This is a genomic window from Thalassococcus profundi (assembly GCF_003344785.1).
Classification (GTDB): Bacteria; Pseudomonadota; Alphaproteobacteria; order Rhodobacterales; family Rhodobacteraceae; genus Puniceibacterium; species Puniceibacterium profundi.
Genome location: NZ_QPMK01000019.1, coordinates 1 through 55,663, shown reverse-complemented (window position 1 = coordinate 55,663; position 55,663 = coordinate 1). Strand labels below are relative to the sequence as shown.

The 55,663-nt window shown below is 62.8% G+C and carries 53 protein-coding genes, 1 tRNA gene and 4 pseudogenes (1 of these 58 cut by a window edge); 23 read left to right on the top strand and 35 right to left on the bottom strand.

What is annotated here, in order from left to right:
- Window positions 1-755 carry the 3' portion of a ketopantoate reductase family protein gene (locus tag DU478_RS19105; RefSeq protein WP_114512557.1) on the top strand. 217 nt of this gene lie to the left of the window's left edge, so only the last 755 of its 972 coding nucleotides appear in the window; its start codon lies off the left edge, out of view; its stop codon occupies window positions 753-755.
- A 683-nt stretch (window positions 756-1,438) separates the two neighbouring features.
- Here DU478_RS19105 and DU478_RS23210 read toward each other — a convergent pair.
- The 4 genes from DU478_RS23210 to DU478_RS19085 are packed head-to-tail and all read right to left on the bottom strand — an operon-like array spanning window position 1,439 to window position 3,758.
- Window positions 1,439-1,591, bottom strand: a complete 153-nt coding sequence (locus DU478_RS23210; protein ID WP_199488381.1) for a hypothetical protein — start codon at window positions 1,589-1,591, stop codon at window positions 1,439-1,441.
- Window positions 1,584-2,033, bottom strand: a complete 450-nt coding sequence (locus tag DU478_RS19095) for a type II toxin-antitoxin system VapC family toxin (RefSeq protein ID WP_114512555.1) — start codon at window positions 2,031-2,033, stop codon at window positions 1,584-1,586. The genes DU478_RS23210 and DU478_RS19095 overlap by 8 nt, the downstream gene beginning before the upstream one ends.
- A complete protein-coding gene (locus tag DU478_RS19090) occupies window positions 2,026-2,766 on the bottom strand; it encodes a hypothetical protein (RefSeq protein WP_114512554.1) in 741 nt (246 codons plus the stop codon). Before DU478_RS19090 ends, DU478_RS19095 begins: the two co-directional genes overlap by 8 nt.
- Window positions 2,767-2,798: 32 nt before the next feature.
- Window positions 2,799-3,758 (bottom strand): IS1595 family transposase, encoded by a 960-nt coding sequence (locus DU478_RS19085; protein ID WP_114512553.1) that lies wholly within the window; start codon window positions 3,756-3,758, stop codon window positions 2,799-2,801.
- A 108-nt stretch (window positions 3,759-3,866) separates the two neighbouring features.
- Here DU478_RS19085 and DU478_RS19080 point away from each other — a divergent pair, with 108 nt between their 5' ends.
- The 3 genes from DU478_RS19080 to DU478_RS19070 all read left to right on the top strand — a co-directional run bounded on the left by DU478_RS19080 (window position 3,867) and on the right by DU478_RS19070 (window position 6,265).
- Window positions 3,867-4,598, top strand: coding sequence for an extensin-like domain-containing protein (locus DU478_RS19080; protein ID WP_114512552.1), 732 nt, complete (start codon window positions 3,867-3,869; stop codon window positions 4,596-4,598).
- 293 nt (window positions 4,599-4,891) lie between these two features.
- Window positions 4,892-5,626, top strand: coding sequence for a hypothetical protein (locus DU478_RS19075; protein ID WP_114512551.1), 735 nt, complete (start codon window positions 4,892-4,894; stop codon window positions 5,624-5,626).
- Window positions 5,627-5,923: 297 nt separating this feature from the next.
- On the top strand, window positions 5,924-6,265 hold the full coding sequence (locus tag DU478_RS19070) for a DUF2853 family protein (RefSeq protein ID WP_114512550.1): 342 nt from the start codon (window positions 5,924-5,926) through the stop codon (window positions 6,263-6,265).
- A 240-nt stretch (window positions 6,266-6,505) separates the two neighbouring features.
- On the opposite strand, the gene DU478_RS19065 is transcribed toward DU478_RS19070, so the two are convergent.
- From DU478_RS19065 to tsaD, 5 genes are all read right to left on the bottom strand, one after another.
- Complete coding sequence (locus DU478_RS19065; RefSeq protein ID WP_114512549.1) at window positions 6,506-6,904, bottom strand: DUF1761 domain-containing protein; 399 nt, start codon at window positions 6,902-6,904, stop codon at window positions 6,506-6,508.
- A gap of 65 nt (window positions 6,905-6,969) precedes the next feature.
- Entirely contained in the window at window positions 6,970-7,389 is a 420-nt protein-coding gene (locus DU478_RS19060; protein WP_114512548.1) for an EVE domain-containing protein, read from the bottom strand.
- Complete coding sequence (locus tag DU478_RS19055) at window positions 7,389-7,661, bottom strand: YciI family protein (protein WP_114512547.1); 273 nt, start codon at window positions 7,659-7,661, stop codon at window positions 7,389-7,391. Before DU478_RS19055 ends, DU478_RS19060 begins: the two co-directional genes overlap by 1 nt.
- Before the next feature lie 2 nt (window positions 7,662-7,663).
- The gene (locus DU478_RS19050) at window positions 7,664-8,626 is read right to left on the bottom strand and encodes an NAD(P)H-dependent glycerol-3-phosphate dehydrogenase (protein ID WP_114512546.1); all 963 of its coding nucleotides are present in this window, start codon (window positions 8,624-8,626) and stop codon (window positions 7,664-7,666) included.
- Entirely contained in the window at window positions 8,623-9,717 is a 1,095-nt protein-coding gene (tsaD, locus tag DU478_RS19045; protein ID WP_114512545.1) for a tRNA (adenosine(37)-N6)-threonylcarbamoyltransferase complex transferase subunit TsaD, read from the bottom strand. Before tsaD ends, DU478_RS19050 begins: the two co-directional genes overlap by 4 nt.
- 34 nt (window positions 9,718-9,751) lie before the next feature.
- Between tsaD and DU478_RS19040 the strand changes: the two genes are divergently transcribed.
- From DU478_RS19040 to DU478_RS19025, 4 genes are all read left to right on the top strand, one after another.
- Entirely contained in the window at window positions 9,752-10,501 is a 750-nt protein-coding gene (locus DU478_RS19040; protein WP_158545815.1) for a uroporphyrinogen-III synthase, read from the top strand.
- 62 nt (window positions 10,502-10,563) lie between these two features.
- Entirely contained in the window at window positions 10,564-12,066 is a 1,503-nt protein-coding gene (locus tag DU478_RS19035) for a COG4223 family protein (protein ID WP_114512544.1), read from the top strand.
- 10 nt (window positions 12,067-12,076) lie between these two features.
- Complete coding sequence (locus DU478_RS19030; RefSeq protein ID WP_114512543.1) at window positions 12,077-13,579, top strand: heme biosynthesis protein HemY; 1,503 nt, start codon at window positions 12,077-12,079, stop codon at window positions 13,577-13,579.
- Between the two features lie 45 nt (window positions 13,580-13,624).
- Window positions 13,625-13,700, top strand: a tRNA-Thr gene (locus DU478_RS19025).
- Window positions 13,701-13,872: 172 nt separating this feature from the next.
- Here DU478_RS19025 and DU478_RS23810 read toward each other — a convergent pair.
- Window positions 13,873-14,034, bottom strand: a complete 162-nt coding sequence (locus DU478_RS23810) for a hypothetical protein (protein ID WP_233501430.1) — start codon at window positions 14,032-14,034, stop codon at window positions 13,873-13,875.
- Between the two features lie 66 nt (window positions 14,035-14,100).
- On the opposite strand from DU478_RS23810, the gene DU478_RS19015 reads away from it, so the two are divergent.
- From DU478_RS19015 to DU478_RS19000, 3 genes and pseudogenes are all read left to right on the top strand, one after another.
- Complete coding sequence (locus DU478_RS19015; protein WP_114512542.1) at window positions 14,101-14,394, top strand: cytidylyltransferase domain-containing protein; 294 nt, start codon at window positions 14,101-14,103, stop codon at window positions 14,392-14,394.
- Window positions 14,395-14,421: 27 nt separating this feature from the next.
- Window positions 14,422-14,873: pseudogene (locus DU478_RS23420) on the top strand (transposase); the annotation flags it as partial.
- A 335-nt stretch (window positions 14,874-15,208) separates the two neighbouring features.
- On the top strand, window positions 15,209-16,024 hold the full coding sequence (locus DU478_RS19000; protein WP_114512577.1) for an SDR family oxidoreductase: 816 nt from the start codon (window positions 15,209-15,211) through the stop codon (window positions 16,022-16,024).
- A gap of 634 nt (window positions 16,025-16,658) precedes the next feature.
- On the opposite strand, the pseudogene DU478_RS18995 reads toward DU478_RS19000, so the two are convergent.
- The 10 genes and pseudogenes from DU478_RS18995 to DU478_RS18950 all read right to left on the bottom strand — a co-directional run.
- Window positions 16,659-16,880: pseudogene (locus DU478_RS18995) on the bottom strand (transposase); the annotation flags it as partial.
- 385 nt (window positions 16,881-17,265) lie between these two features.
- Window positions 17,266-18,141, bottom strand: coding sequence for a formate/nitrite transporter family protein (locus DU478_RS18990; protein WP_114512539.1), 876 nt, complete (start codon window positions 18,139-18,141; stop codon window positions 17,266-17,268).
- Window positions 18,142-18,762: 621 nt separating this feature from the next.
- Window positions 18,763-19,491: a cytochrome c oxidase assembly protein gene (locus DU478_RS18985; protein WP_114512538.1), complete on the bottom strand. Its 729-nt coding sequence runs from the start codon at window positions 19,489-19,491 to the stop codon at window positions 18,763-18,765.
- Window positions 19,492-19,506: 15 nt separating this feature from the next.
- Window positions 19,507-19,833: a hypothetical protein gene (locus tag DU478_RS18980; RefSeq protein ID WP_114512537.1), complete on the bottom strand. Its 327-nt coding sequence runs from the start codon at window positions 19,831-19,833 to the stop codon at window positions 19,507-19,509.
- Window positions 19,830-22,334 (bottom strand): cytochrome c oxidase subunit I, encoded by a 2,505-nt coding sequence (ctaD, locus tag DU478_RS18975; RefSeq protein WP_114512536.1) that lies wholly within the window; start codon window positions 22,332-22,334, stop codon window positions 19,830-19,832. The genes DU478_RS18980 and ctaD overlap by 4 nt, the downstream gene beginning before the upstream one ends.
- A complete protein-coding gene (coxB, locus tag DU478_RS18970) occupies window positions 22,331-23,266 on the bottom strand; it encodes a cytochrome c oxidase subunit II (protein ID WP_114512535.1) in 936 nt (311 codons plus the stop codon). The genes ctaD and coxB overlap by 4 nt, the downstream gene beginning before the upstream one ends.
- Window positions 23,263-23,790: a c-type cytochrome gene (locus DU478_RS23200; RefSeq protein ID WP_199488380.1), complete on the bottom strand. Its 528-nt coding sequence runs from the start codon at window positions 23,788-23,790 to the stop codon at window positions 23,263-23,265. Before DU478_RS23200 ends, coxB begins: the two co-directional genes overlap by 4 nt.
- Window positions 23,791-23,797: 7 nt before the next feature.
- Entirely contained in the window at window positions 23,798-24,583 is a 786-nt protein-coding gene (locus DU478_RS18960) for a c-type cytochrome (RefSeq protein ID WP_114512533.1), read from the bottom strand.
- Between the two features lie 12 nt (window positions 24,584-24,595).
- Window positions 24,596-26,380, bottom strand: a complete 1,785-nt coding sequence (locus DU478_RS18955; protein WP_114512532.1) for a GMC family oxidoreductase — start codon at window positions 26,378-26,380, stop codon at window positions 24,596-24,598.
- A 3-nt stretch (window positions 26,381-26,383) separates the two neighbouring features.
- Window positions 26,384-27,082: a gluconate 2-dehydrogenase subunit 3 family protein gene (locus tag DU478_RS18950; protein ID WP_233501428.1), complete on the bottom strand. Its 699-nt coding sequence runs from the start codon at window positions 27,080-27,082 to the stop codon at window positions 26,384-26,386.
- Window positions 27,083-27,565: 483 nt separating this feature from the next.
- Between DU478_RS18950 and DU478_RS18945 the strand changes: the two genes are divergently transcribed.
- Window positions 27,566-28,762, top strand: a complete 1,197-nt coding sequence (locus DU478_RS18945) for a mechanosensitive ion channel family protein (protein ID WP_114512531.1) — start codon at window positions 27,566-27,568, stop codon at window positions 28,760-28,762.
- A 106-nt stretch (window positions 28,763-28,868) separates the two neighbouring features.
- Here the strand turns inward: DU478_RS18945 and DU478_RS18940 are convergent, their stop codons facing one another.
- The 4 genes from DU478_RS18940 to DU478_RS18925 form a co-directional block, all read right to left on the bottom strand.
- Window positions 28,869-30,296, bottom strand: a complete 1,428-nt coding sequence (locus DU478_RS18940; RefSeq protein ID WP_114512530.1) for a PRC-barrel domain-containing protein — start codon at window positions 30,294-30,296, stop codon at window positions 28,869-28,871.
- 125 nt (window positions 30,297-30,421) lie between these two features.
- Window positions 30,422-31,507 (bottom strand): AI-2E family transporter, encoded by a 1,086-nt coding sequence (locus DU478_RS18935; RefSeq protein ID WP_114512575.1) that lies wholly within the window; start codon window positions 31,505-31,507, stop codon window positions 30,422-30,424.
- A gap of 104 nt (window positions 31,508-31,611) precedes the next feature.
- Entirely contained in the window at window positions 31,612-33,162 is a 1,551-nt protein-coding gene (locus DU478_RS18930; protein ID WP_158545814.1) for an alpha-amylase family glycosyl hydrolase, read from the bottom strand.
- Window positions 33,155-34,009, bottom strand: a complete 855-nt coding sequence (locus DU478_RS18925) for an SDR family oxidoreductase (RefSeq protein WP_114512528.1) — start codon at window positions 34,007-34,009, stop codon at window positions 33,155-33,157. The genes DU478_RS18930 and DU478_RS18925 overlap by 8 nt, the downstream gene beginning before the upstream one ends.
- A gap of 190 nt (window positions 34,010-34,199) precedes the next feature.
- Between DU478_RS18925 and DU478_RS18920 the strand changes: the two genes are divergently transcribed.
- From DU478_RS18920 to DU478_RS18900, 5 genes are all read left to right on the top strand, one after another.
- The gene (locus DU478_RS18920; protein ID WP_114512527.1) at window positions 34,200-34,442 is read left to right on the top strand and encodes a hypothetical protein; all 243 of its coding nucleotides are present in this window, start codon (window positions 34,200-34,202) and stop codon (window positions 34,440-34,442) included.
- Between the two features lie 174 nt (window positions 34,443-34,616).
- Window positions 34,617-37,703, top strand: coding sequence for a CheR family methyltransferase (locus tag DU478_RS18915; RefSeq protein WP_114512526.1), 3,087 nt, complete (start codon window positions 34,617-34,619; stop codon window positions 37,701-37,703).
- 153 nt (window positions 37,704-37,856) lie between these two features.
- Window positions 37,857-38,273, top strand: a complete 417-nt coding sequence (locus tag DU478_RS18910; protein WP_114512525.1) for a CopG family transcriptional regulator — start codon at window positions 37,857-37,859, stop codon at window positions 38,271-38,273.
- Window positions 38,274-38,303: 30 nt separating this feature from the next.
- Complete coding sequence (locus DU478_RS18905) at window positions 38,304-39,383, top strand: extracellular catalytic domain type 1 short-chain-length polyhydroxyalkanoate depolymerase (RefSeq protein ID WP_114512524.1); 1,080 nt, start codon at window positions 38,304-38,306, stop codon at window positions 39,381-39,383.
- Between the two features lies 1 nt (window position 39,384).
- On the top strand, window positions 39,385-40,545 hold the full coding sequence (locus DU478_RS18900) for a C45 family autoproteolytic acyltransferase/hydolase (RefSeq protein ID WP_114512523.1): 1,161 nt from the start codon (window positions 39,385-39,387) through the stop codon (window positions 40,543-40,545).
- Between the two features lie 152 nt (window positions 40,546-40,697).
- Here DU478_RS18900 and DU478_RS18895 read toward each other — a convergent pair whose 3' ends face one another.
- Window positions 40,698-42,314, bottom strand: coding sequence for a GMC family oxidoreductase (locus tag DU478_RS18895; RefSeq protein WP_114512522.1), 1,617 nt, complete (start codon window positions 42,312-42,314; stop codon window positions 40,698-40,700).
- Between the two features lie 143 nt (window positions 42,315-42,457).
- On the opposite strand from DU478_RS18895, the gene DU478_RS18890 reads away from it, so the two are divergent.
- The 4 genes from DU478_RS18890 to DU478_RS18875 all read left to right on the top strand — a co-directional run bounded on the left by DU478_RS18890 (window position 42,458) and on the right by DU478_RS18875 (window position 45,840).
- Window positions 42,458-43,099 carry a c-type cytochrome gene (locus DU478_RS18890; protein WP_114512521.1) on the top strand — a complete coding sequence of 214 codons (642 nt, stop codon included), beginning with the start codon at window positions 42,458-42,460 and terminating at the stop codon, window positions 43,097-43,099.
- Complete coding sequence (locus tag DU478_RS18885) at window positions 43,096-43,509, top strand: sugar dehydrogenase complex small subunit (RefSeq protein ID WP_114512520.1); 414 nt, start codon at window positions 43,096-43,098, stop codon at window positions 43,507-43,509. Before DU478_RS18890 ends, DU478_RS18885 begins: the two co-directional genes overlap by 4 nt.
- A gap of 71 nt (window positions 43,510-43,580) precedes the next feature.
- Complete coding sequence (gene dps, locus DU478_RS18880; protein WP_114512519.1) at window positions 43,581-44,054, top strand: DNA starvation/stationary phase protection protein Dps; 474 nt, start codon at window positions 43,581-43,583, stop codon at window positions 44,052-44,054.
- Between the two features lie 178 nt (window positions 44,055-44,232).
- Window positions 44,233-45,840 carry a sodium:solute symporter gene (locus DU478_RS18875; protein WP_114512518.1) on the top strand — a complete coding sequence of 536 codons (1,608 nt, stop codon included), beginning with the start codon at window positions 44,233-44,235 and terminating at the stop codon, window positions 45,838-45,840.
- A 15-nt stretch (window positions 45,841-45,855) separates the two neighbouring features.
- On the opposite strand, the gene DU478_RS18870 is transcribed toward DU478_RS18875, so the two are convergent.
- The 9 genes and pseudogenes from DU478_RS18870 to DU478_RS23755 form a co-directional block, all read right to left on the bottom strand.
- A complete protein-coding gene (locus tag DU478_RS18870; protein ID WP_114512517.1) occupies window positions 45,856-46,671 on the bottom strand; it encodes an alpha/beta hydrolase in 816 nt (271 codons plus the stop codon).
- Complete coding sequence (locus DU478_RS18865) at window positions 46,668-47,450, bottom strand: SDR family NAD(P)-dependent oxidoreductase (protein ID WP_114512516.1); 783 nt, start codon at window positions 47,448-47,450, stop codon at window positions 46,668-46,670. Before DU478_RS18865 ends, DU478_RS18870 begins: the two co-directional genes overlap by 4 nt.
- 141 nt (window positions 47,451-47,591) lie before the next feature.
- Window positions 47,592-48,302, bottom strand: coding sequence for a hypothetical protein (locus DU478_RS18860; protein ID WP_147276388.1), 711 nt, complete (start codon window positions 48,300-48,302; stop codon window positions 47,592-47,594).
- 293 nt (window positions 48,303-48,595) lie between these two features.
- Window positions 48,596-49,309: a hypothetical protein gene (locus tag DU478_RS23415; protein ID WP_114512514.1), complete on the bottom strand. Its 714-nt coding sequence runs from the start codon at window positions 49,307-49,309 to the stop codon at window positions 48,596-48,598.
- 33 nt (window positions 49,310-49,342) lie between these two features.
- Complete coding sequence (locus tag DU478_RS18850; RefSeq protein ID WP_114512513.1) at window positions 49,343-51,034, bottom strand: glycoside hydrolase family 13 protein; 1,692 nt, start codon at window positions 51,032-51,034, stop codon at window positions 49,343-49,345.
- A 35-nt stretch (window positions 51,035-51,069) separates the two neighbouring features.
- Complete coding sequence (locus DU478_RS18845; protein ID WP_114512512.1) at window positions 51,070-52,758, bottom strand: alpha-amylase family glycosyl hydrolase; 1,689 nt, start codon at window positions 52,756-52,758, stop codon at window positions 51,070-51,072.
- A 164-nt stretch (window positions 52,759-52,922) separates the two neighbouring features.
- Complete coding sequence (locus tag DU478_RS18840) at window positions 52,923-53,279, bottom strand: BON domain-containing protein (RefSeq protein WP_114512511.1); 357 nt, start codon at window positions 53,277-53,279, stop codon at window positions 52,923-52,925.
- A gap of 226 nt (window positions 53,280-53,505) precedes the next feature.
- Window positions 53,506-53,784 (bottom strand): annotated as a pseudogene (locus DU478_RS23760) (transposase); the annotation flags it as partial.
- Between the two features lie 130 nt (window positions 53,785-53,914).
- Window positions 53,915-54,265 (bottom strand): annotated as a pseudogene (locus DU478_RS23755) (DDE-type integrase/transposase/recombinase); the annotation flags it as partial.
- 77 nt (window positions 54,266-54,342) lie between these two features.
- Between DU478_RS23755 and DU478_RS23750 the strand changes: the two are divergent.
- Together DU478_RS23750 and DU478_RS22745 are read left to right on the top strand one after the other, a co-directional pair.
- Window positions 54,343-54,702, top strand: coding sequence for a zinc ribbon domain-containing protein (locus DU478_RS23750; RefSeq protein WP_407703175.1), 360 nt, complete (start codon window positions 54,343-54,345; stop codon window positions 54,700-54,702).
- Window positions 54,684-55,223: a hypothetical protein gene (locus tag DU478_RS22745; protein ID WP_147276387.1), complete on the top strand. Its 540-nt coding sequence runs from the start codon at window positions 54,684-54,686 to the stop codon at window positions 55,221-55,223. The genes DU478_RS23750 and DU478_RS22745 overlap by 19 nt, the downstream gene beginning before the upstream one ends.
- 5 nt (window positions 55,224-55,228) lie before the next feature.
- Here the strand turns inward: DU478_RS22745 and DU478_RS18820 are convergent.
- Window positions 55,229-55,663 (bottom strand): integrase core domain-containing protein (locus DU478_RS18820; protein ID WP_147276386.1); only part of this gene is annotated, 435 nt, incomplete at its 5' end.

Genomic DNA, 55,663 nt, shown 5'->3' with positions numbered 1-55,663 from the left:
TTTTGCTGTGCATGAAAACGCAGGACACCGCCGCGGCGCTGGAGGATCTGCGCGCGGCGGGGTTGCGTGACCAGCCGATCTTCTGCCTGCAGAACGGGGTGGCCAACGAACGCATGGCGCTGCGGCTGTTTCCGAACGTGCACGGTGTCACGGTCATGGTCCCCGCGAGCTTTCTCACGCCCGGAGAGATCGCCGTGCATGCCGAACCCAAACTTGGCATCTTCGACATCGGCCGCTATCCGCATGGACAGGATGCCGACGACACGCGGCTGGCGCAGGCGCTGGACGGCAGCCTGATCGCGGGGTTCGTGCTGGACGACGTGATGGCCAGCAAATACGGCAAACTGCTGATGAACCTGGGCAACATCCTCGAAGCGGCACTGGGCAAGGGACATGGCCAGGACGACCTGGTCGAAGCGGCGCGCGACGAGGCAAGGGCGGATTATGCCGCGCATGGCATCGCTTTTGCGGATGTCAGCATGAAGGACCCGCGCCGGGCCGAACACCTGCGGATCACCGATATCGAAGGGGTGGAGCGGGTCGGTGGCTCCACCACGCAGAGCCTGTTGCGCGGGCTCGGGTCGATCGAGACCGATTACCTCAACGGCGAGATCGTCCTGCTGGGGCGTCTTGCGGGCGTGCCGACGCCTGTGAACGCGGGTCTGGTCGCGCTCGCGGCGCGTCTCGTGCAGGAGGGCGCGCCCGCGGGGGGTGTCGATGCGGCGCAGTTGCGTGCCGATCTTGGGTTGGCCTGACCTTTTGTTGGGCGATTGTATATTTGACAAACCCGCTTGATGACCGCAATATATAGTGGCGCGCTCTTGACTCACCACAAGAACGAATCGAGACTGTGCAGGACGGTTGGAAACGGATGCGCCGCCAAGGCGGGAACCAAGGCGGCGCGAACTTTCCGATCTCCGCAACCCTATCAGGACGGGTCGCTGCGGATAGCTGGATAAGGTGTAGAAATCCTACGCGGGAGGACTCAAGCAAGTCAAGGCGATCCGTCGCATTTTGCGAAAGGATGCCGACATGGCTACCTATCTAATCTCGTTTCGCGTTGCGAACGATAGAACTTACGCGGATCGCTATGCTTCCCTTGTTGATACTATCAAAAGTGAGGCGGAAAACTCGACGACCTGGGACGAGACAACGTCACTGATCATCATCAAGTCTTCCAAATCCACTCAAACGCTCGCGACTGCAATCTACCTAGGATCGTCAGTTGCTTCGAGTGATACGATCCTAGTCGTCAATGCTTCTAATGGCACCTACGCCACGAGGGGCGAAGTGAAGTATCCGTCCACACTCGCGAACCTTTTCGATGGGAACACTCTCGCGCGGTCGCTGTTCGGATAAGAACTCTTGGTGCAGGCAGACTGGCACACGCATAAGCCGGGCTGCCTGCATGACCAATGACACCCTGATCCTCTGAGATCTAGTCATTCTGACCAGCCCCCCCTTTTTCGCCCTGCTTTTGCTTCGCTAGCTTCCGAAGCTTCTCGTTGAAACGCTCTTCGTCGTCGTCCGTCTCTAGCTGGCGGGCGGCTTCCTTGAAGCGTTCAAGCTGGGTTTTCTTGTCGTCAGACACCAAGCGTTCCTTGTGCTGCTGGCTGTGGCTCACGAATTTCAATGTCCTCAAGGTCAAGCCCCTTGGATATGAGGGGCTTGTCGAAGGTCTCAAGCACAGGGCAGTCATATTGTAGGGCCGTTGCTACGTGAATTGAGTCTTTTGGCCTAATCCCGCTTTCCCACACAAGACGCTGCGCCCGTTGCGCAATCCGTCTGTCAAGGTTCACGACACGCAATGAAGACCGTCTAAAAAAGCGGTTGAGAAGATCAGCCTTGTCTTCTGTTAGTTTGGGCGCGCCTTTCAGCCATAGCACTTCCGCCAACGTCAGCGCCGAAGTCATTATAAGGAACTCACCTCTTTGCGCAGCGTCCAACGTATCACGACACGCAGCCTCGCGATCAGTCTCATTTTGCAACCACGCCAAAAAAGCATTGCTATCCCAGTAAATGCGATCAGGCATGTTCTGCAAATAAGCCTTTGACGTCCGCCGCTGTCGGCAAATCTTTGTCCTCAGGGAGCGTCGTCAAGCTTTCCATTCGAATGGATGTGGGGCGTCCAAGCCTGTTGTAATGGATGATACCTGCGACCTCTACTCGCCGCCGGAAAGCTTCCATCGCTTGTTCAATTTGCGCATCGCTTACACGGCACGGGATTGCGCGTTTCCACAAGGGGTCCTGAATCCTGATCTCTAAGCCCCCAGCCTGATCAGATATAGCCCGAAGTGTCCCCTCAAGAGTTCCATAATCATTGTAGGAACTAGCCTCATCTTGCCGCACGAGATCGCCAACCTCCGGACCAAAATCGATTGGGCGACGGGATAGCCAAAACCTCATCGGAGTGATGTGGCCAGCGCTTCTCGTTAGATCAGAAAGCTTCTTGGCATGTTGAATGGCCTTTTCGGTCAAAACGGGTGCAGAGAAATCGCCTTCAACAAGCGCTGTGGCTCCCTCGTACATTCTCTGTAGTGCGGCGCTGACCGCATTGCTGTCGCTCTGCGCACCGACAGAAAGAGCAACAATGTTGCTCCCTTCCCGGACCTTCACGCGCCAATTGACGCTTTCCTCTCGCGGCACTTGCGCCAACTCATCAGTAAGTCCGAAGAACTCACGGCACGCTGCCACAAAGCGGCGCGGCTCAAGATCGTCTCCGATCTCAAGCGCCAAGTCCGTGGGGATGTCATCTTTCGTTGCCATGCGTTCAAAAATCCGCGCCTTTGGCGCGGATTCTACGCGCCCAACGAGTCCCGGTAAAGAAGTCTCTTCCCGGCTACGCTAGATAGTGCAGCAGAAGCCCTTTCGGCATCGTTTACGCCATTGGCCTCGCGGTGATTGTAACGGAAGTCGAATTCCGCAGCGTAGCGATGCAGGTGCTGCTTGCCGCAGTGCTGGTACACGCCCTTCATGCCGCGTTTGAAGATGCTGTAGAAACCTTCGACGGTGTTGGTATGAACCTGCGGCTTCTCGCGCTTCACATACTCGCCCGCGCTGTGCGTAGTGAAATCGTGGCCCGCAAAGTCGTCGGCAAGGCGCGTGTATTGCTTGGCCTCGTCAGTGTAGATCACGGCTTCCTTAGCGATATTCTCGCGCAGGATCGGGACCAGCGTGTCCTTCTTGATATCATCGACTACGATGGACTTGGCGCGCTTGGTGTCGCGGTCCACGAGGGTCAGCATTGCGTTCTTGTGAGCGAAGCCGCGCGCTGTCTTGCTCTTCTTGTGCTTCGTGCCGATGAAGGTTTCGTCAACCTCAACAGTGCCGCCATCGCTGCCGAACGGGGCTAGAGCGCCGGAACGCATACACTCGCGGATGCGGTGGGTTAGGAACCATGCGGACTTGTAGGTGATGCCCAGAACGCGGTGAAGCTGGTGGCTGCTGATGCCCTTCTTGCTGGAAACCATCAGGTGGATTGCCTGGAGCCACAGGTGCAGCGGCAGGTGGCTTTCCTCAAAAATGGTGCCTTTGCGGACGGTGAACTGCTTGCGGCACTCGCGGCACTTCCAGAGGCCGTGGCGCTCTTTGCCTTCCGGGTTCTTCTTGGACGGTTTGGTGCGAACGCCCTCCAGTTTGTAAGCGCGATCCACCACGCCGCAGTGCGGACAGACCGGGCCGTCAGCCCACAGCATCGCCTCAACATGCGCAAAGGCTGCGGCTTCGTCGTGCATGTAGGGGGCGGAGAGAACGGACATGGCGGATACCTCTAACTTGTTGAGTTAGATATAGGAGTCTCAGTTGGGTTTGTCAAATATACAATCGCCTTTTGTTGAATTGCGCCCGCGCCCGGCCATCTTTGGCGGATGAGTGACTCTCCCTCGCCGCGCCGCCGGGCGCTTCGCCGCGTCGCACTCCTTCTGCTGCTGGCCGCTGTCGCCTATCTCGGGCAGGCGCTGGTGCGCCACCCGGACACGCCGCTGCCCGACGAATGGAACCTGTGGGAACCGCTGCGCATCGCCGATCCGGTGACGCCGGTTACGGGGTTCAAGCTGCGCCGGGCGCTCGATACGTCGGACATGTGCGTCGAGATCCTGCAGGACGGCGGCGCGGCCATCGACCCGATGCCCGACCTGGACCAGTCCGAGACTTGCGGTATCCGGGACCGGGTGGCGCTGCGCGGGTTCAAAGACCTGCGTCTCAGCCCGGTCGAAACGGCCTGCCCCACCGCGCTGCGGCTGGCGCTCTGGGTCGAACATGGCATCCAACCCGCCGCCCGCGTCGCTTTCGGGCAGGAGGTCGCCCGATTGCACCATTTCTCGAGTTACAGCTGCCGCGAAATCCGAACGCCGGACGGCGGCGGCGGCCGGATGAGCAGCCATGCCACCGCCAGCGCCATCGACATCAGCGGCGTGACGCTGGCCGACGGGCGGCGCATCGACCTCTTGGACGGCTGGGACGGGCCGGACGGGGATTTCCTGAGGCGCATTCGCGACGCTGCCTGCACGTGGTTCGGGACCACGCTCGGACCCGAGTACAATGCCCTGCACCGCGATCACTTCCACTTGCAGGACCGCGGCTACGGCACTTGTCGCTAGACGCTTGGCCGGTTCCCGCCGGGACGACTCCGCCTTGAATCGAGCGGCCTTCTGCCGATCCGAGCGTTGGAAGCGGAATTTGCATGCCGTCGGATACCGCCGGACGTCAACTTTCTCGGAAAGCAGCGGGTTTTCTCCGTTCCCTGTCCTGAAAGATCGTCGGATTCGCTCGGAATCTCAATGCGATAAGGTCGCAAGCCGTTGGTTCCAAGGAAAAATTTCACATGGGCGGAAACCCCCATGACCCTTTGCGGCTTATCTGGTCAGACGTCACACAGACAAGGAGACGACCAATGGCACTGAAAGACATGATGCTTGGTACCGCAATCGCAGCCCTCATCGCCGGGGGTGCTGTTGCCCAGGACACCAACACGCAACCCACCGAGGGCGACGCGCCTGCCGTGGAAGAAATGGAGCAATCGGACGGTGATACCGGTGCGTCCACCGAGACGACGGCAGAGACCGAAGCTCAGGACGACATGTCGACCGGAGAGACCGCCGAGACGGAAACCGAAGACGGCATGTCCACGGAGTCGACCGCGGAAACCGACACCGGGACCGACATGGAGACCGACTCGGCGGACGGTGGGATGGGCTCCGACACCGACACCGCTGCCGATGATCCGGCAACGACGGATGGCGGCAGCGACATGGAAGCCGAGGCTCCGGACGCGGGCAGCGAAATGGCAGCCGAAAGCGAAGCTGCCGAAGCACCGTCCAGCCTGAGCGAAATGACCGTGGGCCAAGTGGTTGGCACCAGCGTTCTGGGCGTCGACAACGAAGATGTCGGTGAGGTCGACTATGTGATCGCTCAGGGCGACAGCGTGTCTTTCGTGATCGGGATCGGCGGCTTCCTCGGCCTCGGCGAATACACGGTGGCTCTGCCGGCCGATCAGTTCTCGCTGAATGCCGACGGCGAACTCAAACTGTCTTCGATGACCCGCGCGGATCTCGAGCAGCAACCCGAGTTCGACGAGAGCGAAGCAGAGAGCCTGCCGGACGATCTGCGCATCGGCGATCTGTCGTAAACACGTCGCACTTTCACCTCCTGCCGTGGCGCGCCTTCGGGCGCGCCATTTTTGCGCGGGCGGGTCCGATGCCCTGGCTTGTCCTGTCGGATACCGTCGGGACGGCGGCCCATTGAAACCGTCCGCCTGTGCCGGGACAGACACAACCGGCAGAGGATTTCCGCGCAGGGGAAAAGGCTCCGCGATTTACCATTGTCAGCCTTTCGCCATCTGGTCACCATGCCCGGGCAATGCTTCGGGGGGACCGGGGTAGCACCGCAATGACAGGCCAGAGCCTGCATCAGAGGGAGTGACCAAATGGGAAAACGAGACGAACTGATCGCGAAATATGCCGAGGATCTGCGCAGCAAGTGCGGCATGGAGCCGGACATGGACCTGCTGACCAAGGTGACGATCGGCTGCGGCCCGGCCATCTACAACGCCGACGCGTCGACGGTGGCGGCAGGTCAGGAGCACGAGCTTGAAACGGTCAAGGACAATTTCCTGGTCAAGAAGCTGGGCCTTGCGGACGGACCGCAGCTGATGGACGCGATCCATTCGGTCATCGACACCTACGGAAAGTCCGAGCGCAACAAGTACCGCGCGGTGATCTATTACATGCTGACCAAACATTTCGGCAAGGAATCGGTCTACGGCTGATTCTTGTCCACATGTTCCGCGCTGCGAAAGGTCCCTGCGGGGGCCTTTTGTGTTTCATGGGTTAATAAAGCCGGTCGAATGCGACGGGCTTGAGGTTTGCGCTAGCGGCCCGTCTCGGGTATCCGTCCTGCATCGCGCCAGGATGGCCGAAACCATGTTCAGTTCACGACCGGTGCTGTGGGAGCGCCTGGGGTGACGGGGGTTTCGGCACTGGCCGGACCCCCTTTCCCAGCCGACCGATCACGCAACGATCCCGAGGATCAGCCCCGCCACGGCCGGACCGAGGACCGCATAGCCGCCGTCGATCAGCATCAGCATCCGTGGCCGCTGCGCATAGGCGTAGTTCATGCAGAGCCAGGGCCCGAGGATGAAGACCCCGACGCCCAGCCCCGACACCAACCCTTTGGCCGCGGTGTCGATGCCCGCCGTCGCAAAGACGTGCCGCATCATGCCGGATAGCAGCAGCGCCGCGACAAAGCCGATGATAAAAGGCGTGGCTGATCCCGCACCTTGCGGTTTGCCCTCCGCATTGACCGGAATGCCGACCACCGCGATCCATGCCTTGGACAAGGTCATGTACCAGGCTGCGCCCGCCGCAAAGCAGCCCAGGGCCGCGATGAAGACCGATAAGACTCCCATGACTTCCCTCCGTCCAGAAATCGCGAAGATCGTGCCATCGCGGCGCGATTCCGTCCAGTTTCCGGTTACGGCTCCGTCCGGCCCAGTTCGCAGACCACGCGCCATTCCGCCTCGGTCACCGGTTGCACCGAAAGGCGCGAGTTGTTGATCAGCACCATGCCGGACAGCCGGTCGTCACCCTTGCACATCTCGAGCGTCACCGGCTGCGTGAAGGGGCGCACCGCCTTGATGTCGACGCACTCCCATCGGTCGTCTTCCGTGGTGCTGTCGGGATGCGCCTCGGCGATGACCTCGACGATGCCGACCACGGCCTTTTCGGTCTGGCTGTGGTAGAAGAAGCCGAGGTCGCCGACGGTCATCTCGCGCATGAAGTTGCGCGCCTGGTAATTGCGCACGCCGTCCCATTCCTCGCCCGCATCGCCCTTGGCCACCTGGTCGTCCCAGCCCCAGACCGAGGGTTCGGATTTGAAGAGCCAGTACGCCATCAGCCGATCACCCGGTTCCAGGGGATCAGCTCGACGCTGTCGAACAAGCCGGCCTTGCCGTACGGGTCGCCGTCGACCCAGGCGCGGGCGGCGTCCATGTCGGGCAGGTCGAGGATCACCAGCGAACCGCACATCTCTCCGGCATCGTCCAGCAGAGGGCCGGCCTGCTGCACGGCGTCGCCGGATTTGAGGTAGTCCACATGGGCGGGGCGGTTTTCCTGCCGGATGTGCAGGGCGCCGGGCTTGTCCCGGGCAATGAGAGCGATGAGCATGGTTACTCCTCTTTCAGGGGTCGGGAAATCAGCGCGTCCAGCGCCTGCGAGACGCTGAGCGCGCCGGTCACGAGGTGCGCGACGGTGGTGCAGATCGGCAGGTCGAGCGCCGTGGTCTCGGCGATTTTCGCCAGAGCCTGCGCGGTCGCGGCGCCTTCGACGGTCAGGTTCGGGTTGAAATCGGTGCCGCGCCCCAGCGCCAGACCCAGCCGGTAGTTGCGCGACAGGTCCGAGGTGCAGGTCAGGGTCAGATCGCCCAGCCCGCAAAGCCCGTTCAGCGTTTCGGCCCGCGCGCCCATGTGTTCTGCGATGCGCATCATCTCGGCAAAGCCGCGGGTCAGCAGCGCGGCGCGCGCGCTGTCGCCCAAGCCCGCGCCGATGGCCGCGCCGCAGGCGATGGCGATGACGTTCTTGAGCGCGCCGCCCAGTTCGGCACCCACCATGTCGTCGCTGCGATAGAGCCGCAGGCTGCGCGTCGAAAGCTGCCGTTGCAGGTCCTGCGCCCAGTCGGCCTCTGCGCAGGCCAACGTCAGCGCCGTGGGCAGACCTGCGGCGATGTCCTTGGCGAAACTCGGGCCGGTCAGCACGGCGGGAACGGCCTGCGGCTTGGCCGTCGCGATCACGCCCGAGGGGCCGGTCATGCTGGCGAGGTCGATGCCCTTGCAGCAGGCGACAAGCGCCGTGCCGTCGAGGTCGTCGTCGATCTGCCCCAGCAGCGACGACAGGCTTTGCATCGGCACGGACAGCAGCAGAACCGGCGCGCGGGCGGCCTCGGCCAGGTTGTCGGTCAGTGTCAGTGAGTCGGGCAGCGGAGCTTCTGGCAGGCGCGGGGCGCGGCGGGTTTCGCGCATCGCGGTGACGGTCGCGGGGTCGCGCGCCCAGAGTGTCACCTCGCGTCCGCCGGAGCAGAGCGCGATGGCCAGCGCGGTGCCGAAGGCGCCCGATCCCAGAACCGCGATACTCATGCCTTGGCGCCTTTCTTTCCCGATCCGACCAGTGGTGCCGCGGCGCTGTCCAGCGGCCAACGGGGGCGGGCCGAGAGGGTCATGTCGTGCTTTGTTCCGGCGGCAAACAACGCGCCGCCCGCATAAGCGATCATCGCCGCGTTGTCGGTGCAGAGCGCCAGCGGCGGCGCGGTGAAGGTCACGCCTTGTTCGGCGCAGAGCATGGTCAACGCCGCGCGCAGCGGCGTGTTCGCCGCCACGCCTCCGGCGATGGCAAAGCCGGGGCTTGCCGGGGCCTCGTCGAGGTAGAGCGCCAGCGCCCGCCGGGTCTTTTCCACCAGAACGTCGCGGAGCGCGTCCTGGAACCCGGCGCAAAGGTCGGCCACGTCGCGGCTGTGCAATCCGCCCTGATCCGCGATCAGCGCGTCGCGCTGGCGCAGCACGGCGGTCTTCAGCCCGGAAAAGGACATGTCGCAACCGGGCCGGTCGAGCAGTGGCCGGGGCAGCCGGAATCGTGTCGGATCGCCGGTTTCGGCGGCCTTCTGTACCGACGGCCCGCCCGGTTGCGGCAGGCCCAGCAGGCGGGCGGTCTTGTCGAAAGCCTCGCCGGGGGCGTCGTCGATGGTGCCGCCGAGGCGGGTGAAGTCATGCGGGCCGCGCACGATCAGGAACTGGCAATGCCCGCCCGAGACCAGAAGCATCAGGTAGGGAAAGGGCAGGTCGTCGGTGAGCCGCGGGGTCAGCGCGTGACCGGCAAGATGATTGACCCCGATCAGCGGACGGTCCAGCCCGGCGGCCAGTCCCTTGGCCAGCATCACCCCCGACAGCACACCGCCGATCAGACCCGGCCCCGCCGTCACGGCGATGGCATCGACGCCGCGCAGGGTCACGCCCGCCTGCCGGATCGCCGCTGCCACGCAGATGTCGAGCTTTTCCGCATGGGCCCGCGCGGCGATCTCGGGCACCACGCCGCCGAAGGCGCTGTGCAGCTCGGCCTGTCCCAGCACCACCGACGACAGCACCTCGCGTCCGCGCACCAGCGCGGCGGCGGTGTCGTCGCAACTGCTTTCGAGGCCGAGGATGAGGGGCGTGTCCGGCACGGGGCTGTCCATTGCGTCAGGCTTGGCCCCGGAGTACCACCGGGGGATGAAGCCGACAATCCCGCCCGTGCCGCGGCCCAAGCTGCTGCTGACCCGGCCCCAACCCGCGTCCGAGCGCTTTGCCGCAGAGCTGCGCGATGACGGGGCGGGATCCTTCGACTGCGTGATCTCGCCGCTTGTCGGGATCGTTGCCAGCGGGCCTTTGCCCGATCTTTCCGGCTACATGAGGCTGATCTTCACCTCGGCCAATGCGGTCGAGGCCTATGCCGATCTGGGTGGCCCGTCGGGGCTGTCCTGCTTTACCGTCGGCGATGCCACGGCGCTGGCGGCGGAAAACGCGGGGCTTGTTCCGCGCTCTGCGGGCGGCGATGCCGATGCACTGGCTTCGCTCATCAGGCGGGACCGTCCCGCCGGGCCTCTCTTGCACCTGCGCGGCACCCATGCGCGCGGCGATCTCGCAGAGCGGCTGACGGCGCAGGGAATTTTGACGGACGAGGCGGTGATCTACGATCAGCCGCTGGGGGACCTCAGCCCGGAGGCGCAGACGCTGCTGGGCGCATGGCCTGCGGTCATCGTGCCTTTGTTCTCGCCGCGCAGTGCCGCGCGATTTGCCGAAACGGCAGGTCATGTTAGGTCTTGCTGGATCGTCGCAATGAGTGACGCGGTGGCTCAGGCGATGAGCGTGCTGCGGCCCGACCGGCTTATGATCGCTGCCCATCCCACGGGCGCGGAGATGCGGAAAACGGTGGCAATGCTTATGGATGAGGCAAGGACGCTTGAGGGCAAGCAAGCCTGACAGTAAGGTCGATTGGATAGATAACGTGTTCAGAGCGTTGAGATTCGAAAGGTTGGCGGCACGTGGCAAACAAAAAGACCTCCGATAAGAGCTCCGAAAAGGACAAGGCGGCAGACGGTTCCGCGTCCGAAGACACGCCAAAGGCCGATCCGCTGCACGTCCCCGAAGCCCCCGTTCCCGACGAACCCGCCGGGGCGGAAAGCGCCCGAAACCGCGACGCGGAAGGCGACGGAACCACGACCGCCGGGGACGCTCCCGAGACGGAAACTGCCAAGACCGAAGGCGCAGACTCGGTGCCGGTCTTTGCCGACGATACCGCAATGACGGCCGAGGCGTCGCCGTGGGACAAAAAGCCCGAAGACGCAGAGGCTGCGACCGAGGGCGAAGACGGCTCCAGCACTGCGGATGACACGGTTGCAGGCTCCGGGTCGGATGACGACACGACAGCCGCCGACCGGATCGACACCGAAGGCGAAAGCGCGGTCAATGCGACGCCTGATGCGGGCGGCGACACCGGAACGCCCGCAGCGGCGGCCGCGGCGCCGCAGGCAGTGCGCGAAACGGTCGTGGAGAGGCGCGGCGGCTTCTTCCCGGTTCTCCTGGGCGGCATCCTCGCAGCCGGAGCGGGGTACCTTGCCGCGCAGTACGAATCGGGCGACTGGCCCTTTGCCACCGCCACCACCGAGGACCCGTTCCGCACCCAGACCGAAGCGGCGCTGCAGTCGCAGCAGACCAGCGTCGACGATCTGACCTCCCGCCTTGGCGCGGTCGAGGGCGCCATCGCCAATGTCGACGACTCGGCCACCGAAGCCGCGCTGTCGGGACTGACCGAACAGGTGGACGCGCTCAACGACCAGATCGCGACCCTTTCCGAACAGCAGGGGCTGCTCGAGGTGCGTGTCGTCAACCTCGAGAAAGCGCCGGTCGCGGACACAGTGTCGCCCGATGCCATCGCTGCCTACGAGCGCGAGCTCGACGCCCTGCGCGCCGAGATATCGGAACAGCGCGTGTCGATCGAGAACATGGCGCAAGAGGCGGTGGCCGCCGAACAGAACGCTTCGGCCCAGGCCGAGCTGGCGCGGGCGCGGGCGGCGTTGGCGGAGCTGACCGCGGCGCTCGACAGCGGCCAGCCGTTCCAGCAATCGGTGACCGAAATCATGGGCGTCGACGAGGTCGCCGTGCCCGACGCGCTGACCGCGACCGCGTCGGAGGGCGTGCCGACCCAGGCCGCGCTTCTGGACAGCTATCCCGACGCGGCGCGGGCGGCGCTACAGGCGGCGCGTGCCGGAGAGGACGGCACGATCTCCGGCGGGTTGGGCGGTTTCCTGAGATCCCAACTGGGCGCTCGGTCGGTCGCGCCGCGCGAAGGCGACGATCCCGATGCGGTGCTGTCCCGTGCAGAAGCTGCGCTGAAAGCCGGCGAGTTGCAGACGGCCCTGACCGAGATCGAGACGCTGCCCGAAGAGGCCAAGGCCGCGATGTCGGACTGGATCACCAGCGCGAGGATGCGGGCGCAGGCGCAGTCGGCGGTCAACGCGCTTTCCCAGGAATTGAACACTAAGTAAGGGTCGACAGATGCTGTGGTCACTAATCAAGATTCTGCTCTTTGTCGCGGTGATCGCGGCGCTGACCCTGGGTGCGGGCTACCTGATGGAAAGCACCGGCGGCGTGCAGGTCACGGTCGCCGGAACCGAATACACGCTCGGCCCGTTGCAATCGGTGATCGCGGCGGTGCTGATCGTCGTGGCGGTCTGGATCCTGCTCAAGCTGCTGTCGCTGCTGGTGGCGGTGCTGCACTTCCTCAACGGCGACGAAACGGCGATCTCGCGCTATTTCGACCGTAACCGCGAACGCAAGGGCTTCCAGGCGCTGAGCGAGGGCATGCTGGCGCTGGCCAGCGGCGAGGGCCGTGTCGCCATGGCCAAGGCCGCCAAGGCGGAACGCTATCTGCACAAACCCGAACTCACCGACCTGATCACCGCGCAGGCGGCGGAAATGACCGGCGACCGGGCCAAGGCCGAAACCGTCTACAAGCGGCTGGTGACCCACGATACCACCCGCTTCGTCGGGGTGCGCGGCATCATGCGGCAAAAGCTCGAGGCCGGGGATACCGACACGGCGCTGAAACTGGCCGAACGGGCCTTCGCGCTCAAGCCCAAGCACGAAGAGGTGCAGGACGTGCTTTTGAAGCTGCAAGCGCAGAAGCATGACTGGACCGGCGCGCGTAAGACGCTGAACGCCAAGCTCAAGCACGGGTCTATGCCGCGCGACGTGCACAAGCGCCGCGACGCGGTGCTGGCGCTGTCCGAGGCCAAGGACATCCTCGACGCCGACAAGAGCATCGAGGCGCGCGAGGCGGCGATCGCCGCCAACAAATCCTCGCCCGACCTCATTCCGGCCGCGGTCATGGCGGCACGCGGATATATCGCCGACGGGCGCCAGAAGAACGCCACGCGCATCCTCAAGCGCGCCTGGGAGGCGCAGCCGCATCCCGACCTCGCCGCCGCCTTTGCCGAGATCGAACCGAACGAGTCGCCGCAGGAGCGGCTCAAGCGGTTCCGGCAGCTGACGGTGATCAAGCCCGACCACCGCGAAACGCGGCTGCTGATGGCCGAGCTGTTCCTAGCCGCCGAGGATTTCCCCGGTGCCCGCCGCGCCATGGGATCGCTGGTCGAAACCGAAAGCGACGCGCGTGTGCTGGCGATCATGGCCGCCATCGAGCGCGGCGAAGGCGCGCCCGATTCGGTGGTGCGCGGTTGGCTTGCCAAGGCGGTGATCGCGCCGCGCGGCCCGCAATGGGTCTGCGACAACTGCAACCAGGTCCATGCCGAATGGGGTCCGGTCTGCACGAACTGCCAGGGCTTCGACACGCTCAGCTGGCGCAGCCCGCCGCATGTCGAAGGGGCTGTGCCTCCGGGTGCCGAAATGCTGCCGCTTCTCATCGGCACCACCGACGAGCCGGTCGAGGACGTGGAGGACCTGCCCCCCGATCCCGACCCCGAACGCGCGGCCCGCAACCAGCAGGTTCTGGACGCCATCGCCGGGTCCGGCGCCAAGGCTGCGCAGTCGTCAAAATAGCCCTTTTCCTGCGTCGGCCTCGGTGCTAAGAGGCCGCGCACCGGGGCCGCTGTAGCTCAGCTGGTAGAGCACGTCATTCGTAATGATGGGGTCGGGGGTTCGAGTCCCTTCAGCGGCACCATAAAATCAAAACAAGTATTTGAATTTTATAGATATTTCCTCATTGATAACTAATTTATCCCCCGAAATATACACCCTTAAGCTTTTGGTTACTATCCGTTGATTTTCACTGTTGATCGGCGTTGATGATGTGGCCGCCCCCGCCCGCGGTAACCTCCGATTTACCGCCCCCTTTATGGGTACTCATAGAGCCACCTTGGCGCGGGGATGCCGTCGAGGGTGGTCACTTTGTCAAAAGCCACCGTGATGGACGGATCGGCACCCGATTGCAGTCTTTGCATTTCATCTTTGGCACCAGCATCTTTACCTTCTGCGCCGTTCATTTTTTTTTGCACAAATAGTCCCGCACTCAGCTCGGCCCCGGTCCTTGGGCCAAGTGTCATGTAAAGTTGTGAGGCACCATGCAGTTTGCAATTATCCCCGCTCGCGGCGGCAGCAAGCGCATCCCCCGAAAGAACATCCTTCCCATTGGCGGCAAGCCGATGATCGGCTGGCCTATCGCTGCAGCTCTTGCCTGCGGCCTCTTTGCGGATGTGGTCGTATCTACGGACGATGACGAAATCGCCGACGTTGCGCGTGCCGCGGGGGCGCGCGTACCATTCCGCAGGCCTGCGGAGCTTGCTGATGAGCTGAGCCCGGCACGGGGAGTGATCAACTGGAGTAGCCCCCTGAAAGTGGTCCACCAACTGGGATAGTTTTGTCCCGCAATTGGAGGATCAGCGATGGCTGGGAAACGAGAGAAGCCCGAAGAGATCGTATCTAAGCTTCGGCAGGTTGAAATTCTGCAAGGACAAGGGGCGACGATTGCCGAGGCAGTGCGCCAGATCGGTGTGACGCAACAGACGTTCTATCGATGGCGTAAGCTTTATGGCGGGATGCAGCGGTCTCAGCTTGCGCGCCTGAAAGAGCTGGAGAAGGAGAACCAGCGGCTGCGGCGCACGGTGTCTGATTTGACGCTGGATAAATTGATCCTGACCGAGGCGGTAAAGGGAAACTTCTGAGCCCTTCGCGTCGCCGGAAATGCATCGACCATGTGCGGCGGGAACTTGACGTATCGGAGCGCCGGGCCTGCCGCACGCTCGGGCAGCATCGGTCCACGCAGCGCAAGATGCCGCAGGGTCGGGCTGACGAGAAGCATCTGACCGACGGCATCATTGAACTGGCCGATCAGTACCTGCTTACGCGGCACGCCGCTCGTCAACGCCACACGCACTGCTTCGGCACGGAATTCCTCGGTCGGTCGTGATGCCATCTGTGTTCTCCTTTGCGACACGATACGTGGTCAAAGGAGCGGCACAATCCCGCGACAGGTCCAAACCTGGTGCTTCGGGTCAGGCTCTATCTGCCATTCGTCCGCCGTGGAACGGGCCCCGCTCGAGCGATTTCCAGTCCATAGGGATGGGAAATCAAGGAACCGCCAAGGAAGCCTTTGGTTAAGTTGTAGGACCGGCAAGGCGATTTGCCGGAAAGCAACCCATGGCCCCAGCGGGCCCCTTCAAGGAGATCATGATGACAGATCACCTCGATGACCTGTTGCCCCCAGTGGAATACATTACCGACGCTTACACAGGCTCCGACAAGCTGAAGGACAAGCGCGTTCTGATCACCGGTGGCGACAGCGGCATCGGCCGCGCCGTCGCGCTGCACATGGCCCGGGAGGGCGCGCGCGTGGCCATCCTATATCACTCCGATACCGACAGCGCCGCAGAGACCCGCGCAGGGATCGAAGCGGAAGGCGCCGAGGCGCTGATCATGCAAGGCGACATCGGCAATTCCGACAGTTGTGCGGTCACCGTCGCTGCCGTGGTCGACGCTTGGGGCGGAATCGATGTTCTGGTCAACAATGCCGGGATGCAGATGCCCTTCAAACGCCAGGCCGATATTTCGGATGCCGTCTGGCAGAAGCATTTCGACGTCAACATGAACGGCATCTTCTACACCTCCCGTGCAGCGCTCGAGCACATGTCCGAAGGAGCCAGCATCATCAACACGACCTCTCTCAACGCCTATGTCGGGGACGCCGCACTCGTGCCCTACACCGCCACCAAGGGGGCGGTCGTGGCGTACACGCGGGCACTGGCGCTGGAACTGATGGACCGGGGGATCCGCGTCAATCAGGTGGCACCGGGCCCGGTTGCCACCGAGATCCAGCAGGTCTTCAATGATTTCGATGAAAAGATGCTGAAAGAAATGTCCTCTCCCATGGGGCGTCTCGGTCAGCCGCGTGAGCTCGGTCCGGCCTATGTCTTTCTCGCCTGTCAGGACAGCAGCTTCGTCACGGGGCAGACGCTTCACGTGAACGGAGGCATAATCGTAAATGGATGATACGCACGCAGCCAAGGTTGAGACCGCTGGTTGTGCGGAATGCGAGGATCGAGCCCCGAGGCGACCGGCAAGCGTGCCAAAGCTTTAACAAAACCCGGTGAAAGCACCTATTTTCCGGCTCTGAGATGAGACAGTTGAGCTGCACAGCATTGCGTGGCTTAGGGATGGAACTGGACCTTTACCGAGGAGACACCTCAAACACATGTTTCCTCGCATCCCGAGCACTTGCTTCCCTCAGATCGACCAAATTGGTTTGCGGCGGCGGCATAAGGTCACCTGCGCCGCTTTTGCATGTTGGCAATCCAGACGGGTCTGGCGAACTCTTTTCTCGTCCGATACGATTAAGGTTATCCTGTCATCGGTCTGACGATCTTGTCCCGGCTGTGTTCCGCTCCGCAATGTCTGCTCATTTATTGGGATATGTTATGACTTACCTTCGCACGCCGGTTCCTTCAGGAGGCGGATCCTTCATTAGAGCCCGTGGAGTGCGCCAATGCCAACGCCGCCTCGACGGCTGACAGGCACTATCCGGAAAATCTGTTTCAAACGAATGATAGGCCAATTCGGCTCTTTCCCGCCTTTGTGAAACGAGCAAGTGTATCTCTCAAGTGGCTTGACTGGGCCATTCAGACGAGACCTCCAGCACGATCCGTCCGGCACGCTTGTCTCGATTGCGGTTGCGGCATCCGTTCCGCTGCGCCTCCCTCATCGGCGAGCGGAAGCCGATCGCCGCGCTCTTCCTCGCCTCGATCTCGGCCTCCATGATCCGCTCGGCGACAAAGGCCAGTGTCTCTCGCACGAGATCGCCATTGGCGTTCGGCGCGGCGCACGGACCGCCGGCGCGCTCGCTCCTCACTCTCAATCACTCGATCAGAGCCATTCTGTCGTCTTTCATTGTCATCTCCGGTCTAGGTTTTAGATTTCGCACCTGCAACCTTTCCGAAGATCGGCGGCGACCGCCAGCGTTGCCGGCGGCCTCCGACATCACCAACCGGGGAGCTGCCTCATGCGCCTCCCGCCATGGTCAACGATCATCGGGTCGATGCCCTTTCGCAAGCGGTGGAATTCTTCAATCGCCATCTCAGGAACCAAAATAATCTGAATTGCCAAAGGGGAGGCTGGATAATAGCCGCTTGGCAGCTCCTAGCTTTAGGTCAACGGAAATTTGCTTGTAAGATGTGATAAAGGATTGCTCCGGCGGGCCCCGAATTTGGTCCGAGCTCCAAGAAACCTTTTGGTTTTTATCCTTGCGCTACCTCGTTCTTGACCTGCCCCCAGGCGAGCAGGGTAAAAATCGCCGTGCCGCCGATGATGTTTCCGGCCAGGACCGGCAGAAAGAAGCCGAAGATCGCGGTGATCGGATCAAGCTCCTGCATCCAAAGCAGAACGCCCATCTCGACCGATCCGGCGACGACGTGGGAAAAATTTCCTGCCCCGATGAGCCAGGTAAAGGTCACAATGATCATGAAAGCGCTGCCGCGTGCCGACGGCATCATCCACACGATACCAGCCACCAGCACACCGGCCGGGATCGCGCCTATGAAACTCTGCCACGGCCCCATTCCGACCGCGTGACGCGAAAGCGTGGCGAGTGCGTCGGACAACTCCGGGCCGAGCACGTCCGTCAGCGCGAGAAACGCCGCCGCCGACAGCGCGCCGAGGGTATTGGCCGCCAGGACGATCGCCCAGAGTTTCAGCATCTTGGCCAGGCAGGTGATCGACCACCGCGACATGGCAGGCAGGACAGTGGTGATCGTGTTCTCCGTGAAGAGCTGCATCCGACCGAGGACGACCACCAGGAAGCCGAACGAATATCCAAGATTCTCGATCAGGAATCCGGCACCATCGCCACCGCCCAGATAAGCGCGCAGGATGGTTTCGCCGAGGATCGACAGGCTGATCAGCAGGCCCGCGGCGATGCCCGACCAGATCAGCGATACCGTGGGACGCTCCAGCTCGGCTTCGCCGTCGCGGCGAATGACCTCATAGATCAGGCGAGCGCTGAGACGCGTGGCATCCGTGACCGTGGCCTCTTCGACCTGAGGCCGCTTTTCGTTCTGGTTTTCCCGGGTTCCGACTGCCTTTTCGGGCCGCTTGTCGTTGGCATCAATCGTCATTGCATGTCTCTGGCCAAGGGTGTGTGCGTTGCGGCGGGCCTAGCGTTCGCGGTCGAGACACGATTGCCGGGCGCGGTTGCCTCTTCCGCGCGCCTTGATCCGTGCGGTCGAACTGCGATGAAGACGTGTGAATTGTCCGAGCCATACTGCCCTCCGTGCGTGTTGCAATCTTGCGGCCCACGCCAGGGCCATGATCCGGCGCGACCGCACCAATGCCGTGATTGGTCGTTGGCGCGCCTGCGGACCGTCGCCTGCCGAACTTCGGCGATCCGCCGAGCATCTTGCCGATGCGCGCATCCTGTTGTCCGATGCTCCGGGGGCGGGTGTCTTCGCATCGCTGGGACTCGGTCGGGCAGACACACCGAGTACTTGTTTCGCCGATGACGTGTTTTCGGTTTCGTTTCAGCAGATCGCGGTTCATCGCCACCTCGCCTGCGCTGCCGCAAAACGTGACGCAGCGCGAATGGTTCCGATAACGGCCGGCCTTGCACCCGGAACCGGCAAGGTCGCGCCATGCAAGTGGCGGCGCAAATTCTTTCCAGTTCACGGGCATCCAAGCGCCGGGCTGCCGCGCTTCACCTCCACGGCTCTTCAATGGCAGGCCAGGCTTCGCCGGAATTCCTATCTGGCTGCCTCAGCCACGTCGGCGGCGCCGCCTCTCACGAAGCGCCAGGTCAGCCCGGCGATGACCAGAAGCATGAGCGCGCCACCCCCGACCCACATGATGGCGCCTGCCAGCTGCTGATCGGCGAGGGGGCTGATCCCGTACGGCAGCGTCGTCATCAGGTGCCATCCGTGCCAAATATCGCGCGACACAAGCAAGAGGACGGACAGCAGCGTCATCTGCCCAGCCGTCAGAGCAACTCCCAGTGCGACGGTTCCGGGGGTGTCGTCCAGCGCGCCACGCACGCTGCTCCATAGCAGGATGGCCGCCCCGAAGGTCGTCAGGTGCATCGACCAGTAGGTCAGGTCGGATTGCAGCGTCGCGCCGTAAGGTCCCGGCACATGCCAAAACCAGAACACCGCAGCGAAGACCCCCGCGACAGGCACAACCGGCAGCCGCGGCCTGGGCAGCGCCCGGGCCAGCAGCGGCGCGGCGATCAGGACCAGGATAAGGTGCTGCGCCACGCGCGCCGAGAACAGCGCCATGGATGCGGCGCAGAGCGGCGAGACGAAGAGCAGCGCCGTCAGCGACCACCCCAGAAACGCCGCGCGGCGGTTGGTGGCTACGACGGCCAGCAGCCCCGCGAAAGCCCCGAGTCCTGCCATCAGCATCGGATCGACGGTCCAGCGCGTCCAGAGCTCGTGCGGCACGGGTGGCGTTCCACAGAAGGGGGTATAGGGGTCCATGTCAGCTCCTTCGTATCATCCGCAGCCGCCCATCAGCACGACCGGCGCCGCGTTGAACAGGATCGCGAGGGCCGAGATTATACTCGACCAGCGCGCCGCGCGCTCAAAGTCGCTGCGTCCCCGGCGGCGCGCTCCGACAATGGCCCACAGCGCAGCGGGCGGCGTGACGACCAGCACCAGAAGGCTTGCCCAGAACGGATCGATCAGCCCGCGCTGCGCGCAGGCCGCGGAAAGCGCTGCGTACACCAGGACGAAATGCGCCGCCCAGATCAGCGCCGGCCGCAGGATGTCGCGCAGCACGGGCAGCAGCTTGTCGGACGGCAGGCCATTCTTGTGTATCATGACAGACCTTCGATATGCGGTGCGAGAAGGACAACGACGGCGATCAGAACCATCACCCCTGTCGCGAGGCCGAAACTGCCGCGATTGAGGTCCGGGACGCGGTGGTGCGGCGCGACCTGACCGAAAAGCTTGCGGACCGCCAGGAACAGGCTCCAGAACGCCATGACGAACAGCATGACGCCGACGAACCCGGCCATGACCCAGAGCGTGGCCGCCACGGCGGTGTCCCGCGGATCGATTTGCAGCATCGCGACAAAAAGTCCGGCGCCCGTGGCCACCGCCGACAGCAGCACCGGCACGTCAAGCCCGAGCCTCGGCCCCTTGTGCGCCGCGACCTTTGACGACGCGATCAGGACCAAAGCAAGCCCACCGGCCACCGCCGCCCAGAGCGGATCGGCAAGACCGGCGATGGTGGTGAAATCCGGATGCACGTTCCAAAGGTAGAGGACCGAGAACAACAGCGACCCGTAAAGCGCCGCGAGCACCAATAGCGTACCGATGGTCGCGATATGGGTATGCCCCAGCCGATCCGCGACATTCACGGGCAGCACGCCTTCGGGACCGGTGTCAACAGTCTCCCCGGTCTGCGACGGCTCCCACGCCCAGAGGGCGAAACAGACCAGCATCGCCACCAGCGCGGCCCCGGCGATCACGTAAGCGCTTGCCAAGGTCGCCACCGCCGCCACCGCGATGGTCGCGGCCGCCCAGAGCGGCACCCACGTCGGTTTCGGCAGCCGCACGATCTGCAACGGCTCTCCGGTGACCGGATGGCAGCCGACGGTTTCGCGCATCCCGTGGGACGCGCCGCGCAGGACACCTTCGGCGAGATGCGCATGTTCGCGCAGTAGCTCCGGCTGATCCCAGAGCGGCTCGCGGGAATGGACGCGCGGGATTGCGTGAAAATTGTGACCTGGCGCGATGGGCGGATACAGCCATTCCAGCGTGCCCGCGCCCCAGGGATCGCGCGGCGCGAGCGGCCCTGACATGCGGTGCCGCAGGAAATCCCAGACAAAGACCAGGACCCCCGCCGCGAGGATGTAGCTGCCCAGCGTGGAAAGCAGGTTGAGCCGGTCCCAGCCCAGCCCTTCGGGATAGGTGGCGACCCGGCGCGGCATGCCCCGCAGGCCCGTCAGGTGCATCAGGAAGAAGGTGATGTGGAACCCCGTGAACATCAGCCAGAAGGCCCAGCGCCCCAGCCGTTCGGACATCATCCGCCCGGTGAAATGCGGACTCCAGTAGTAGAACGCCCCCACCAGCGGGAAAACCATGCCGCCGATCAGGACGTAATGCAGGTGGGCCACGACGAAATAGCTGTCATGGGCCTGCCAGTTGAACGGCACGCTGGCCAGCATCACGCCGGTCAGCCCGCCGATGACGAAGATGAACAGGAACCCGAGGATGAACAGCATCGGCACGGTCAGCCGCGGTCGGCCCTGCGCGAGGGTGAAGATGAACGAGAAAATCTGTACGCCGGTCGGGATCGCCACCATGGTCGAGGCCGCGGAAAACAGCGTCAGCGAAATGGTCGGCAGCCCGGTGGCGAACATGTGATGCGCCCAGAGGCCGAAGCTGATGAAGCCCATGGTCACCACCGCCGCCACGGCAAAGCCGTAACCGAAGAGCGGTTTGCCGACGAAGGTCGGCAGCATCGTCGCCACCATCCCGGCCGCGGGCAGGAAGATGATGTAGACCTCGGGATGTCCGAAGAGCCAGAAAAGGTGCTGCCAGAGCAGCGGATCGCCCCCTGCGGTCACGTCGAAGAAGGGCAGGCCGGCCACGCGCTCGATCTCGAGAAGGATGGATCCGATGATCAGCGGCGGAAAGCCGATGGCGATCATGAATGCGGTGACAAGCATGTACCAGGCAAAGATAGGCATCCGCGTCAGGCTCATCCCCGGTGCGCGTGTACAGAGGACGGCGGCGATGATCTCGACCGCCGCGGTGACGCTGGCGATCTCGGCGAAGGTGATGCCGATGAGCCAGAAATCCGCGGACAGTCCGGGCGTGTACTGGCTTGTGGACAGGGGCGTGTACATGAACCACCCGCCATCCGGCGCCGCGTCGAAGAGGAATGACGACAGCACGATGATTCCGCCGAAGAGGTAGCACCAGTAACCGAAGGCGCCCATCCGCGGAAAGATCAGGTCCCGCGCGCCCAGCATCAGGGGCAGCAGGTAGACGGCGAACCCTTCGAGGATCGGGATCGCGAACAGAAACATCATCAGCGTGCCGTGCATGGTGAAGACTTGGTTGTAGGTCTCCGCATCGAGGAAGGTGTTGTTCGGCACGATCAGCTGGGTGCGGACCAGCAGAGCCAGGAATCCCGCAATCAGGAAAAAGACCAGCCCGGTGACTATGAACCGCTGGCCCACGACCCTGTGACTGACCGAAGACAGGATGCGCCAGCCCGGCGGCGTCGCCCAGGCAGCCTCGAACTCGGGCATTTCATCGTGCAGCACCGGGCCTTGCACGGGGCGGTCGGAGGCGCTCGTGTCGGTCATTTCAGGCTCTCCAGGTAATGTGCGACGGCGCGCAGGTCCGGGCCGGAGAGGTGGTTGTAGGAGGGCATCTGCGCGCCGGGCTTCATGTCCTGCACATCGGCGATCCAGCCCGCGAGGTTGCCGACGTTCATCGCCCACATGCCCGCGCCAAGGCTCGCCCGTCCGCCCACGCGGGTCAGGTCGGGACCGATCCGCGCGCCCTCGGCAACACCGCGGATCGCGTGACAGGCCGGGCAACCGGCCTCGATGAAGACGTCGCGCCCACGCGTGCGCTGAAGCGTGTCGGCATCCCGTGCCTCCGTTTCCAGGCCGTCCAGGTAAGCGGCGTAATTCTCGGTGGACACCACAACGACCTCGAAGGCCATGAGCGGATGAGACAGGCCGCAAAATTCGGCGCATTGTCCGCGAAAGCGCCCGATCCGGGTCGCGGTCACCGTGAGCGCGTTTGTCCGGCCCGGGATCATGTCCATCTTGCCGCTGATGCTGGGCACCCAGAAGGAATGGATCACGTCCTCCGACTTCAGCCGCAGGGTGACCGGCTGGTCGACGGGCAGCACGATCTCGTTGGCGTCACGCAGGCTGCGGTCGCGGGGATCGTGGATCACGTCCCACCAGTACTGGTGGCCCGTGACCTCGATCACCGCGGGCTCCTCGTCGACCTCACCGATGGCCGCAAGGGTCAGGGACGACCCGACCACCAGCAGCGCCAGCGTAATCACCGGCACCACGACTCCGCCGGTCCAGACCCACCAGGGACGGACGTTGGTTTCGCGCCGCCAGGCCCACCAGGCGACGCCCATCACTGCGACAAAGATCACGGCGGCGGCCACCGTCATCACGACGGTCAGGACCAGGGTCATCTCCGCCCCGGTGCCGGCGCCGACAAGCGCCGTCTGCGTGTCGAATCGGCCAAGGGTGGTTTCGCCATTCATGGCGCACCTGTCAGGCTCAGCAAGTAGGCCGCCATGTCCGCGGCATCCGCCTCGGTCACGCTCATGTCCGGCATGGCGGTGTCGGGCGCGAAGAGCGGCGGGTCGATCAGCCAGCGTTGCAGGTTTCCGGGCGCATTGGTCAGAATGCCGGCGATGTAGGCCCGGTCGGCGAAGCCCGCCAGCGATGGGCCGACCGTGCCGCGCGCGCCCGCGACGCCGGGGATCACGTGGCAGGCGCCGCAGCCGTATCGCACCATCGCGTCGGGGCCACGGTCGGATTGCGCATCGAGAAGCTTCACCTGCATCGCGGACCAGTTGGGACGGTCCGCGACCGGATTACCGGCGTACCATTGCGTTAAGCGCTCCCACCCCGCCCCGACACGGGACACCATCGCGCCGACCGGGTCGTTCGAAGGGCTGGCGAGGGACCAGGCGACCACCGACGCTGTCGCCGCCAAGGCACCGACGGTGACGAGACCCAGCCCCGCTTTTCCGAATGTCCTGTGTTCCGCGCCATCCGGCATCGGTGACCTACCCGTCGTCGGAAGTGGTCAGCGGATTGTGCACGCGGTAGTAGTATTCGCTGACCGCGCGCATGTCCTCGTTCGTCATCTTGCTGGCGATCGCGGACATCACGTCCATCGCGTCGTTGTCGCGCACCCCCTCTTTCCAGAGCTCGAGCTGGTAGACCATGTAGTTGGCGTACTGCCCGGCGAGATACGGCACCGAGGGCGGATTGCCCGTGCCCTGCGGGCCGTGGCAGTTGACGCAGGCGGGAATACCCTTTTCGGCATTGCCCACCGCCGCCAACTGCCCGCCCCATTGCAGAAGTTCCTGGTCGGCGGGGGGCATCGGGCCGACCACCGGCGCTTCGACGGCGGCATAGTAGGCGGCCACCGCCTCGCGTTCGCGGTCGGTCAGACGCTGCGCAATGCCCGACATGACCTCGTTCGGGCGGTCGCCCGAGGCGTAATCGTTCAGCTGCTTGTAGCTGTACCAGCCCGGCAGACCCGCGAGGCGCGGAAAGGCCCCGGCGCCGTCGCCCTGCCCCTTGCCGCCGTGACAGGTGATGCACGCCATGCCGGACCCGCCGTTTTCGGCGCCGCCCATGGCGACGAGGCGACCGAGCTCGAACAGCTCGTCATCCTCCTCCTGCACGCCGAGGGTGGCGTTGAAAAGCGTCCGTTCGTCGTTGAGGCGCGCCTCGAGAGCATCGATACGCGGCGTTTCGGATTGGTCCTGCGCGAATGTCAGCATCGGCGCCAAAGCGGCGGCGGCGATCCCGGCGACGATCAGTTTTGTGCGTGCTTCGGTCATGTCCAGCCTCCTTCAGGCGTCCATCAAGGGCCTTGGATTCCCCAGGTAGTCGTTCTTGAGATGATCGAGCGTCCAGTAGGCCAGCCCCATCAACGGACCCGTGGGGTTGTAACCAAGGTTCTGCGGAAACAGACAGGCGCCGAAGACGAAGACGTTGTGATGCTCCCACATCTGGCCGTATCGATTCACGACGCTCGTCGCGGGATCGGTGCCGATCACGGCGCCGCCGACGTTGTGCGTGGTCTGGTAGGGAACGATCGTGTAATCCTTGCCCGGCGCGGCCAGGTTGACCGATGACACGGAGGTCACGTTGTCCATGTTGCGCGCAATCTCGACCGTGCGGTTCATGACGTATTCGCTCATCTTCCGATCGTTCTCGGGAAAGTTGAAGGTCATCCGCATCAACGGCCGGCCGAAGGCGTCTTTCCAGGTCGGATCGAGGTCGAGGTAGTTTTCGGGCGTCGACATGCTCGATCCGTGGATCACCATGTCGGCATGGTGCAGGTAGTTGTCGCGCACCGCGCGCTTCCATTCGCGCCCCCAGGACGGCGTGCCTTCGGGAACCGGTTGATAGCTGATCGGCCGCCCATGATACTGCTTGCAGGCGATATAGCCGCCGCCAACGAAACCCAGGTCGGTGTGATCGAAGTTGTCGCCGTTGAAGTCGTCCACCACGACACCCATCGCCCCGGCGCCCATGAAGGGATTGGTGATGATCTCGTCGTCGAAGAAGGCATCGACCGCGGCAATCGTCTGGTAGCTGTAGTTGCGTCCGACCGTCCCGGTCCGGGTCTCGGGATCGTAAGGAGTGCCAAGGCCGGAGACGAGCATCAGATGCACGTTCCACAAGGCATAGGCGTTCATGCAGATGGTATCGGCGGGCTGGAACACCTCGCGGCCCTGGTCGTCGATGTAGGTGACGCCCGTGGCGGTCTTGCCGTCCTCGGATTTCTCCACCCGAAGCACGGTCGATTTGAACCGGATCTCGAAGTTCTCGTGTTCCTTGATCCGGTCGTAGACACAGATGATCGGATCGGCCTTGGCAAAGTATCCGCAGCCGAAGCGTTCGCAGAACCCGCAATAGGTGCAGGGGTGCAACTGGGCGCCGTAGGGATTTTCGTAGGCCTTGGTGACATTGGCCGACGGCATCGGGAAGGGATGCAGTCCCATCTCGTCCGCGGCCTTGCCGAACAGGGTGTTCGAGATCGGCTGCTTCATCGCCGGATTGGGATAGTCGTTGCGGCGCGGACCCTCGAAAACATTGCCGCCGTCGCGGCTTTCGCCGTTCAGGTTGCCGGCGTAACCCGCCGCGCCGCAGATCTTCTCGAAAAAGTCCAGGTGCGGTTCGAGCTCGTCGTAGGTGACGCCCCAGTCCTGAACCGACAGGTCGTCGGGCAGGACGTCCGACCCGTAGCGGTCGACGTAATGCGAGCGCATCTCGAGGTCGGACGGCAGCGGCCGCCAGATTTGGCCGTTCCAGTGGATCCCGGCGCCGCCCAACCCCTCTCCGGGCAGGAAAGACCCGAGCCGCCGCATGGGCAAGGCTCTCTGGTCGCGACTGTTGCGGAAGGTCAGCGTGTTCTGCTTCACATCCATCATATGCGTGTAGCGCAGCGCGTATTTCAGCTCGTCGTGTTCTTCAGGCCCAGCAAAACTGGTGGCATCGTGACGATGATCGCCGCGCTCGAGGATCACGCAGCGCTGGCCGGCATGGGCGAGCTCGTAAGCGGCCGTGAGGCCGGTCCAGCCTCCGCCAATGATGACGACGTCTGTCTTGGGAAGTGTCTTGTCGGGCATCGCTCAGCCCTCCTGCCGTTTGGTGACCCGCGGCAGTCCGCCATCGCCGCCGGGATCGTGATTGATACCCATCGGAGGCTGCGGGTAAGGGACATTGTGGTTGGCGACGAAGGACGGGTAATAGGCATGTGCCCCGGGAAAGCCGACCATGCGCCATCCGGCGTAATCGGAATTGCCGCCGTAGATCGGGTCCGCGAAATATCCCTGGTTGGTCAGCTGCCAGAGTTCGTCGAAAAACGCCCTTGCCGGGACATCGCCGAGATCGACATCATCTTCCGAAAGCCGCGTGAGCATGTCCTCGCGCCTCGACTCTTCGCCGTCGGCAAACCCCGGCTCGGCTTCGCCGAACGCGTTCAGTCCGCGGCGCATCAGTTCTGCGGGTGTGAAGGGCAATTGGTAGCCCTGCGATTCTGAACCTTCGGGGAAAGGCCCCTCCAGATAAAGTCCTTCGCCTTGGCCATAAGGTCCGGCCAGCTGAAGATCGATGAAATCGACCACCCCGGCTTCGGAGGCGCTCGGAAAGTCGTCCTTGGGAATGAGCGTGTCGCACATCGACGCCAACAGCCGGGCTTGCGTGTCGGCCAGAAAGAAAAACGCCCGATCGTCGAGTTGTGCAAATGCGTGGCGCGCCGGAGCCAGGGATGCCGCCATGGTCGCGGCAAGACCGTTCAACACAGCACGTCGGGAGTAGGTTGGGATCATCACGACCTCCTCTCGGTGATGTGTTCTTAACAGGCGGGGTCCGGCTGATGTTCCTGAAAAACTGAAATGGACCCGGCAAACGGACCGACTGCGGCGGAACGACAAGAGAAGCGATGCGAGGGTATACTCCGTTTCGATCTGCCGAACGGCATCGAGGCTGCCGACGATCATTCAACAAGTCCGCAGCGCGAAATATTGTCTTACATCAGAGTCTTGATGGATGACCGTTCGGCGATTTGCCAGTCGCGGCCGAAACCGCGACACGGGACGCGCCGGTAGGGATTGGCAAAGCCGGGTTTGTCCGCGCGCCGCTCCGCAAATTCTCGTCGCATTTTTTCCGGTCCATCGCCTACCGGATGGACATCACACGTTAGGACCTTCGGCCACTTTAATTCGAAGAACAAAGACAGGAATTTCTCTGTTGGAACAACACCGGGCAAACATGCGTTTTTCCGACTCAATCGTATAGTCACGCAGCTTTGTATGGATATTCAGCAGTTTCTGACGCCGCTTGATCGGCTAATCGACTGGCTTCCAGATTTTGCGGTGCCGATGGCCTGGGTCGGGTCGGCGATCCTCGCGTCTCTTGTCCTGCACAAGCTGATCTTTCGCATCATCTTCGGCAATCTCGAGAACCGTTTCGGGCTCAAAGCCTCCTTGGTGCGCAAGTCGCGCCGCCCCTTGCGGCTGGGGTTCGCGCTCCTCGCATTGGTCCTGACGGTCCCCCGTGTGAACCTGCCGAATGCCTTGAAGGATCCGCTGGGTCACGCAGCGCTGATCATGTTGATTGTCCTGATCGGCTGGACCGCGCTCGTTCTGATCAACCACTTCGCCGACCGGTCCGCGCGGCACTACCGGCTGGATGTCGAGGACAATTTCCTGGCCCGCAAGTACGTGACCCAGCTGCGGGTACTGCGCCGGACCACCAATATCGTCATCGTCATCTTTACGTCCATCGCGGTGCTTCTGACCTTCGAGAGTGTCCAGGAATACGGCGTAAGCCTCTTCGCGTCCGCCGGTGCGGCCGGGCTTGTCCTGGGCCTCGCGGCGCGGCCCGTGCTTGCAAACCTGATCGCGGGCATCCAGATCGCCGTGACCCAGCCCATCCGGCTGGATGACGTGGTGATCGTCGAGAACGAATGGGGCTGGATCGAGGAAATCTTTGCGACCTACGTCATCGTCCGGATCTGGGATCGGCGCCGGCTGGTCGTGCCGCTCTCCTATTTCATCGAACAGCCCTTCCAGAACTGGACACGCGAAAGCGCCGCGATCATCGGCGCCATCACCTGGCAGCTCGACTACACCGCACCGCTCGATGAGATGCGGAACAAGGCAGAGGAGTTCGCACGCGCAAGCGACAACTGGGACGGCGACGTGTTCAACCTGCAAGTCACGGACACCGACAAGGACACGATCACCATCCGTGTGCTGGTCAGCGCCGTCAATTCTCCCAAGGCCTGGGACCTGCGCTGCGAAATCCGGGAAAAGATGATCGTCTGGCTGCAGGAAACCCATCCCGAAGCCCTGCCCCGCCTGCGTGGCGAACTGCGCGCGATACCCGGAAACGAACCGCCTCGGGACGCCCGCACGTCTTCGCGCGCAAGGCCAAGGCGGGAGGGTCCGACCGGCCCGGAAGAGAGCGCCGACGCGGGCGAGGGCGAGACAGCGGGGCAATCCTGAGATCAGATGGCGTGAAACGGCGCCACGTGCCAGCCGGCACCGCACAACGAAAAGGGCCGCCCGAAGGCGACCCCTTTGCAGAGCTTTGAAACTCGGAGCGCCCAGGTTACTGGGTCCAGCGCTCCATCTCTTCCAGCTCGGATTGCGTCTGATTGACGCTCACGCGCACATCGCCATAGGCGGTATCCACGCTTTCGTCGATCTGAAGATCGTCGTAGCTGATGGCCACGGGCTTTTCGCCTATGCCGAGGAAACCACCGACATCGATGACCACTTCGGACACGTCGCCACCATTTTCCATCACGAGGCTGGACACGTTGCCGATCTCGTCACCGTTAGCGCCGTAGACGGGTGCGCCGTCCAGCTCTTCCGCGGTAAGCATCGTGTCGGACGCGTCTTGGCTCATCCCGTCGTTTCCGGCGTCGGCCTGTGCGTTCTGATTGCTGGTTCCCGACTGGTTTTGATCGGTAGCAGCTGCGGTTTCGGTGCCTTGCTCCATCTGGTCGGAGCTCTGATCCGATGCGGTTTCGGAGCCCATTTGACCAGAGTTCTGGTTCGCAGCCGTTTCACCGTCGTTGCGGTTCGCAGAGTCGGCCGTGCTGGCCGCCATGTCGTCGCTGGACATGTACTGCTCGCCGTTCTGTTCGGACGCGGCCTGATCGTATTCCTCGCGCTCTTCAAGCGCGGAGCGATCACCGGTGAAGACAACGAACCATTCGTTGTCAGCGTCGCTGTCGCTGTCACGGACAAAGCGCAGCTCGTCCATCGTGGTTTCGACGGTCTTTTCGTTCATGCCGAGGAAACCACCGGCATCCAGCGTCACCGATTTGATGCCGCCGTCACGAGAAATGATTACGCCGCCAATTTCACCGACACGTTCCCACGTGTCGTCGGCTTCGGCCACCTCAGAGGGAATTTCGTCGCCGGTCGATCCTTCGCCGGGAATGTAGACCGGGTGACCGCTCAGCTCGGAGGCGCGGATCGTGAGACCGTCCTGCTGCGTCTCGGCGTTTTGCATGTCGGACTGAGAGCCATCCGCGTTCTGCGCGTTCTGCTGGTCGGAAGCCGAGGTCATGCCTTGGCTCTTGGCCTCTGCCGCGTCGAATTCCTCGCTCTCGGACAGGGTGACCTTGTCGCCGGTGTAGACGACGTAAAACTCGTCGTCGTTCTCGCCCGGCTTGAACGAAACGCTTTCGGTGGTCAGACCGAGCTTTTCGGCCTCGGCGTTGGCGTTTTCGTTCGGCGTCAGGACGACGGTGGACACGTTGCCCGATCCGTCGACGAAGACGTCGGAAACCGAGCCGATCTCGGTCCAGCTTTCGGGGACCTCACCGATCTGACCGGAGTCGACCGCTGCGGCGCTGCCGTCTTCGGGCATGTACACGGTTGCATCCATCAGGTTGGATATACGCACTTCATTTTCGCCTACGGTCACGGACATTTCGGTCTTCGCGCCGGAATGCTGTTCTGCGGCGAGCGGCAGAGCCGACATCGCCACGATTGCTGTTGTCGTAAGGAGCCGTTTCATGAACATTTCCTTTCGCTTGCTTGGTGAATTTACAGTTCATCGGCGTTGCGATGATCTGGGGAGAAAACGAGAACAACCGTGAGCCGTTCCTGAAAAATAGGCGGAATTTCACAGGAACATCAGGGCGGGCGTCAGCGTTCTGGCGCGTCTTCGTCCTGTCCATGATCCGGGTCTACCGCATCTGGCGGCATCGGCAGCTCGCCGAGGACATCGAAGAGCTTGACCAGCACAAGCGTGACCGGGATAGCCACGATCCCGCCCAGCGCGCCCCACATCCAGAGCCAGAAACACAAGGACGCAAAGACCACGAAGGGATTGATCGCCACGTTCTTGCCAACCAGGGCGGGGGTTACGAACTGCGCCTCGATCATGTTCAGCATGATGAAGAGCACGGGCGGCATGAAGCTCCAGGCCCCGTCGAAAACAAGGATGCCAGCCAGCAAAAGAGAGGATGCGACCACCAGCGGGCCGAGGTAGAGCACGAAGTTCATCAGGCAGGCCAACAGCCCCCAGACCACCGCTCCGGGCATGGAAAGCAGGGTGAGGCCGCTTGCCAGCGCGGTACCAAGACCGACATTGATCAGCGAAATCGTGAGGAAATAGCGCGCGACGACGAGTTCCGCATTGCAGAAGCGCTGAAGCAGGATGTCGGTTGCCTTCTCGTTGCCGATCTTCCGTGCGATGGCACGGTAGACCTCGTCGCGGGTCAGCAGGAAGAAAAACACGCCGCCGAAAAAGATCATCATCTGCACAAGGATCTGCGGCGCAAGGAACAGCGCGTCGGTCATCGACGGCAGCGGCGCCGCGGTCCCGATGGTTTCGGCGTTGCCTGCCTCCGAGGTCTCCGCGGCCGCGCCGTCCGAGACCTGCTCCATGCCTCCGAGAAAGGCCTGGTAGTCGTGCAGAAGCGACCGGATCTCCCATTTGATCGCGGGCACGCTTTCCACGACCTCCCAGATGTAGGGCTCGAGCAGGTAGGCGAGCGTTCCGAGCAATGCGAAGAAGACAAGCATCAGAGCGAAGACGCTGATCCACCGCGGCAGCCCCAACCGGTCGACGCGATCTGCGGTCGGGGCAAAGACGATGCCCATCACGATGGCCAGCAGCAGCGGGGCCGCGACATCTTCGGCGATCATCAGCGCGCCAAGCACGGTCAGTCCGGTCAGGATGACCGCGCAACTGCGCAGAACGGGATCGAACGTAACCTTCCGTCGCATGGAGAAAGAACAGGATGCCCGGGGCATCGGTTCCGGAGGGCTTATGCCACCGCTCCTTTTTCGCGATGCAAGGCAGTTTGGCGGACGTCGCGTAGGAATTCGCTCTACCGGCGCCAGATGGCGCCGCCGCCGGGCGGCAGTCCCAACGGGGTCAGCGCATGGCTGCACAGGTTTGGCGGAGCTTCGGGCGCGGGCATGTGCCGGTCCGATTGGTTGAACCGGGCCAGCCAGTCGCCAGACCCGGTCGTCAGGAACAGCTCGAGCTGGCCCGGCTTCGGCTCCTTCCAACTCACGCGATGCGCGCCGAATCCGTGTTCCTTGCGAAATCCGATCACCGCGCGGAAGAACGACAGCACCCCGTCACGGCCGCCCGCCGCGACCGACACACCCTCGGGCCAACGCATCGGCAGCCAGGGCGTCCCGTAGGTGAAACCGTACCGCGGCGGCGTTTCGGTCCAGGGTATCGGAATCCGTGCCTCTTCGCGTCCAGGGCCGTCCGGCCAGTACATGAGGTCGAAGGGATCCGCGACTTCGTCGCGGGACAGCTCCACGCGCGGCAGCGCCAGTTCCTCGCCCTGGTAGACCATCATCGGGCCGGGCAGGATGGCCTGAAGCAGCAGGTAAAACCGCGCCGTTCCAGGTGTCGCCGCCGCCCGCCGCGGCTGATCGTGAGAGGTCATCCACCAGGCGATTGCTCCATCCCCGGCGCCGCGATCCATCATGTCGACCACCGTCGCGACGCTGCCATCGCTCTCTGGCAGGTCGACGACATAGGCGGCATCAAGCCCCTCGGGGCAAACAAAGTCGCGCGCCACCTCGACCGAATTGTTTCCGGTGTTGATCTCTCCGAGAAGCCAGACGTCCTGCCCGGCCCAGTCGCGCAAGAGCTGCGCATAGCTCGCGCCGTCGCCGGGCAGCAGGTCGTAGACGTGGTTCTGCATCGAGTAGGGATTGTTTTCCGCCGCCGCCATGCGGTGTCGCGTCTCCGGCCGCGCAGGCGGGTTGTCCGGAAGCCGCTCGTCGAACAGGTAGGCCGACACCGCGTCCAGCCGAAAGCCGTCAACGCCCCGGTTCAGCCAGAACCGCATTTCGTCCCGGTGCTTCGCCTGCACATCCGCATTCCGGAGATTGAAGCTGGGCTGCGAAGGCAGGTACTGGTGAAGATAGTATTGCTGCCGCTTGTGGTTCCAGGTCCAGGCGGGAGGCCCGAAGAAGCTGAGCCAGTTGTTGGGCGCCGTGCCGTCGGGTTTTGCGTCGCGCCAGACATAGGCCGCGGCGCAACTCTCGTTACCTTGGATTGATCGCAGGAAAAGCTCGTGCTGGTCCGAACTGTGGTTCAGCACCTGGTCGACGATGACCAGAAGACCCAGATCGTGTGCGCGCTCGACCAGCCGGTCGAAATCCGCCAAGGTTCCAAAGCGGGGATCGACAACACGGTGGTCGATGACGTCGTATCCGCCGTCTTCGAACCCGGTCAGGAAAAACGGCGCAATCCAGACTGCGTCGACCCCAAGCGAAGCAATATAGTCCAGACCGCTCGTGATGCCGTTGAGATCGCCCTCGCCAGAGCCCGTCGTGTCGCGGAAAGAGCGCGGGTAGATCTCGTAGATGACCGGGGCCGTTGGCCAACGGCCCCGGCCGGGCCTATCAGGCATTGACCACGACGCCACCGTTGGGATGCAGGGTCTGACCGTGGAAATAGCTGCCATCGGAAGAGGCGAGGAACAGGTAGGATGTCGCAACCTCCCACGGCTGGCCCGGACGGCCCAACGGTACTTGACTTCCGAAATCCTCGACGTCTTCGGCCGGTATGGAACCAGGAATGAAGGGGGTCCAGATCGGGCCCGGCGCCACGGCATTGACGCGGATGCCGCGGTCGACCACCTGGTTCGCGATCGAACGCGAAAACGCCAGGGACGCGCCCCGTGTCGTCGAATAGGCGACCAACCCGCCATTGCCCTTGAACGCGTTGACCGAGCTGGTCGTGATGATCGACCCACCTTCGGGCAGATGCGGCAAGGCAGCCTGGGTGCAAAAGAAAAGGGCCAGCACGTTGCTGTCGATCATCCGACGCAATTTCGCCTCTTCCAGCTCCTCGATCGGCGCATCAAGCCATTGCATCGCGGCGTTGTTGATCAGGATGTCAAGCTTGCCCAGCTTTTCGACCGTTTGCCGCACGGCGTCTTCGGCGTGCGACTTGTCCGCGATGTCGCCCTTGATCAGCAGCGCTTCGCTGCCCTCGTCCTCGACCAGGCGCCTGGTCTCTTCCGCATCCTTGTCCTCGTCGAGATAGGCGATGGCAACACGTGCGCCTTCGCGCGCGAAGAGCACGGATACGGCGCGTCCGATGCCGCTGTCGCCGCCGGTGATCAGGGCCACCTGGCCGTCCAGCTTGCCGACGCCCGCATGGCGCGGCATGTAGTCCGGTGCCGGGTCCATCTTGTGTTCGTCGGCCGGCATGTTGTTTTGCGACTGCGGCGGGATCTTGACGTCATCGGGCATGATGTTCTCCTTGCGGTGTCGAACGTGCTTTGATGTTCAATCAACCCTGCCCCGCCGCGACTGTTCCGTATGAATTCGAAACCGGACCGGGCCGCGCGGCATCAGCGACCGGGAACCGGACCCGCCCGGCGTCATTGATTTCCCGTACGGTCGCACGATCCCGTCCCCAAAACCAAAAGACAGCCGAGCCATGGACCTGATGGAAATCTTTCGCTGGACAGCGTCGATCGCGACCATTCTTGCATCGGTTTGCGTGGCCTGGGGACGACCGGCACGGCTTGTCGCAGTGGGGTTCATTCTTTTCACGCTGGCCAGCATCAGCTGGGTGATCGTGGGCATGAATCAGGACAAATCCGCCCTGCTGGCACAAAACGCGTTCCTGCTTTGCGTGAATGTTTGGGGATTGCTGCGATGGTGGTCCCGTGACGATTAACGCAGATATGTCCGGTCTTTTCCTAACAGAGCACTTTCCGAAAAGGTGCCTGATTGTGGGTCATTCCGCATCCCGATGAAAGCCAATCTCTTGAAACCTCGTTGATGAATTTACCAAAAATTAATAACTTGTTTTGCCGTTGAACCGAAATGTGATGAGGCGTAGCTTCGTACGATGGATACGCGGCCAACATTAGTCGTCGGCATTGGTGCTTCAGCCGGCGGAATCCCCGCAATTCAGGAGCTTTTGGCGAACGTCCCCGCCGGCCACGGCATGTCCTTCGTGGTGGTCATGCACCTGTCGTCGGACCATCCGAGCCATCTCGCTACGGTACTTGCCAGCAAGACCGATCTTCGGGTCGAACAGATCTCTGACGGCGACAAGATCCGGCCGGATACGGTCCACGTCATCCCGCCCGGGCAAATCCTCGAAATCCAGGACAGCGTCCTGCATCTCAGGCCCGAGGAGAGGTCGCACCGCGAGAGTCGTCCGATCGACGTATTCTTTGCGTCGCTCGCCGAAGACCAGGGGGAGGATGCGGTCGGCATCCTGCTGTCGGGGGCAAATAGCGATGGCACTCTGGGCATCAAGCAGATCAAGGAAACCGGCGGCATCACGATTGCCCAGTCGGGAAACGGGCCCGACTTCGCGCCCAAGATGCCGGAAAGCGCGATCGCGGTCGGACTGATCGACTTCGCCGAAGAACCGTCAGACATTCCCGCGCGACTGCTGCACATTCAGGACGGCAACAACCAGTTGCAGAGCCTCGAGCGCAGCGACCTCGCCAAAAAAGAATCCGACAGAGCCCGGCAAATCCAGCACGACATCGCGAAGTTGCTGAAACGGCAGACGGGCCATCCTTTTTCCGGTTACAAGCAGAAGACCTTTCTGCGCCGGGTCATGCGGCGCATGAAGATCCACAAGGACCGGACCCCCGAAGACTATCTTGAGCGGCTGCGCGCCGACCCCGAAGAGGGCATGGACCTGTTCCGTGACCTTTTGATCAACGTGACCGGATTTTTTCGCGATCCCGACGCTTTCGAGGCGCTGCGCACCGAGGTGATCCCGCGTCTCTTCAAAGGACGTTTGGCCGACGCGACGATCCGCATCTGGGTGCCGGGCTGTGCGACCGGCGAAGAGGTCTTTTCGCTGGGCATCCTGTTCACCGAGTACAGCGACACGCTCGAGGATCCGCCCGCCGTGCAGATATTCGCGACCGACATCGACGAGCAGGCCTTGTCGGTGGCCCGCGCCGGGCGCTACCCCAAACAAGCACTCCACGGTTTGAGCCAGGAGAGGATCGAGCGTTTTTTCGAGAATGACGCCATGGAATTCACGATCGCGAAACGCGTGCGGGACATGTGTGTATTCTCGGCACACAGCATCATCAGCCATCCGCCGTTTTCGCGCATGGATCTCGTCTCTTGCCGCAACCTGCTCATTTATCTCGGACAGGAATTGCAGGAAAAGGTGATCCCCACCTTCCATTACGCGTTGCGTCCGGGAGGCTACCTGTTTCTGGGCACATCCGAGAGTGTCAGCCGTCATCGCGATCTCTTCAAGCCCGTCGACCAAAGGCAGCGACTGTTCCAAGCACGCGAGACGGAGTCGCGGTTTCGTCCCGCGCCGAGAACCTTCAACGTGCCGGGTGCCGATTTTTCCATCCCGTCGACCATCTCCGGTTCCACGGACGACGGTCGACGCCTTCTGCGCCACCAGGTGGAACAGCAGGTTCTCGAACGGCACTCGCCGCCGCATGTCGCCGTCACGGCAGCGGCCGAGATCCTGTATTTCTCGGCCGGCACCGGCGCCTACCTCGAGTTTCCGCGAGGCGCGCCCAGCCGCCAGCTTTTCGACGTGGCGCGGCGCGATCTGCGCATCGACCTGCGCACCGTTCTGCGGGACGTAAAGGAACGCCGTGAGCGGGTCCAGCGCATCGCCGTCATGCCCGACCCGGGATCGGGCGAGGAACGGCAGGTCCTGCTGACCGCGGAACCGATGGAACAGAATGCCCCGGGAGATTCGCTTTTCCTGGTGGTGTTCGAAACGCTCAAATTCGACGCTTCGCCCATCGTGGGACCGGCAGGCGGCACCGAAGCGTCCGATGACGCCATGGAGCGTGAATTGCGCGACATGCGCGAACGCCTGCAGACCATGGTCGAGGAATACGAAACTGCGTTGGAGGAACTGCGCGCGTCCAACGAGGAACTGGTGGCATCCAACGAGGAGGCACAATCGGCCAACGAGGAACTCGAAGCCTCGAAGGAGGAAATGCAGTCCCTCAACGAGGAACTCTCGACCATCAACAACGAGCTTTCCGAAAGCGTATCAGAGCTCGATCAGATCAACATCGATCTCAAGAACCTCTATGCCGCCTCCGAGGTCGCGGCGATCTTTCTGGACGAGGCGCTGTTCATCCGCAGTTTCACACCTGCCGCGAAATCGTTCTTCAACCTGCGCGAAAGCGATCTGGGCCGCCCGCTCACCGAGCTGTCCACAAAATTCGACTTCCCGGAGTTGCAAGACTGGATCGCCTCCGCGATGGAGTGCGGCGCGACCCAGGAGAAGACCCTGACCTCGGGCGAAGGAAACCATCATCTGCTGCGTATCGGCCCCTATCACGGCAGCGACGACGACCCGGACGGCGCCATTGTCACGATCGTCGACGTCACACGGCTGATCGAGGCCGAAAAGCAGAAGGAAAACCTCATCGGGGAGCTGAACCACCGCGTCAAGAACATGCTGACGGTGGTCATGTCGATCGTGAAGCAGACCAACCGGACCAACTCCGACCCGGATCAGTTCACCGAAGTGCTCGTCGGTCGTCTTCACGGCCTGTCACGGGCCTATGCGCTGATGTCAGAGGCGGACTGGTCGCACGTAACGATCGAAGACATCATCTCGGCCGAAGCCGCCGTTCACGAAGAAGGCCGGTTCGATTGCGATGGGCCGGAAATCAACCTCGGCCCGCAGGAAACCCTGGCGCTCGGCACGGTCCTGCACGAACTCGCGACCAACGCAATGAAATACGGCGCGCTCTGCAAGCGCGGCGGCAAGGTGACGATCCGGTGGGAAAAGCAGGGCGATGTTTTGAAACTGAGCTGGCGCGAAACCGGCGGCCCGCCCATCGAGGCCGCCCCGGAAGAGAACGGTTTCGGACTCACCTTCGTCGCGGGTCAGGTCATGGGTCCGCTGGGCGGATCGCTGGAAACCGGCTTTCCGCGGGATGGGTTCTGGATGACATTGACCCTGCCGCTTTGACGCGGTTTGCGCGCCGCATGGCGCAGACACCGCACCGCACTTGCCGTACCAGCGCCGCGAATAAATTTCCTACGAAACATCATCCGAGGTGTACCGCAGGCTTGCATTCGGGCAAAATACATCCATATACCATCCACATGGATGGAGAATCGCATGAGCAACGTACGGCAACTGCGCGACAGGCAGCCTGAAAACGAAAAGATCACGATCAATCTCGGATTTGTCGATCTCGGACGGATCGACCTGCTGGTGCAGGAGGGATTCTATTCGAACCGGAGTGACTTCATCCGGACAGCGATCCGCAACCAGCTCGACACCCACGTCGAGGTGGTCAGCAAGTCGCTCGAACGGCACACGATGGAACTCGGACTTCGCGACTATTCGGTCGCCGACCTCGAGGCGGTTCGGGATGCGGGCGAAGTTCTGCATATCAAGGTCGTCGGACTGGCGCGTTTCGACTCCGACATACCTCCGGACCTCGCCCGTCAGGCAATCGCGTCGATCACGGTGCTGGGGGCCTTGCAGGCCAGCGCCGAACTCAAAAAAGCACTGGCCGACCGCATCACCTAGCACGCCCACGGCATAGACAGGACTGAACAGATGAAAAAACTCAACGTCGGCGCAAGTCGCCCGGCGGCAGATACCGCATGGTCTTCGGCCGCGCATGAACTGGTGAGGCGCACGCTCGCGCAACATGGCCTGGATCAGAATGCCGGAGCAGCAATCGGTGACGCGCTGCCGAACATGGTGCGGCTTGATGAATTGAAAGACCGCTTCGCCTCTCCGATGACAGGAAGAGCCGCCCGGGCCGTACCGTCAACGCCGGGCGCGCGCTTCGATCGAACGACCTTCAGCTGTCGCGCGGGCAGCCGAGATTACCTCACCTACGTTCCGGCGTCGGCCAAGGATCGGGTCAACGGCGTCATCATGATGCTGCACGGCTGCACCCAGACACCCGAGGATTTCGCCGCCGGCACCGGCATGAACGCACTGGCCGAGGAGCACGGTCTTGTCATCGTCTACCCGGCGCAGTCTCGCGGCGACAATGCGCAATCCTGCTGGAACTGGTTCAACCGGCGGGATCAGCAGCGCGGACAAGGCGAGCCTGCGATCCTGGCCGGCATCGCCGCCAAGGTCTGCGCAGCACATGGCGTCGGAAGAGAGCGCAATTTCGTGGCAGGATTGTCCGCGGGTGCGGCGATGGCGGTCATCCTGGGCGACGTCTACGGCGACGTTTTCGCTGCCGTCGGTGCGCATTCCGGACTGCCGGCCGGAGTGGCCCGGGATGTCGGCTCGGCCTATGCGGCGATGGCGGGCAACGCAGTCGAGCAGATGCAGACTACGGCCAAGACCCAACCGACACGTACGATCATTTTCCACGGCACGGGGGATAAGACGGTGCACCGGTCCAACTCGGACGCCATCGCGCGGCGCGCATGCGGCGACGCGGCGCAATGTATCGAAACGACGGCAACCGGAACGACCGCCGGGCGCTCCTACACATGCACCCTCGCCTACGGTCCCGACGGCTCTGCCCTGGTCGAGCACTGGAGCATTGACGGCCTGGGGCATGCCTGGTCCGGCGGAAAACCAGAGGGGTCATACGCGGACACGAAAGGTCCGGACGCCAGCGCGGAGATGGTGCGCTTTTTCCTCGATACACCAAAAGGAACGATCTGAAATGACACCGCTGAAACTGACTTTCGATGCCATCGACGAGGCCGCGCCCGGCCCGAAATGGGCCGCGCGTTGGGCCCGGTCCTGGCCTGCCTACGAAGCCTGGTTCCGCGCCCGCAGCGGGGACAGCGGGCCGTCGAGAGACGCCAGCGAAAAGGCTCTTGCGCGCTACATGCCGGAACTGGTTCCGGTGTACGGCAGACTGGTGGGCCTTGCCGGCGGATCCGACCGCGCGGCGCGGTTCCTATCGACATGGTGTCCGCCCGCCTATCTTGGCGGCTGTTCCCTGGCCGCCGCCGCCAGCAAGAAACATGTCCGGCTGGTCCGCAACTATGACCTGTCCCCGGACCTGAACGAAGGCTTCCTGTTGCGCTCGGAATGGACCGGACGCGCGGTCATGGGTATGGTCGAGTTCCTCTGGGGCCTGTCGGACGGGATCAATGACGCGGGCCTGAGCGTTGCCCTGGCCTATGGCGGACGCTCCGAAACCGGCAAGGGCTTCGGGATCACGACCATCGTCCGCTACCTTCTGGAAACCTGCGAAACCGTTCCGCAGGCCTTGAAGGTCCTCGCGAAGGTTCCGTCGCACATGGCCTACAACCTCGTGCTGGCAGACGCATCGGGCAAAACCGCAAGCGTGGAGCTTTCGCCCGGAGGCGGCGTGACCGTGATGCCGCGCGCGATTGCGACCAATCATCAGGGTGGCGGGACCGTCGCGGACAGGCCGAAGTTCACACGGACATATCAACGTCACACGCACCTCAAAAAGCTGAACGTCAAGCCGCGCAAGCTCAACCGCCAGTTCCTGAAACCGCCGCTCCTGCAAGACCGGTACGACGCCGGGTTCGGCACTCTCTTCACGGCGGAATACGATCCCAGGGCACGGACGCTGGGCCTGACCCTGAACGGTCAACGCTGGGATCAGTCGCTTGACGGATTCTCCGAAGGTCGGCGTGTGGTGGATTACGCGCAAGCCCGGGCGGCGGCGATCCGGCCAGAGGTCAAGGCGCCGACATGGATCGAGGTCGACTGGTCGCAAGCGGCCCACGTGGACTGGAGCGCGGTGGCACGGGATTTTGCCGCGGGGACCAACAGGGACATCACGTCCTACCTGCCGGGCGCCGAGAGGCATCCCAAAAAAACCGCGTGCCCGTCCTGGCACTGAAACAAGGCGAGGACACTGTGACCGGAGCACCTGTTTCATGCGGCGTCAGAGCCGATAAAAAGCGTCGGCTGAACGACAGAATGGCCGGATCCTTCGGGGTCCGGTGACTTTCATGCGCAGCGGACATCTGATCCCGGCCACGGATTTGCAGATCACGCGCGCAGACGTTCGACGATCCGCTCTCCGATCCGGAGTGACAGGGCCGCGATGGTGAGCGTCGAGTTCACGCAGGCGGCCGAGGAAAACACCGAAGACGATGCGACATACAGGTTGTCGTGGTCGTGAGTTCGGCAGGTGCCGTCGACCACCGAGTTCGTCGGATCGTTCCCCATGATCGTGGCGCCCATGATGTGGTTGTTGGGCGCAAAGCCGTCGCTGCCGTCGCCAACCGAGATCGCGCGCGCGCCAAGGCGGTCGACGATGTCGCGATAGACCTCTGCCGTGTGCTTGGCGCTGCGGCGGACGTAGTCGCCTATCTCGTAGTGGATGGAGGGCCGCGCCAGACCCAGCGGATCGGTCTGACCCTCGCTGAGGGTCAGGCGGTTTGCGGGGTCGGGCAGCTGTTCGTGGAAGTTGTTGATGGCACAGCGGCGGGCGGCGCGATCCCGCACCGTGCGGCGGAGCTCGTCTCCGGTGAGCCCTTCCTCGATCGCTTCCTGCGCCACGCCCGCGACGGCAGAACCGTTCCACAGATGCAGCTTCTTTGCCGCGAAATCGCGCCTGTGGTCGCCGTCGCGGAATTTCAGGATCGACGTGCCTTCCTGCGGACCGCGCCCGGGCCAGACGGGTTCGGGCATCTCGAATTCGACAGTGGTGCCCGGATGATCCATCAGGTTGCGTCCGACCTGATCGGACTGATTGCCGATCCCGTCCGGCGCGCCGTCCTGAGCCGACAGCAGCATGAGGCGCGGCGTCTCGATTCCATTGGCGGCCAGTACAAACATTCGCGCGCGCACCCGCCATTCGGACCCGTCCGGTTTCAGGTATCGCACCGCCTCGATCTGCCCGTCAGAGCCGCGCTCGATGAAATGCGCCACGGCTTCAGTGATGACCTGTGCGCCGCTTTCCTGCGCGCGCTCGACGGCAATATTGCCGGAATATTGCGCGCCGATGGGGCAGATCGGCATGCAGTTGTTGTTACCGCAGCACGGCGGTCGTCCATCGTATGTCCGATTGTTCCGGGCGACCGGTTCGGTCTGCATCATGTAGCCATGCGCGTTCAGAGTTTCGGCGATGGTGCGCTCCATGTAAGACAGCGGCATCGGACCCATCGGATAGTCCGCGCTGCGCGGCGCGAGACCGTCCGCCGGGGCGCCGGACACGCCCATGCGCTCTTCGGCCAGTTGGTAGAACGGTTCGAGCGTCTCGTACCCGATCGGCCAGTCGCGCCCGACGCCATAGGTGCTGCGCAGACGGAAATCGACAGGGAGGTAGCGCCAACTGGCCGCGGCCCAGTGCCACGTCGTACCGCCCACGCCCCGGATGAACTGCTGGTTGTAGGGATCAGGTCCGGTCTGGATCAGGTAATCGCCCCAGTTGGTCGGATCGGGCACCGGCGCATATTCGGGTTGCGGATAGGGCGCCATGAAATCGGTCCGGGCCGCACTGCGCCAATTGCGCACCAGCGCGTCTCTTTCCAGAACGGGTCCGCTTTCCAGAATGACGCAGTTGAGACCGGCGGCGGCTACTTCATCGGCGACCATGCCGCCGGCGATACCCGCCCCGACGACGAGCACATCGGGTTCGAGCGGCAGGTCGGTTGCTGCCATGTCGCACCTCCTTTTCGTGTCTTGGAACCAACCGCACGCGGCTGGCTGGGTTCCGAAGTTTTTCGGAACCGCTTCCGCATCGGTCGTGTTTTCCCGTGGATACGGTTGCCCTGCCCACTCCCCAGAAAGGAGGAATCGCTCCGATGTTCTCGCCTTTCCGCGCCCTGCCCGCTTGGACACTTGCGGCGCTGCTGACCGGCCCTTCCGCCGCCGTGCCGCAATCCCTCGACATCCTGCTGAATTGCTCCGCATGCCATACACTCGACCGGAACGACACGTCGGACGCCGCGCCCCGGTATCCGGTGCTGAACGGCCAGCCCGCGCGCTACATCGGCAAGCAGCTGGAGGCCTATCGAACAGGTGTCCGCCAGCACCCGCAGATGCAGATGACCGCGCGGGCGCTTGGCGTTCACGGAGACGTGCCGATGGCCCGCATGTACGCCCATGCACCGGCACCCGATCTTGTGCGCCCGCCGCAGGCAGAGGACGTCGGTATCGCCGAGGAATTGGTGCAGAACGGCGCCTGGGATCGTGGCGTCGCGCCCTGTGAAAGTTGCCACATGCTCGGCACCGTGGACGGGATCGACATGTCGGCCCGCGCGGCGCCACGCCTGCACGGCCAGCCCGAATACTACCTTGCAGATCAATTGCGCGCCTATGCCGACGGATCTCGCCAGACCGGACCTATGGGACGCATGCAGGCCTACGCGTCGGCGCTCGATGTCGCAGAGATCGACGCCCTGGCTGCCTACTACGCATCTTTCCGAGAAAGGGACGCGCCATGACCGCTCCGCGCACCGACCGCCGCACGCTTCTGGCCCTGACCGCTGCCGCCGCCGCCTTTCCCGGCGCATCGCTCGCTCAGGGTGGCGCCGTACTGCCCGCAGCCATGAACCGGCTGGCCGCGTTGGCGGGAGTCAATCCGCTGCCGCAAGACCTGTTGCGCGGACTGGCCGACGCCCTGCCCGAGGATCTGCGCGCGCTGGAACAAGTGGACCGGGGCGAGGCGTTGCCCGAGGAGGTGCGTATCCGGTTGCTCGAGGCGCTCTGGACCGGCGTGACACCCGGCGACGATGCTGCGCGGATCGGCTTCTCATCGGCGTTGATGTGGGCGGCCATAGAAGAGTCGAACAACGTCATCAGCTACTGCGGGGGCGTTCCCGGGTTCTGGGCGGAACCGCCCGAGACCGCCTGAAAGCGCCCCGGCACAGGCGGCACCACAACCCGCCAACCCACGAAACACGAACAGAAAAGGACAAGAGACCCATGCCCGAGAATTTCACGTCCGGACTGAACCAGGACACACGCAGCCAGATGGTGGACCTGCTCAACAGCAACCTTGTCGACACCGTCGCCCTGACGCTCGCGGTCAAGCAGGCGCATTGGAACCTGAAGGGCCGCGGCTTTATCGGCGTGCACGAGATGCTGGACGACGTGGCCGACCGGCTGCGCGACGGCGCCGACCTGATGGCGGAACGCGCGGTCATCCTCGGCGGCTATGCGGCCGGCACGGCGGAGGTCGTGGCAAGCAAGACGACAGTTGACGCCTACCCGGTCGAGGAAAGCCGGATCGAGGTGCATATCGACGCCTTGAAGGATCGGTTCATGCAGGTCGGCAGCAACATCCGCAAAGCGATGGACCTGGCCGAAGAGGCCGGGGACGAGGATACCGCAGACCTCTTCACCGAGGTCAGCCGGGCCATCGACAAGGACGCCTGGTTCATCGGCGCCAACGCCTGAGAGACGCCGCGTCGCAGCGAATATGACGGCAGCCGTCGAAGGATAGTTGATCCTTCGGCGGCACGCGACAGCTGAGTCTGGATCACTATAAGGTATTAATATTAAACACTTTTTGGAACATTTTCGTGAAATACCCTGTTTATGACCCAAGCCATTTCAGTCGCAAGGGAGGTCTTCGATGGACAGTGCAAACTTTTCGCTCAGTTGGATCGACTACCTGATTGTCGTTGTCTACTTCATCGGCGTCATCGCGCACGGCCTGTATGTGTCGCGAAAAAACAGGGACGGTGACAGCGACAGTTACTTTCTCGCCGGTCGCTCGATCCCCTGGTACCTGATCGGTTTCTCGCTCTTCGCGTCCAACATGAGCGGATCGAGCTTCGTCGGCCTGATGGGCGGCGCCTATGCGAACGGCGTGGTAATCTTCAACTACGAATGGACCGCCGCCTTCATTCTGGTGATCTTCGCCATCTTCATCCTGCCATCGTACCTGCGCGCCAAGGTGTCGACGGTGCCGGAATATCTCGAGACCCGGTACGACGTACGTTCGCGCCGGGCATTCTCGGCGTTCACGATCCTTGCGATCATGTTCATCGACACGGCCGGCGCGCTCTACGCGGGCGGGCTGGTGATCTCGAACGTTACGGAATACCTTAACCTCTGGACCGCCGTCGCCGTGCTGGCCCTTGTCGCGGGCATCTACACGATCCTCGGCGGTCTGTCGGCCGTCGTGGTCACCGACACGGTGCAGGCGATCCTTCTGATCGTCGGCGCGGCGGCCCTGTTCTGGATCGGGCTCGAAGAGATCGGCGGCTGGCAAGAGCTTTTCGTCGATGTCGAGGACAGCAAGACGCACCTGATCCTGCCCGCCGACAACGACTTCCTGCCCTGGACAGGGCTTTGGGGCGTGGTGCTGCTGGGCTTCTACTACTGGACGATCAACCAGTTCGTCGTGCAACGTACCCTGGGCGCAAAGGACCTGAAGGAAGGGCAGATCGGCGCGATCTTTGCCGGGTTTCTCAAGATCCCGAACCTCTTTCTGATGATCCTGCCGGGTCTTATCGCGCTCAAGCTCTACCCCGACCTCGAGACGCCGGACCTCGCCTTCCCCACCCTCGCCTTCGAGCTGATGCCGATCGGTGTCCGCGGTCTGATCATGGCAGCGCTGATCGCGGCGATCATGTCGTCGCTCGACTCGGCGCTGAACTCGGCCGGCACGCTGGTCACGCTTGATTTCGTCAAGCCGCTGAAGCCCGATCTGGACGACGACACCTACGTGAAGATCGGCAAGATCGTGACAGGCACATGCATGGTGATCGGCGCGATCTATGCGCCGATGATCGCGGGGTTCGAATCGCTCTTCTCGTACTTCCAGTCGTCGCTCAGCTACATCATTCCGCCCATCGTGGTGGTCTACGTACTGGGGATCTTCATCCCATGGCTCAACGGCACGGGCGCCTTCTGGACCATTCTTTTCGGCCTGGTGGTTGGCGTTCCGATCTTCATCGCCAAGGAAGTCATGGGCTGGTGGTCCGCGATGGGCCTGCCCGAAATCCACTACACGGTGATGTCGTCCATCCTGATGTTCATCGCCATCGGCCTGCACGTCGGTCTGAGCGCGATGACCCGCACCGAGGTCAAGGAAGGCGTCGACAAACTGGTCTGGAGCAGGGGCGAGGCCAAGGAGATCTTTACCACGCTGGAGCGTCCGATCTGGCTGGACCGGACCTTGCTCTCCGGCCTGCTGATCGTCTGCATGTGCGCGATGATCGTCTGGTTCTGGTGATCGGCGGGGGCGGCGTCAGCGCGACAGCGCCTGCGCCACCCCGGCCCAACTGCGCCGTGCGGGTGGCCAGGCGGGCCAGAGCGTCCACATGTGGAACAGGTCGGGCTCTACCTTCAGCGTTACCCGCACTCCCGCACGCGCCGCGGCGCGTGCAAAAAGCAAGGTGTCGTCAAGCAGCACCTCGGTCGTTGTTGCCGTAAGATAAAGCGGCGGCAGTCCGGACAGGTCCGACAGCAGCGGCGACACCGCCGGATCGTCGGCGTGCCGATCGCCGAAGGCCAATGCACCAAGCGCCGCGTCATCCGCATCGCTGTTCATCAGGTCATGGGCCGAGTTGGAGTCCCGCGTCCGGCTTAGTCCGGTCCGGTCGGTGTTGGGCGAGATCAGCGCAAGGGCATCGACCCTGCCCGGTCGCGCCAGCGTCAAGGACAGAGCAAGATGGCCCCCCGCACTGTCGCCCACGACCGAGATCGGCCCGTCCCGGGCGTTGAGCACCGCACAGGCGTCGTTCAGTGGCGCGGGCCAGGGATGTTCCGGGGCCAGCCGATACTCCGGCAGGATCACGCAGTCACCGGTCAGTTCGGCAAGACAGGCAGCTGCGGCGGCGTGTGTCGTCGCATCGCCGAAGACATATCCGCCACCGTGCAGGAAAAGGATCGTCCCATCGTTCCCGGATTCCGTGCCGTGTATCACGACCGGCACACCGCCGATGCAGTCCCGTCTGCCCCATGGACCATCGGGTGCGAGCGCCCGGAACGCGGCGCGCATCTCATCGGGCGTGCCTTTGACCGGATGGGCCTCGACCCGAGCCGCGATGTCTGCGCGGTTCATACGTTGATGGACCCGACCGATCCGCCATCGACCCGCCAGTTTGCACCCGTGACGAAGGATGACAATTCGCTTGCCAGAAAGGCGATGACCGGAGCCACCTCTTCGGGTTTGCCACGGCGACCGAGCTTCAGAAACGGGCGTTCTTCTTTCAGGAAATCCTGGATTGTTTCATCGACGGATGTGCCTTCGGCCTTGGCGCGCTTTTCCATCATGCCATCCGTCATCGGCGTCTCGATAAAGGCCGGAGCCACGCAGTTGACGAGCAACCCCTTGCCGCTGTGTGCCATCGCGACGCTCTTGGCAAAGCTCAGAAGAGCGGATTTCGCGGCGTTGTAGACGGTTTCATCCGCGTAAGGCTGCGCCACGTTTTCCGATGTGACAAAGACCATCCGTCCCCAGCCGCGTTCGACCATTCTTGGCCCGAGGTGCCTGACCAGACGCACGGATGACATAAAGTCGATATCGAGAGCTTCCTGCCAGTCGTCTTCGGTCATGGTCATCGGATCGCCCTTGGCACCGGTGACGCCCGCCAGATGCACGAGACCGTCGAAGTCCGTTCCGGCCTCGGCTAACAATGCGTCGACCCCGTCTTTCGAAGAAAGGTCGCTGGCCAAGCCGGTCGCGCCGACCTTGTCCGCCGCCGAAGCCACGGCATCCGCATTCAGATCGGTGATCGTCAGCCGCACCCCGGCGTCGGCGAGAATTTTGGCGGTTTCAAAGCCGATGCCACCGGTCGCGCCGGTGATCAGGATGCGCCGGCCACTCAATCCCAGGTCCATGGTTTTCCCCTTTTGCCTATTGGCAGGTCAACGGGTGGTTCGACCGAATGTTCCTGTGCAAACTGATACGCTCGCCAGCGGCCCGAACCAACGCGTTTCGGTTCGCTTGCCTCGCGTGAGAACCCGCGCGGCGACGCGGGGCTATCGGTCGCGACCCCGTACACCATGCCAGGCGGCGCGCAGGCCTTCGCGCCAGCCGGACCGCTCCCCGACTTCCGGGATCACGTCGCGGCTAAGCGTTTCGTTATTTTGCAGATCCTGGAGCAGAGCGGTCAGTTGTTTCCTTTTCCGGCGCGACTTCACCTGCCGCGCCTCAACCTCCACCGGCATCACGTGAACGGTGCCGTTTTTATCGACCGTCTTGAACTCGAAGTTGCGGTAAGCAGCGATCAGGTCGCGCGCCTGGCTTGTCGCGGCAATGGCGATAAGCTTCAGGCACTGGGTTTCTTCAGTGACGTTGGGTTTACCCATCTTCTTGCGCGCTCGGTTGAAGAAATCCTCGAAACGCCCGATGTCCACGTAGCTGCCACTGGTGATCGGACCTACGGCAGACACGCCGCTGCTCACGTCGGACGAGGTGTCCCACAACTCGAGGCGATCCACGATGCTGACCGTCATGACCTCCTGATCCGCCTGGAATTCCGCAAGCACGTCCAAGAGGTAGGCCGGTTCCGACCCCATGTTCGACACGATGCAGCGCCCGTTCAGATCGCGGCCGCCGACACGGGTGATCAGCAGGCTGGAACGTGTCTGCCGTTTGAAACTGGCGACGAAGACGTGCAGGTAGGCGATCCAGACACCCGTGGAGAGCAGGCTGACAAGCACCTGCAGCGTCGTCACGTTATCCTTCATCCACTCCCACATTGGAGCCACCTTTCCGCTGAATCGGCGAGAAACCTCATTGCGATCGACCGCAAGACCTTGGCGCCGATGACGACCGGACTTGCCGGTTTTGGCATCGGACCGCGAAGAGGGGCACCCTTCCCGATCATCTGACGCGATAACCGTCATCGGCACGCATGCTCCAACGCAGACGGCTTGGGGTCGTCCTTGGGCACGGCATCCAATCCGGCCCGATCATGGCAAGATCAATAACCGAACGACCCCGAGCAGCGGTTGTTCCGGTCTTCCCCGACAATGCGGCGTCAGATTGCGAGCAACACGGCAGCGTATCCAACGGCGGAAAACACGAAGGGCCAGAGCCGGCTCTCGCGCTCTTCCGGCAATTCCTCTTTCAGCACGTTCAGAACGATACCCCCGGCGAGAAAGGCGAACAGGCCCCCGATCCAGAACTCGGGCAAGGTCACCCACATCCCGAGCGCCCAGCCCGCCATGACCGCCGCGGCAAGAATCCAGCGCGCATGCGTGTCGTAGCGCGCCTTGTGATCGGCCCGCAGCCCGTGGTCGGTCGTGATGAAATGCAGGATCATCGCGCAGGCATAGATCGCCAGTGACCATGCGCCGTCGCTTTCCCGGTGCAAGAGCAGGTAGCCGACGATGACGTTGTAGACGGTGAAGGATCCGATGTGCAGCCAGAATGTCCCGGCTCCGGGCACAGCGCCGCCGCGCCGCGACGTCTTGACGGTCCGTTCCAGCCCGTAGAAGACCACCAGCCCGGCCAGGGCGAGACTGTAGACCAGCGCCTCGGCGCGTTCCGCATCGGTGTCCAGCGCTTCGGCGAAAACGGTCCGGTGCAGCGCCAGTTCCGGCAGGATATGGAGGAACACGTAAGCCACCGCCACGCCCCCAGACGCCGACAGCCAGCGGCTGCGCGGTGTCACGTCGAGAAAGCGCAACACTCCGATTCCGACATGTACCGCGGCAAAGACACCGGCGATCAGGAAAGCCACAAGAGCCATTGAATGCAAACGACCCGGATCTCCGGTCGGTTCCTACTGTCCGGGTTCCGCGTCAAATATCCAGACCAGGCTTTCGAAGGGCTGCAATTCCAGTCTGTCGGGGATGTCATCGCGAGGTGCGTGCGACCAGGCAAGGCCTTTCGCCGCCCGGTTCGCAAGGTGGGACGGAAGTGCGCGGGTCTGGTCCCGGTTCGTGAAATTGGCCACCACGAGAAGCCTTTCCGCTCCCAGACGACGTTCAAAGGCAAGGATGTCGGGATCGTCTTCCCAGAGCGGCTCGGTCTGCCCGAAGGCGATCACATCGCGGTCGCGGCGCAGTGCGATCAACCGTTTGTAATGCGCAAAGATACTGTCCGGATCGGGCAGGTCCTGCTCGACATTGATGTCGGGATAGTTCGGGTTGGTCTCGATCCACGGCGTGCCCGTGGTGAAGCCGCCATTTGGCGCCGCCGACCATTGCATCGGCGTGCGCGCGTTGTCGCGGCTGTTGCGGTTGGCCCCGGCGAGAAACTCCGACGGCTCCACCCCTTCAGCGATCTGCGCGTTGAAATGGTTGAGCGTCTCGAGGTCGCGATACTGGTCGATCCGGTCGAACCGGGCGTTGGTCATGCCAATCTCTTCGCCCTGGTAGACGAAGGGCGTGCCCCGAAGCATGTGCAGAACCGTCGCCAGCGTTTTCGCCGCGGGCCGACGGTGCGCGCCGTCGTCGGCGTAGAAGGACACCTGCCGCGGCAGATCGTGGTTCGACAGGAACAGCGCGTGCCAGCCGTCGTCGCGCGTCAGCTCCTGCCACGCAAAGAGGGCACGCTTGAAGGCCACGAGGTCGAAAGGCTTGGGCGCGAACTTGCCCAGTTCGGGGTGCCATCCTTCGCGGATGTGGCTGAATTCAAACACCATATCCAGCTCTTCGCGGTCCCGGCCGCAATAACGCAGCCCGGTCTCGGTGGATACGGACCAGCTTTCGCCGATGGTCACCAGGTCTCGGCCGGCCAGAACCTCCCGATGCATCTCTTGCAGGAACCCGTGCAGGTAGGGGCCTTCCTCGTATATACGCGTATCGACGTCCTTGCCGATCAGGCTGATCACGTCCATGCGGAAGCCGCCGACACCCCGGTCCAGCCACCAGCGCATCATGTCGTAGATCTCGGCCCGCAAGGCCGGGTTTTGCCAGTTGAGGTCCGGCTGGGCGCCACTGAAGAAATGAAAGTAGTACTGCCCGACCTCCGGCACGAAGCTCCAGGCAGAGCCGCCGAAGGCCGCCTGCGCATCGTCGGGCGGACCGCCGTCCGGAGCGGGATCGCGCCAGATGTAATAGGCGTGTTCGGGGCAGTCGCGCGTCGCCGCGGCCGCCTTGAACCAGGGGTGCAGCGACGAGGAATGATTGACAACAAGGTCCATGACGATCGCGATGTCGCGTTTGCGGGCCTCGGCGATCAGTCGGTCCATGTCGTCCAGGGTTCCGAATTCCGGCGCGATGTCCCGGTAATCGGAGATGTCGTAGCCATTGTCGACCATCGGCGAGGCATAAACCGGCGACAGCCAGATGAAGCCCACGCCAAGGTCCGACAGGTGCCCGAGCTTCGAGATGATCCCGGGAATGTCGCCCATGCCGTCGCCGTCGCTGTCGGAAAAGCTGCGCGGGTAGACCTGGTAGCCCGTCGCGCGGTGCCACCAGCGTTCGTCGTGGCCTCTGGCGGATTTCGGATGCTGCAAAGGGGCTGTCATGACGGCTCCTTTCCGTGTCTGGATCGAAAGATGGATTATCCCAGCGCTGCGACAGCCAGCGGACCAAGGGTGAGGTCCCTGCCGTCGACCGCAACCTCGCCTTGCGAAAACTCGGCCTGAAGGGATGGGTTCGGCAGGGTCATGCCGGCCGGCTTCATGTCGAAATTGGCCGCGAAGACAAGCCGATTGTCCGCCTTCAGCCGCTCGAAGGCGATGGTTTTCGGCGGCGTGTCCAGGATGATCTGCTCGGGCGCGGTGCGCAGCATCGGGACCGACCGGCGCCACCGCAACAGTCTGCGGGTGAAATGAAGCACGGAGTCAGGGTCGCTCTCCTGCACGTCCACGGCGGATTCGCGATACGTCTCGGGTACTTTCAACCAAGGCCTGTCGGAGTCGGAAAAGCCGCAATTCTTCGCATCCCGTTGCCAGGGCAGCGGGCAGCGCACGCCGTCGCGACCCAGAAAATCCGGCCAAAGCGCCTTGGCCCAGGGGTCCTGAATGTCTTCGTAAGGGACATGAGGCTGCTCCAGCCCCAGTTCCTCGCCCTGAAACAGGATCGCGCCGCCCATTAACGTGCACTGCAGGAAGAGCAACAGCTTGGCCGCGGCCCGGGCCTCTCCGGCCTCGCAGGCCTTGGGCATGAGATTGGAGACAGCGCGTGGCGAGTCATGATTCGTCAGCACGTTCAGGCTGGCGCCGGGAACAAGGTAGGCGGAGCGCATTTCCAGCATCGCGCTCCATTCGTTCAACGACTCCGCACGGTTGATCAGGTCGAAGTCATAGACCGCGTGCAGACGGTCAGGACCCGCGGTGTATTTCGGTGCCAGCCGCGAACTGTCGACGTCGGCCAGTTCCCCGATGAGGACGCGGGGCGGATCGTACTCCTCCGCAACCCGGCGGAAGTGCTGCAGGAGCTGCATCGCTTCGGGCACGTCGCGGTCGAAGAGATGCACCTGCTGTTTGAACGGATTGTTTGGCCCGCCGCCCACGGACGGGTTTTCCCGTGGCCGCGCGGGCGGGTTGGAGCGAAGATCGCTGTCGTGACTGATGCACTGGATCGCATCCAGGCGGAATCCGTCCAATCCCATGTCCAGCCAGAACCGCATGTTGTCGAGCATGGCGGCCATGACCTGCTGGTTGGCGAGGTTCAATGCCGGTTGACTGTCCAGAAAAGGGCGATAGCAATACTGGGACCGTTGCGGCACCCAGCGCCAGGCCAGGCCGCCGAAGGAACTGATCCAGTTGTTCGGTGGCCCGCCATCGGCCGCAGCATCTGCCCAGACATACCAGTCAGCCTTGTCATTGTCGCGCGACCTTGCGCTTTCCTGGAACCAGGGATGCTGGTCCGACGTGTGCCCGGCGATGAAGTCGAACATGATCATCAACCCGCTCTCATGCGCGCTGTCGATCAGCTTCTGAACGTCCTCGACCCGTCCGAACCACGGGTGGACGTCGGTAAAATCGCTGACGTCGTAGCCGTTATCCTCTTGCGGCGACGGGTAGAACGGCGTCAGCCAAAGTCCGTCCACGCCCAGGTCGCGAATGTAGGGAAGTTTCTCCGTCACACCCCTGATGTCACCCAGACCGTTGCCCATCGTGTCGTTGAAGGAGTGCGTGTATACTTCGTAGAAGATCGCGCCGCGCCACCACTCCGGCGGATCGGGCGGCACCTCACGGTGCGTGAAAGCATACACCAGCTCGGCGTCTCGTTCTGTCACCGACATAAGCTTGTCCCTTCGTCACTAATGCGCCGACACCAACGACCTAGGGTGGCCTGGGTCGGCGGTGTGAGCATGTAAGTCGTTCTGGATCGTCCGTGCGTTTCCTCCACAGGCCCGAGCGCAAGTGTGCGCCATACGCTTGAAACGCCGCGGATCTCACCAGCGCCTCAATACTCGCTGACAGTGAGCCGGTTATGGACTGTCAACACGCCGGGCACTTCCGCCGCCAGCGCCGTTGCGAGAGTGCGTTGAAACTCCAGAGGCACCTTGCCTTGCAAAACCACGACGCCGTCGAATGCGGAGACCGAAACATTGTGATCCCGCAGGCTGCCCTCATGGCGCAGCGCGCGATCGACGATCTTCTCGAGCACTGGGCCGGATTTGGCGGGCGTGTGCTTTGCACGCGTATCGTCGGGCTGTATGGGTTGCCTTACGCCGTGATAGCCGCCGGGACGGCTGGGTCCGGCGAGATCAGACGGGATTTTCCTTGCGCCGCTTTCGTTTCGCTCGATTTTCTCTGCCATCTCCAAATTCCTATTCAGCAAATCTTAAGGCCAAGGCCGGATGTGATCCGCCCTGGATCGTACGTCATCAAGTCAACAGGTTGACCTCAAGTGGAGTTCCAGAGCGTAAAGTGATGTTGGACTGGTCCGAATGATGTGGAGAGCATCAATTGAGTAACCAGGAGGTGTGGACTTGCCCAGCTTTGGCGGAGAGCGTTTGGACTTGCCCGGCTTTTATGGAGAGCGTTTAGCTCACTTCGCGGGCCTTTCGCTCAAAGGCGATGGGGCTCTGGAAGCCGAGCGATGAGTGTCGCCTGACGGGGTTATAGAACCCGTCGATGTATCTGGCGATGGCGTTTTTAGCCTGCTGGCGGGATTGCCAGGCGATCGGCCAGATCAACTCGGACTTGATGGTCTCGAAGAACGTTTCCACCATCGAGTTGTCGTAGCAGTTCCCGCGCCCGCTCATCGAAATCACGATGCCGCGTTTTCGGAGCAGCGCCTGGTAGTCGACAGAGCAGTATTGGGCGGTCGCAACCGGCGGTCTTCCGGGTGATGATAACTTCTTCCGTCCCGCCCGATCCGAGCGCCGTTTCTTCGTCGTCATTGCAACCTCCTGTTTCAGAGTGTTGCGACGACCGGTTGAGACCGCCTTGCGACCCGCCATCGGAATGGTGGACCAGCCCCGGCGCAGGGTTGCGAGACCTCATAGCCCGGCGGAGCGCTTCGACGGCGAGGTCGCACTTCAGTCGGTCACTCGTCGCCCAGCCGACGACGCGCCTGGAGAAGGGGTCGAGCACGACGGAGAAGTAGAGCCAGCCCTCTGCCGTCCAGATGTAGGAGATGTCGGCCGCCCATTTCCGGTCAGGGCCATGTGCCGTGAAGTCCTGCGCCACGAGATTGGGCGCGACGGGCCAGGCGTGTTCGCTGTCCGTCGTGCGCTGGAAGCGCCGCTTCTGCCGCGCGATCAACCGTTTCTCGCGCATCAGCCGCGCCGTGCGATACCGAGATCCGCGAGCATCGCAGTCGCGGCACAGGCATTTTGAACAACGAACTCTACATAGGAAAATTGATCTGGAATCGCATGCGGTACGTGAAAGACCCAGCGACCGGCAACCGCGTCTCGCGCATGAACCCGGAGACCGACTGGATCATCAAAGACGTCCCAGAACTGCGGATTGTTGAAGGCGCTTTTTGGAAACGAGTTAAAGAGCGCCAGGAGGCGCTAGACGCGACACCAAGGGTCAAAGGTATCAAAGAGGGCCGATTTCGAAACACCCGTCACGGGCTCCATCTGCTAACTGGGAAATTGGTGTGCGGAAGTTGCGGTGGAACCGTGACTGCAGTGGGTCGCGACTATCTGGCATGTTCGAATGCGCGCAAGCTTCGTACTGTGAACAACGCCGATCCTACAAGCGTGGTGTCTTGGAAGACGCGGTTCTAAACCTGCTTCGCGAACGTCTTATGCGGCCCGACGCCGTCGCTGAATTTGTGGCCGCATATACCGAAGCCGTCAATAGCGATCGCAATGCAGAGCTAGATGTGCGCAAGGCGCGAGAGAAGGAACACGCCGGAATGGATCGTCGCCTGAAAGGCCTATACGACGCAATCGCCGACGGGTTTCGTACTGCTGGAATACTTGCGCAGCTTGAAGAGCTCGAACGGAAAAGAAGCCAAATGGATGCGGAGCTCTCAGCGCCACAGCCCTCAACTGTTCGCCTTCATCCTAGGCTATCCGAGCTATACCGGGCGAAAGTTACCGACCTCGCTATCAACCTGCAGGATCCGACAATCCGGAGTCGAGCATTGGATATTCTTCGCGGGTTGATACATCGCGTTACAGTGCGTCTTCTGGCTGACGGAAACACACCGGTGCTTGAACTGGAGGGTGAAATTGTTGCGATGATCGACGCCGCTGAGCCCAAGGCTCTGGCGGTGGTCTGCCCCCATCGAGTGGTCCGTTAAAAATGTTAGTGCATGGTCGGCCTCTGGTCTATCGGGACAATGCTTTCCGGCGCTGGTGGACGGTATCCCAGAGAGCTGTGCGGCCTGACGGTATTGTAGTGGCGGCGCCATCTTTCGATCAGAATCTGAGCCTCCCGCAGCGAGTAGAAGACCTCGCCGTTCAGCAATTCGTCCCTGAATCTTGCGTTAAAACTCTCGCAGTAACCGTTCTCCCAAGGTGATCCTGGTGCAATGAAGGCTGTCTCGGCACCGACTGCGCTGATCCATGACCGCACCTTCTTGGCGATAAATTCCGCGCCATTGTCGGACCTTATGTAGTCTGGTGGACCGCGCAGGAAGAACAGGTCGGTCAAAGCATCGACTACATCGACAGAATTGAGCTTGCGTTTGACACGGATCGCCAGCGCCTCCTTCGTGAACTCGTCTATGATGTTGAGCGT

Excerpts from the sequence above, each read along its gene's own strand:
- DU478_RS19095 (WP_114512555.1), bottom strand. The coding sequence starts at position 2,033 with ATGCCTGATCGCATTTACTGGGATAGCAATGCTTTTTTGGCGTGGTTG.
- DU478_RS19090 (WP_114512554.1), bottom strand. The coding sequence starts at position 2,766 with ATGGCAACGAAAGATGACATCCCCACGGACTTGGCGCTTGAGATCGGA.
- DU478_RS19085 (WP_114512553.1), bottom strand. The coding sequence starts at position 3,758 with ATGTCCGTTCTCTCCGCCCCCTACATGCACGACGAAGCCGCAGCCTTT.
- DU478_RS19080 (WP_114512552.1), top strand. The coding sequence starts at position 3,867 with ATGAGTGACTCTCCCTCGCCGCGCCGCCGGGCGCTTCGCCGCGTCGCA.
- DU478_RS19075 (WP_114512551.1), top strand. The coding sequence starts at position 4,892 with ATGGCACTGAAAGACATGATGCTTGGTACCGCAATCGCAGCCCTCATC.
- DU478_RS19070 (WP_114512550.1), top strand. The coding sequence starts at position 5,924 with ATGGGAAAACGAGACGAACTGATCGCGAAATATGCCGAGGATCTGCGC.
- DU478_RS19065 (WP_114512549.1), bottom strand. The coding sequence starts at position 6,904 with ATGGGAGTCTTATCGGTCTTCATCGCGGCCCTGGGCTGCTTTGCGGCG.
- DU478_RS19060 (WP_114512548.1), bottom strand. The coding sequence starts at position 7,389 with ATGGCGTACTGGCTCTTCAAATCCGAACCCTCGGTCTGGGGCTGGGAC.
- DU478_RS19055 (WP_114512547.1), bottom strand. The coding sequence starts at position 7,661 with ATGCTCATCGCTCTCATTGCCCGGGACAAGCCCGGCGCCCTGCACATC.
- DU478_RS19050 (WP_114512546.1), bottom strand. The coding sequence starts at position 8,626 with ATGAGTATCGCGGTTCTGGGATCGGGCGCCTTCGGCACCGCGCTGGCC.
- tsaD (WP_114512545.1), bottom strand. The coding sequence starts at position 9,717 with ATGGACAGCCCCGTGCCGGACACGCCCCTCATCCTCGGCCTCGAAAGC.
- DU478_RS19040 (WP_158545815.1), top strand. The coding sequence starts at position 9,752 with ATGAAGCCGACAATCCCGCCCGTGCCGCGGCCCAAGCTGCTGCTGACC.
- DU478_RS19030 (WP_114512543.1), top strand. The coding sequence starts at position 12,077 with ATGCTGTGGTCACTAATCAAGATTCTGCTCTTTGTCGCGGTGATCGCG.
- DU478_RS19015 (WP_114512542.1), top strand. The coding sequence starts at position 14,101 with ATGCAGTTTGCAATTATCCCCGCTCGCGGCGGCAGCAAGCGCATCCCC.
- DU478_RS19000 (WP_114512577.1), top strand. The coding sequence starts at position 15,209 with ATGACAGATCACCTCGATGACCTGTTGCCCCCAGTGGAATACATTACC.
- DU478_RS18990 (WP_114512539.1), bottom strand. The coding sequence starts at position 18,141 with ATGACGATTGATGCCAACGACAAGCGGCCCGAAAAGGCAGTCGGAACC.
- DU478_RS18985 (WP_114512538.1), bottom strand. The coding sequence starts at position 19,491 with ATGGACCCCTATACCCCCTTCTGTGGAACGCCACCCGTGCCGCACGAG.
- DU478_RS18980 (WP_114512537.1), bottom strand. The coding sequence starts at position 19,833 with ATGATACACAAGAATGGCCTGCCGTCCGACAAGCTGCTGCCCGTGCTG.
- ctaD (WP_114512536.1), bottom strand. The coding sequence starts at position 22,334 with ATGACCGACACGAGCGCCTCCGACCGCCCCGTGCAAGGCCCGGTGCTG.
- coxB (WP_114512535.1), bottom strand. The coding sequence starts at position 23,266 with ATGAATGGCGAAACCACCCTTGGCCGATTCGACACGCAGACGGCGCTT.
- DU478_RS23200 (WP_199488380.1), bottom strand. The coding sequence starts at position 23,790 with ATGCCGGATGGCGCGGAACACAGGACATTCGGAAAAGCGGGGCTGGGT.
- DU478_RS18960 (WP_114512533.1), bottom strand. The coding sequence starts at position 24,583 with ATGACCGAAGCACGCACAAAACTGATCGTCGCCGGGATCGCCGCCGCC.
- DU478_RS18955 (WP_114512532.1), bottom strand. The coding sequence starts at position 26,380 with ATGCCCGACAAGACACTTCCCAAGACAGACGTCGTCATCATTGGCGGA.
- DU478_RS18950 (WP_233501428.1), bottom strand. The coding sequence starts at position 27,082 with ATGATCCCAACCTACTCCCGACGTGCTGTGTTGAACGGTCTTGCCGCG.
- DU478_RS18945 (WP_114512531.1), top strand. The coding sequence starts at position 27,566 with ATGGATATTCAGCAGTTTCTGACGCCGCTTGATCGGCTAATCGACTGG.
- DU478_RS18940 (WP_114512530.1), bottom strand. The coding sequence starts at position 30,296 with ATGTTCATGAAACGGCTCCTTACGACAACAGCAATCGTGGCGATGTCG.
- DU478_RS18935 (WP_114512575.1), bottom strand. The coding sequence starts at position 31,507 with ATGCGACGGAAGGTTACGTTCGATCCCGTTCTGCGCAGTTGCGCGGTC.
- DU478_RS18930 (WP_158545814.1), bottom strand. The coding sequence starts at position 33,162 with ATGCCTGATAGGCCCGGCCGGGGCCGTTGGCCAACGGCCCCGGTCATC.
- DU478_RS18925 (WP_114512528.1), bottom strand. The coding sequence starts at position 34,009 with ATGCCCGATGACGTCAAGATCCCGCCGCAGTCGCAAAACAACATGCCG.
- DU478_RS18920 (WP_114512527.1), top strand. The coding sequence starts at position 34,200 with ATGGACCTGATGGAAATCTTTCGCTGGACAGCGTCGATCGCGACCATT.
- DU478_RS18915 (WP_114512526.1), top strand. The coding sequence starts at position 34,617 with ATGGATACGCGGCCAACATTAGTCGTCGGCATTGGTGCTTCAGCCGGC.
- DU478_RS18910 (WP_114512525.1), top strand. The coding sequence starts at position 37,857 with ATGAGCAACGTACGGCAACTGCGCGACAGGCAGCCTGAAAACGAAAAG.
- DU478_RS18905 (WP_114512524.1), top strand. The coding sequence starts at position 38,304 with ATGAAAAAACTCAACGTCGGCGCAAGTCGCCCGGCGGCAGATACCGCA.
- DU478_RS18900 (WP_114512523.1), top strand. The coding sequence starts at position 39,385 with ATGACACCGCTGAAACTGACTTTCGATGCCATCGACGAGGCCGCGCCC.
- DU478_RS18895 (WP_114512522.1), bottom strand. The coding sequence starts at position 42,314 with ATGGCAGCAACCGACCTGCCGCTCGAACCCGATGTGCTCGTCGTCGGG.
- DU478_RS18890 (WP_114512521.1), top strand. The coding sequence starts at position 42,458 with ATGTTCTCGCCTTTCCGCGCCCTGCCCGCTTGGACACTTGCGGCGCTG.
- DU478_RS18885 (WP_114512520.1), top strand. The coding sequence starts at position 43,096 with ATGACCGCTCCGCGCACCGACCGCCGCACGCTTCTGGCCCTGACCGCT.
- dps (WP_114512519.1), top strand. The coding sequence starts at position 43,581 with ATGCCCGAGAATTTCACGTCCGGACTGAACCAGGACACACGCAGCCAG.
- DU478_RS18875 (WP_114512518.1), top strand. The coding sequence starts at position 44,233 with ATGGACAGTGCAAACTTTTCGCTCAGTTGGATCGACTACCTGATTGTC.
- DU478_RS18870 (WP_114512517.1), bottom strand. The coding sequence starts at position 46,671 with ATGAACCGCGCAGACATCGCGGCTCGGGTCGAGGCCCATCCGGTCAAA.
- DU478_RS18865 (WP_114512516.1), bottom strand. The coding sequence starts at position 47,450 with ATGGACCTGGGATTGAGTGGCCGGCGCATCCTGATCACCGGCGCGACC.
- DU478_RS18860 (WP_147276388.1), bottom strand. The coding sequence starts at position 48,302 with ATGAAGGATAACGTGACGACGCTGCAGGTGCTTGTCAGCCTGCTCTCC.
- DU478_RS23415 (WP_114512514.1), bottom strand. The coding sequence starts at position 49,309 with ATGGCTCTTGTGGCTTTCCTGATCGCCGGTGTCTTTGCCGCGGTACAT.
- DU478_RS18850 (WP_114512513.1), bottom strand. The coding sequence starts at position 51,034 with ATGACAGCCCCTTTGCAGCATCCGAAATCCGCCAGAGGCCACGACGAA.
- DU478_RS18845 (WP_114512512.1), bottom strand. The coding sequence starts at position 52,758 with ATGTCGGTGACAGAACGAGACGCCGAGCTGGTGTATGCTTTCACGCAC.
- DU478_RS18840 (WP_114512511.1), bottom strand. The coding sequence starts at position 53,279 with ATGGCAGAGAAAATCGAGCGAAACGAAAGCGGCGCAAGGAAAATCCCG.
- DU478_RS23750 (WP_407703175.1), top strand. The coding sequence starts at position 54,343 with ATGCGGTACGTGAAAGACCCAGCGACCGGCAACCGCGTCTCGCGCATG.